General features: G+C 36.1%; 43 protein-coding genes (1 of these 43 running past the window's edge). 8 read left to right on the plus strand and 35 right to left on the minus strand.

The features are described 5' to 3' along the window. The first annotated feature begins 10 nt into the window (after positions 1-10). The gene (locus IPZ78_RS17365) at positions 11-112 is read left to right on the plus strand and encodes an IS3 family transposase (RefSeq protein ID WP_394371242.1); all 102 of its coding nucleotides are present in this window, start codon (positions 11-13) and stop codon (positions 110-112) included. A 55-nt stretch (positions 113-167) separates the two neighbouring features. Here IPZ78_RS17365 and IPZ78_RS10430 read toward each other — a convergent pair whose 3' ends face one another. The 7 genes from IPZ78_RS10430 to hutH all read right to left on the minus strand — a co-directional run bounded on the left by IPZ78_RS10430 (position 168) and on the right by hutH (position 10,631). After that, positions 168-956 carry a GLPGLI family protein gene (locus tag IPZ78_RS10430; protein WP_225553414.1) on the minus strand — a complete coding sequence of 263 codons (789 nt, stop codon included), beginning with the start codon at positions 954-956 and terminating at the stop codon, positions 168-170. A gap of 1 nt (position 957) precedes the next feature. Next, the gene (locus IPZ78_RS10435; RefSeq protein ID WP_225553416.1) at positions 958-3,747 is read right to left on the minus strand and encodes a TonB-dependent receptor; all 2,790 of its coding nucleotides are present in this window, start codon (positions 3,745-3,747) and stop codon (positions 958-960) included. A gap of 188 nt (positions 3,748-3,935) precedes the next feature. Continuing rightward, positions 3,936-4,805: a pirin family protein gene (locus IPZ78_RS10440; protein ID WP_225553419.1), complete on the minus strand. Its 870-nt coding sequence runs from the start codon at positions 4,803-4,805 to the stop codon at positions 3,936-3,938. Between the two features lie 27 nt (positions 4,806-4,832). Continuing rightward, positions 4,833-5,801, minus strand: a complete 969-nt coding sequence (gene hutG / locus IPZ78_RS10445) for a formimidoylglutamase (protein ID WP_225553421.1) — start codon at positions 5,799-5,801, stop codon at positions 4,833-4,835. Beyond that, entirely contained in the window at positions 5,801-7,807 is a 2,007-nt protein-coding gene (locus IPZ78_RS10450; RefSeq protein WP_225553423.1) for a urocanate hydratase, read from the minus strand. Before IPZ78_RS10450 ends, hutG begins: the two co-directional genes overlap by 1 nt. A 9-nt stretch (positions 7,808-7,816) precedes the next feature. Then, positions 7,817-9,061, minus strand: coding sequence for an imidazolonepropionase (gene hutI / locus IPZ78_RS10455; RefSeq protein WP_225553424.1), 1,245 nt, complete (start codon positions 9,059-9,061; stop codon positions 7,817-7,819). A gap of 1 nt (position 9,062) precedes the next feature. Next, complete coding sequence (gene hutH, locus IPZ78_RS10460) at positions 9,063-10,631, minus strand: histidine ammonia-lyase (protein ID WP_225553426.1); 1,569 nt, start codon at positions 10,629-10,631, stop codon at positions 9,063-9,065. Positions 10,632-10,710: 79 nt separating this feature from the next. On the opposite strand from hutH, the gene IPZ78_RS10465 reads away from it, so the two are divergent. Then, a complete protein-coding gene (locus IPZ78_RS10465) occupies positions 10,711-11,604 on the plus strand; it encodes a LysR family transcriptional regulator (RefSeq protein ID WP_225553428.1) in 894 nt (297 codons plus the stop codon). A gap of 84 nt (positions 11,605-11,688) precedes the next feature. Next, positions 11,689-17,472 (plus strand): alpha-2-macroglobulin family protein, encoded by a 5,784-nt coding sequence (locus IPZ78_RS10470; protein WP_225553430.1) that lies wholly within the window; start codon positions 11,689-11,691, stop codon positions 17,470-17,472. 633 nt (positions 17,473-18,105) lie between these two features. Here IPZ78_RS10470 and IPZ78_RS10475 read toward each other — a convergent pair. From IPZ78_RS10475 to gyrB, 10 genes are all read right to left on the minus strand, one after another. Then, complete coding sequence (locus tag IPZ78_RS10475) at positions 18,106-20,334, minus strand: sodium-translocating pyrophosphatase (protein ID WP_225553432.1); 2,229 nt, start codon at positions 20,332-20,334, stop codon at positions 18,106-18,108. Between the two features lie 89 nt (positions 20,335-20,423). Further along, positions 20,424-22,118, minus strand: coding sequence for a GMC oxidoreductase (locus IPZ78_RS10480; RefSeq protein ID WP_225553433.1), 1,695 nt, complete (start codon positions 22,116-22,118; stop codon positions 20,424-20,426). A gap of 49 nt (positions 22,119-22,167) precedes the next feature. Continuing rightward, positions 22,168-23,511, minus strand: a complete 1,344-nt coding sequence (locus tag IPZ78_RS10485) for a putative oxidoreductase C-terminal domain-containing protein (RefSeq protein WP_225553436.1) — start codon at positions 23,509-23,511, stop codon at positions 22,168-22,170. 27 nt (positions 23,512-23,538) lie between these two features. Beyond that, positions 23,539-24,531, minus strand: a complete 993-nt coding sequence (locus tag IPZ78_RS10490) for a Gfo/Idh/MocA family protein (RefSeq protein WP_225553438.1) — start codon at positions 24,529-24,531, stop codon at positions 23,539-23,541. A 71-nt stretch (positions 24,532-24,602) separates the two neighbouring features. Further along, positions 24,603-26,501, minus strand: coding sequence for a RecQ family ATP-dependent DNA helicase (locus IPZ78_RS10495; protein ID WP_225553440.1), 1,899 nt, complete (start codon positions 26,499-26,501; stop codon positions 24,603-24,605). Next, positions 26,501-27,004, minus strand: coding sequence for a hypothetical protein (locus IPZ78_RS10500; protein WP_225553442.1), 504 nt, complete (start codon positions 27,002-27,004; stop codon positions 26,501-26,503). The genes IPZ78_RS10495 and IPZ78_RS10500 overlap by 1 nt, the downstream gene beginning before the upstream one ends. A 30-nt stretch (positions 27,005-27,034) precedes the next feature. Beyond that, the gene (locus tag IPZ78_RS10505; protein ID WP_225553445.1) at positions 27,035-28,594 is read right to left on the minus strand and encodes a ComEC/Rec2 family competence protein; all 1,560 of its coding nucleotides are present in this window, start codon (positions 28,592-28,594) and stop codon (positions 27,035-27,037) included. Continuing rightward, complete coding sequence (locus IPZ78_RS10510; RefSeq protein ID WP_225553447.1) at positions 28,582-30,612, minus strand: ComEA family DNA-binding protein; 2,031 nt, start codon at positions 30,610-30,612, stop codon at positions 28,582-28,584. Before IPZ78_RS10510 ends, IPZ78_RS10505 begins: the two co-directional genes overlap by 13 nt. 99 nt (positions 30,613-30,711) lie before the next feature. After that, positions 30,712-31,425 (minus strand): hypothetical protein, encoded by a 714-nt coding sequence (locus tag IPZ78_RS10515; protein ID WP_225553449.1) that lies wholly within the window; start codon positions 31,423-31,425, stop codon positions 30,712-30,714. A 136-nt stretch (positions 31,426-31,561) separates the two neighbouring features. Next, positions 31,562-33,520: a DNA topoisomerase (ATP-hydrolyzing) subunit B gene (gyrB, locus tag IPZ78_RS10520; protein WP_225553450.1), complete on the minus strand. Its 1,959-nt coding sequence runs from the start codon at positions 33,518-33,520 to the stop codon at positions 31,562-31,564. A 179-nt stretch (positions 33,521-33,699) separates the two neighbouring features. Here gyrB and IPZ78_RS10525 point away from each other — a divergent pair, with 179 nt between their 5' ends. After that, positions 33,700-34,326, plus strand: coding sequence for an OmpH family outer membrane protein (locus tag IPZ78_RS10525; protein ID WP_225553452.1), 627 nt, complete (start codon positions 33,700-33,702; stop codon positions 34,324-34,326). Positions 34,327-34,410: 84 nt separating this feature from the next. Beyond that, entirely contained in the window at positions 34,411-35,316 is a 906-nt protein-coding gene (locus IPZ78_RS10530) for a magnesium transporter CorA family protein (protein ID WP_225553455.1), read from the plus strand. Here IPZ78_RS10530 and tsaB read toward each other — a convergent pair. From tsaB to mscL, 5 genes are all read right to left on the minus strand, one after another. Next, complete coding sequence (gene tsaB / locus IPZ78_RS10535; RefSeq protein WP_225553457.1) at positions 35,311-36,003, minus strand: tRNA (adenosine(37)-N6)-threonylcarbamoyltransferase complex dimerization subunit type 1 TsaB; 693 nt, start codon at positions 36,001-36,003, stop codon at positions 35,311-35,313. The genes IPZ78_RS10530 and tsaB overlap by 6 nt on opposite strands. Before the next feature lie 12 nt (positions 36,004-36,015). After that, positions 36,016-36,267, minus strand: a complete 252-nt coding sequence (gene yidD / locus IPZ78_RS10540) for a membrane protein insertion efficiency factor YidD (protein WP_225553459.1) — start codon at positions 36,265-36,267, stop codon at positions 36,016-36,018. After that, the gene (gene rnpA, locus IPZ78_RS10545) at positions 36,251-36,640 is read right to left on the minus strand and encodes a ribonuclease P protein component (RefSeq protein WP_225553461.1); all 390 of its coding nucleotides are present in this window, start codon (positions 36,638-36,640) and stop codon (positions 36,251-36,253) included. Before rnpA ends, yidD begins: the two co-directional genes overlap by 17 nt. Before the next feature lie 57 nt (positions 36,641-36,697). Beyond that, positions 36,698-36,856, minus strand: a complete 159-nt coding sequence (gene rpmH / locus IPZ78_RS10550; protein WP_003002285.1) for a 50S ribosomal protein L34 — start codon at positions 36,854-36,856, stop codon at positions 36,698-36,700. Positions 36,857-37,013: 157 nt separating this feature from the next. Next, complete coding sequence (gene mscL / locus IPZ78_RS10555; protein ID WP_225553463.1) at positions 37,014-37,433, minus strand: large-conductance mechanosensitive channel protein MscL; 420 nt, start codon at positions 37,431-37,433, stop codon at positions 37,014-37,016. A gap of 175 nt (positions 37,434-37,608) precedes the next feature. On the opposite strand from mscL, the gene IPZ78_RS10560 reads away from it, so the two are divergent. After that, positions 37,609-38,253, plus strand: a complete 645-nt coding sequence (locus IPZ78_RS10560; RefSeq protein ID WP_225553465.1) for a response regulator transcription factor — start codon at positions 37,609-37,611, stop codon at positions 38,251-38,253. A gap of 77 nt (positions 38,254-38,330) precedes the next feature. On the opposite strand, the gene ftsZ is transcribed toward IPZ78_RS10560, so the two are convergent. From ftsZ to mraZ, 13 genes are all read right to left on the minus strand, one after another. After that, positions 38,331-40,034, minus strand: coding sequence for a cell division protein FtsZ (gene ftsZ / locus IPZ78_RS10565; RefSeq protein ID WP_225553466.1), 1,704 nt, complete (start codon positions 40,032-40,034; stop codon positions 38,331-38,333). Positions 40,035-40,176: 142 nt separating this feature from the next. Further along, positions 40,177-41,544, minus strand: a complete 1,368-nt coding sequence (gene ftsA, locus IPZ78_RS10570) for a cell division protein FtsA (protein WP_225553471.1) — start codon at positions 41,542-41,544, stop codon at positions 40,177-40,179. An 11-nt stretch (positions 41,545-41,555) separates the two neighbouring features. After that, positions 41,556-42,374, minus strand: a complete 819-nt coding sequence (locus IPZ78_RS10575; protein ID WP_225553472.1) for an FtsQ-type POTRA domain-containing protein — start codon at positions 42,372-42,374, stop codon at positions 41,556-41,558. A 2-nt stretch (positions 42,375-42,376) separates the two neighbouring features. Then, positions 42,377-43,729 (minus strand): UDP-N-acetylmuramate--L-alanine ligase, encoded by a 1,353-nt coding sequence (gene murC / locus IPZ78_RS10580; protein ID WP_225553542.1) that lies wholly within the window; start codon positions 43,727-43,729, stop codon positions 42,377-42,379. 8 nt (positions 43,730-43,737) lie between these two features. Then, positions 43,738-44,832 carry an undecaprenyldiphospho-muramoylpentapeptide beta-N-acetylglucosaminyltransferase gene (gene murG / locus IPZ78_RS10585; protein WP_225553473.1) on the minus strand — a complete coding sequence of 365 codons (1,095 nt, stop codon included), beginning with the start codon at positions 44,830-44,832 and terminating at the stop codon, positions 43,738-43,740. Positions 44,833-44,844: 12 nt separating this feature from the next. Beyond that, on the minus strand, positions 44,845-46,056 hold the full coding sequence (locus IPZ78_RS10590) for an FtsW/RodA/SpoVE family cell cycle protein (RefSeq protein WP_225553474.1): 1,212 nt from the start codon (positions 46,054-46,056) through the stop codon (positions 44,845-44,847). Positions 46,057-46,065: 9 nt separating this feature from the next. Beyond that, a complete protein-coding gene (murD, locus tag IPZ78_RS10595; RefSeq protein ID WP_225553475.1) occupies positions 46,066-47,439 on the minus strand; it encodes a UDP-N-acetylmuramoyl-L-alanine--D-glutamate ligase in 1,374 nt (457 codons plus the stop codon). A 1-nt stretch (position 47,440) separates the two neighbouring features. Then, the gene (gene mraY, locus IPZ78_RS10600) at positions 47,441-48,685 is read right to left on the minus strand and encodes a phospho-N-acetylmuramoyl-pentapeptide-transferase (RefSeq protein ID WP_225553477.1); all 1,245 of its coding nucleotides are present in this window, start codon (positions 48,683-48,685) and stop codon (positions 47,441-47,443) included. An 8-nt stretch (positions 48,686-48,693) separates the two neighbouring features. Continuing rightward, positions 48,694-50,148, minus strand: coding sequence for a UDP-N-acetylmuramoyl-L-alanyl-D-glutamate--2,6-diaminopimelate ligase (locus tag IPZ78_RS10605; RefSeq protein WP_225553479.1), 1,455 nt, complete (start codon positions 50,146-50,148; stop codon positions 48,694-48,696). Between the two features lies 1 nt (position 50,149). Continuing rightward, the gene (locus IPZ78_RS10610) at positions 50,150-52,264 is read right to left on the minus strand and encodes a penicillin-binding protein (RefSeq protein ID WP_225553481.1); all 2,115 of its coding nucleotides are present in this window, start codon (positions 52,262-52,264) and stop codon (positions 50,150-50,152) included. Between the two features lie 16 nt (positions 52,265-52,280). After that, positions 52,281-52,691 carry an FtsL-like putative cell division protein gene (locus IPZ78_RS10615; protein ID WP_225553482.1) on the minus strand — a complete coding sequence of 137 codons (411 nt, stop codon included), beginning with the start codon at positions 52,689-52,691 and terminating at the stop codon, positions 52,281-52,283. Between the two features lie 11 nt (positions 52,692-52,702). Further along, positions 52,703-53,620 (minus strand): 16S rRNA (cytosine(1402)-N(4))-methyltransferase RsmH, encoded by a 918-nt coding sequence (rsmH, locus tag IPZ78_RS10620; protein WP_225553484.1) that lies wholly within the window; start codon positions 53,618-53,620, stop codon positions 52,703-52,705. Beyond that, positions 53,613-54,086, minus strand: coding sequence for a division/cell wall cluster transcriptional repressor MraZ (mraZ, locus tag IPZ78_RS10625; protein WP_225553486.1), 474 nt, complete (start codon positions 54,084-54,086; stop codon positions 53,613-53,615). The genes rsmH and mraZ overlap by 8 nt, the downstream gene beginning before the upstream one ends. A gap of 402 nt (positions 54,087-54,488) precedes the next feature. Between mraZ and aspS the strand changes: the two genes are divergently transcribed. Both aspS and IPZ78_RS10635 read left to right on the plus strand, forming a co-directional pair. Then, positions 54,489-56,243, plus strand: coding sequence for an aspartate--tRNA ligase (gene aspS / locus IPZ78_RS10630; RefSeq protein WP_225553489.1), 1,755 nt, complete (start codon positions 54,489-54,491; stop codon positions 56,241-56,243). An 83-nt stretch (positions 56,244-56,326) separates the two neighbouring features. Then, positions 56,327-57,671 carry the 5' portion of an FAD-dependent oxidoreductase gene (locus tag IPZ78_RS10635; RefSeq protein ID WP_225553491.1) on the plus strand. It continues 119 nt past the right edge of the window, so only the first 1,345 of its 1,464 coding nucleotides appear in the window; it begins with the start codon at positions 56,327-56,329; its stop codon lies beyond the right edge, outside the window.

Genomic DNA, 57,671 nt, shown 5'->3' on the forward strand with positions numbered 1-57,671 from the left:
AAAGGAAATAATAAGTTATATCAATTACTATAATAAGGTTAGAATTAAATCAAATTTAAAAGGAATGAGCCCGATAGAATACCGAGCTCATTATTTCAAAAAGATTGCATAAATTCGTCTAACTTTTGGGGGGCAGTCCAAATGAACGCCTTTTTTATTACAATGATTTAAAAGAGTATTTTACTCATTTCCTTTTGAAAAGCTTTCTCATCCATCCAATCATAAACAGAGCTTTTAAGTATCTTAATTACTGATTCTTTTGATTCGGGTACTACCCTTTTCTTTTTGGTCAATGTAGCAGATACGACATCATTATTCAGCTCAACTTTCGTCGCAAACATATTAATGTTCAATGATGGAATTGACACACCAAGAATAGTACCCGGTAATCCCTGAATAAGTTCAGGCCCTCCAGGAACATCCAGTTGACTAGTGAAAAATGCCACGACATAAATAGAATCCTGAATCAAACCATTCGCGCGACGGCAGTCATAACCTGCAATATTGCGGTATTCATCCGTATATTTCCATTTGACTTGAGGAACGGAATCAGTCAATATTAGCTCATCATCTCCAAATGGAAGAAGCTTATTGAATATTCCTTTATCATAATTAACATACGTTTTAGTTTCACTTTTCAAGGGTATATACCATAATGCATTCTGGTAATTAGCCGGATAATCTTCTTTTACTGTTTCGAATAATGTCTCCATTCCATTGAATTTCAATGTATGATGTGTTGTAAGTTCTGTAGGCCCATTTTTTTGCAGAAATTCCAACGAACTTTTATCCCATATATCCAAATCGACCTTGCTTCCCATTGTACGTTTCAAAAAATTATGCAGATGGAATTTACGTTCATATGTTACAGTTCCGCTAATAGGAAAAAACGTATACTGCGCAAAACTTATATTGCTATAACAAACGAATATTAGTATATAAAATAACTGTTTCATATTAATTGTCTCCTCTCATAGTGGTGAAATTGTAAATCAACTTGAACATCCCATACCTTCTCAATACATCATTTGTAGATTGTGAAAATGTATATCCTGATTGATATCTTCTAACGCCTGTATTTTTATTTAATAAATCATTCACAAAAAACTGTGCCTCTAATGATTTGTCTTTTAAGAATTTTTTAGATACATATCCCGAAACATTTGCCACATTGAATTCTGGTAAAGTCTTAGTAGCTGCTTCGTGTGATTGTTCCATATTCATTACTATCTTATAATCTTTAAGGAATGTGTAACTCACATCCAAATAAGAATTGAATATGAAATTATTAATATCCAAATCCGGTTGTAAGGTAGATTTAGAAATACGGTAACCAGGGCTTAACCTCGCTTGAAAAGACCACTTATTAGCTTTGTACGTACTAAAACCTATATTTGGACTTAACGAATAGTTTTCTGTATTATTCAATTGAGAATTTGTATTTGCTAGAGCCAAATAATTGTAATTATTCTGATATCCCAAATTAGCTCCAATATTCATACTCAAGGCAATTTTTTTCCAAATAGGTCGACGATATCCTCCATAAATACTGGATGAAATATTTGATTTATTTACATTGACATATTGAATATCTCTTCGTCCTGACTCAGGGTAGAAAGTCACTAAGCTATTGACAGCATTAGTATTTTGGTTTAGATCAGCTCCAAAATATACACTTATATCTTTCAACTGCTTGTACGAATTGAAATATGCATACATGCTATGATTGAATCCTGATTCTAAATCAGGATTATCCAAATAATTGATTAATGGATTATCATTTTGCTTTAATGGTTCGAATTGATTTAAATCTGGTTGAGTAGTACGACCATAATAGTTCAAATACAACCCTTTACTTTTGGATATTTGATAATTCATTGAAACAGATGGATTAAATGAAACCTGATCTCTTTTTAAAGAATGACTTAAATTATTATAATTTCGTTTTATCGATTCGAAAGAAAGCGTATTACTCACATTCAACGTTATAGTATTCTTTTTATAATTTAATCCGGTATTAAAAGAATTTCTGAGATTGTTGTTATCCAAATCGTTTAATAGACTTTGATCGAGTATGTCGTATTCCCCTGATCTATCATTTTTGTTAAATGACTGGTTTAATGTATAAGACTTACTATTTGCTAGAGTATAACCAAAAGTACCTGTAATATTTTTAGAAAGTGGTTCTGTATAATTCAATGAAGCATCAAGGTTACTATTTTCCCAAATGTTATTTTTCAATTGATCGATTAATAAAGAATCACTTGTTTGATAAAGTTTTGATTTTGAAAAATAATTAGATACGCCATCCGTATTATTAGAAGAAATAGAAGTATTTAATGTTAATGATCTTCTCAATTTTTTGAAGCGCTTGGTAAACATTACACTAGCATTCAATACCTCATTAATACTCGTATTATTATTTGTTGAATAGGTATCGTTTAGAAGTATTTCATCAAGATTACTTTCGGAAGAATTGTTTCTGCTAAAATTATCTCTATTAATTTTATTGTAACCAAACTTTAAGGTCATATCAGATGTAGAATCAACCTTCAAATCGTAGCGCATATTTGCATTGTGGGATTTGCTTTCATTCAAAGTCAAACCTGTTGACTGCTGTATACTTGCAAGGTCAGGCAAGTTATTTTGGGAAAAATTTTGACTATTGTTTTCCACATCCATCTGCCCTCTGCGGTAGTTCACATTTAGCTTGTGTTTGTCTCCCTTAAATTTGTCAGAAAAACTAGCTCCCATATTTAAGGCACTGGGTATACCATCCCCTCTAAATGTGCTAGACCAAGAATCCATACCGTCACTTGATCCAGAGGAAGTAATCATTATACCGCCGCCTTCCATCATTTCCACATTTCCATCTAATGCACCATATTTCTCTCCATCTTCAAAACCTAGACTCACCATACCATCATTGGCCGAAATGGCATAAGCTGCGATTTTTTGAGCTCCATTAAATCTATTAGCCATACCTTTTAGTCCATAATAATTCCCTGAACCGTAACCGCTTTGAGCTTGACCGAATGCTCCTTTCTTTTTATCCCCTTTGAGTGTAATATTTACTGTTTGCGTTCGTTCTCCATCATCGACTCCGGTTCTATCGTTCAAATCTGATTTTTTTTCATAGACTTGTACCTTATCCACCATATCTGCACGTATATTTTTAGTAATCAAAGTCGGATCATTACCAAAAAATTCTTCACCATCTAATAATACTTTCTTCACTTCTTTACCTTGAGCGGTGATTTTTCCGTCGGCATCAACGGTTATTCCAGGAAGAACTTTGAGCAAATCATCCACTTTAGCATCTTTATCCACATTGAAACTGCCTGCATTGTATTCTATTGTATCTCCCTTAATGACCACTGGAATTTTGCCTGTAACTGAAATTTCATCCAACAAAAGAAAAGCTTTTGATAATTTTACTGTGCCAACATTATGATCTGCCAAAATTTTCAAATCTTGCACATAGTCTGCATATTGTGGATAGGATACAATCAGCTTATATGATCCTGTATCTAATTTTGATATCGAAAAATTTCCATTTTCACCACTTCTAGTAAAATTAACAAGGATCGAATCCTTAGGATTTAATAACGCTATCGTTGCTTTATGGAGTTTTAGATTATCGGTTCCATCTGTGATTGTTCCAGACAGTTTTACCTGCGAAAATGAATTTGAAATATTAAAAAACAGAATAAATGTCAATAAAACATAACATTGATTAGACCTCATTCAAATTGGTTATTAAGTTTATAATTATTAAAACTAAATATTCAGTTGTTAGTTTTTATTAAAAAACAGTTAAATTTTCAGTTTTAACTTCTTTTAACATAAGCATTTAACCTAAATGATGATTAATCAATGAATTTTCCATAAAAAAAGTGTTGCTTAGTAACAACACCTCTCTTAATAGGAATAAATTACCCAGGCAGGGGGACATAACCATCATCACCTGGTACTTTTGGAAATTCGTGGTTTTTCCAACGCTCTTTAGCTTCTTCAATGATTTGTTTGTCTGTGGCAACAAAATTCCAATATATAAATCTTTCCTCAGGGAAAGGTTCTCCTCCAAAAATATAAACCGTTGTATTTGGTTTCATTGTAAATGAACAAAGATGTGCATCTCTAGTAATTAATATTTGCTTTGCACCGTAAGCGTGTCCATTACTTTCAATTTCACCTTCCAAAATATACAATCCACTCTCTCCATACAATTCACCCCTAATATCAATCAATGCGTCTTTCGAGCTTTTGATTTCTATCATATATAGTTTACTGTACACAGGAACTGGAGATTTCTTCCCAAAAGCTTCCCCAGCTATGAGTTTATATTTCACACCATCTTCTTCCCAAGAGGGAATATCTTTAGCCTCAGTATGATGGAATTCAGGATCCATAAATTCCAAATCCTTTGGCAAAGCCACCCAAATTTGTAATCCGTGCAAGAATTTATCACGCTGACGCAAATGTTCTGGCGTACGCTCCGAATGGGTTACTCCTTTACCTCCTGTCATCCAATTCACGGCACCTGGTGTTATTTCCATGGCAGTACCCAAGCTATCACGATGAAATATTGACCCTTCAAAAAGGTAAGTCAACGTCGAAAGTCCTATATGCGGATGCGGACCAACATCCAAATTTTCATGATCTTCCAAACAAGCAGGTCCCATGTGGTCGATGAATACAAAAGGACCAATCGAACGCTTTTGACGAAAAGGCAATAACCTACCCACCAAAAAATTCCCAATATTAGCTGCTGTTTCTTCTCTGATAAAATCAATGTTTGACATAGTACACGTATATTTTACCTAAAATTACTAAAATTTCTGAAGGCATTGAAAGATTAAATGTGCAGCCAAACGAGCCGTTCTTTCATCTATATCAAATCTTGGATTTAATTCTGCAATATCCATACTTATCAATTTAGGTTGCTGATAGATATACGAAAGTAAACTATAGAAAGTATGTTCTGGTATAATCCCATTCATCGCAACCGCACTCACTCCTGGTGCAAACGCTGCTGCAAATGCATCCATATCGACAGTGAGATAAATATCATCTACTCCATTTACAAAATCTTGAATCTTAGACTTTATATGTTCTATATTATTTGGAAAAAGCTCACTTCCGTAAATGATATTAACACCAGAGGACTCAGCAGATTGCAACAAGCCTTTTGTATTTGCAATTTCTTGTATGCCAAAAGCTAGATAATTAAAATCCCCTCCTGCTTCCATCAAATCTTCATTTATTTGATAGAAGCCTGTTCCAGAGTTACCTTTTCCATCCGTCAAAGGTCGCATATCTAAATGTGCATCGATATTGATGATTCCAAGTTTTCGGTTTGGCTGATGAAGACCTTTGAAATGCCCATAGGTAATTTCATGACCTCCCCCAATCAAAAGAGGAAACCCGTTAAAACTTTTTATTTTTTGAACAGCAATAGTTAAAGCTTGCTGAGCAGATTCTAAATCATATCCATGGCTGTGTATATTTCCCGCATCCACAACAACTATTTTATCAGAAAAGTGTACAGGCAAATTAGCTAACACTTTGCGCAAATAATCAGGAGTTGCTTTGGCTCCTTCACGACCTTGATTACGTCGTACACCTTCATCACAGCAAAAGCCTAAAAGCACAATTGTATTTTCTAAGGATTGGCGTTCGTTTAAATCTACGTAAGTCACTACTTGATGCCAACGTTGAAGTTCTCGCTCCTCTCCATCAATTCGACCTTCCCATAGTGAGGCATCAGCTTTTGTATATAATTTTTTAAATGTATCCATTACCCAAAAATTTTATCCAATACGCATATATCAACCAATTGGGCTTTCGTAATTTTCAACGAATTACTACGATTCAATTCGGTTTCAATTGCTTCCAACGCTTCCTTATTTCTTGCCCATGCACGACGTGCTATACCATTATTAACATCAAAGAACAGCATTTGTTTCAATTTATCATGGGCTTCGTCCGTTCCATCCAATACTAATCCAAATCCTCCATTGATTACTTCGCCCCAGCCGACACCTCCGCCATTGTGTATAGAAACCCATGTTGCTCCCCTGAAGCTATCACCAATTACATTATGAATAGCCATATCTGCAGTAAAACGACTTCCGTCATAAATATTACTTGTTTCACGATAAGGAGAGTCTGTACCACTCACATCATGATGATCGCGTCCCAATACTATAGGATCTTTTAATCTTCCATCTTTTACCGCAGCATTAAAAGCTTCCGCAATACGCAAACGACCTAAAGCATCGGCATACAGTATCCTTGCCTGTGAACCCACTACTAACTTATTTTGTTCTGCATCACGAATCCATTTGATATTATCGTCCATCTGCTGCGCGATATTATCCGAAGCATTTTCTCTTAGTTTCAACAAAACTTCTAAAGCAATTCTGTCTGTTAATCGTAAGTCTTCCGCATCGCCAGATGTACATACCCAGCGAAAAGGACCAAATCCATAATCAAAACACATAGGCCCCAAAATATCTTGTACATAAGATGGATATTTGAAATTAATATCATCATCTGCCATAATATCAGCTCCAGCACGACTAGCTTCTAATAAGAACGCATTCCCATAATCAAAAAAGTATGTTCCACGCGAAGCATGTTTATTTATAATACTTGCATGCTTTATAAGCGTTTTCTGTACTTCTGTTTTAAATTCTTCAGGATGATTTGCGATTAAATCATTCGATTCTTCAAAAGACAATCCTAAAGGATAATAGCCTCCTGACCAAGGATTATGCAAAGAAGTTTGATCTGAACCAACAGTAATTTCAATGTTTTGAGTATAAAATTCCTCCCAAACTTCTACAATATTACCCACGTAAGCCAAGGAAATAACTTCCTTATTATTTACAGCGAGTCTTACTCGTTTGATTAAATCACCTAACGAATAGAACAATTCATCTACCCAACCTTGTTCGTATCTTTTGACGGCAGCGGCTGGATTTACTTCCGCACAAACCGTAATACAACCTGCTATATTTCCAGCTTTTGGTTGCGCACCACTCATTCCTCCCAAACCCGAGGTTACAAAAACTTTTCCTTTGATATCTTCTCCAGCTTTAAGTACTTTACGAAAGGCATTCATCACAGTAATTGTTGTACCATGTACAATCCCTTGTGGACCAATATACATATACGAACCAGCTGTCATCTGACCATATTGTGTCACACCTAAGGCATTAAAACGCTCCCAATCATCAGGTTTAGAATAATTTGGAATCATCATCCCATTGGTAACAACCACACGAGGCGCATTTTTAGAAGACGGAAACAACCCCATCGGATGACCAGAATACATATGTAATGTTTGTTCTTCCGTCATTTCGGCAAGATATTTCATCGTCAAAAGATATTGTGCCCAATTTTGAAATACAGCCCCATTACCTCCATAAGTAATCAATTCATGAGGATGCTGTGCTACTGCCGGATCCAAATTATTCTGAATCATCAACATAATAGCAGCAGCTTGGTGGCATTTGGCAGGATATTCTGAAATAGGGCGTGCATAAATCGCGTAATCGGGACGAAAACGATACATATAAATACGTCCGTAAGCTCTCAACTCTTCTAAAAACTCAGCCCCCAATTCTGCATGCCATTCTGTTTTGAAGTAGCGCAACGCATTTTGAATGGCCAATTTTTCTTCCTCAAGCGAAAGAATAGCTTTACGCTTTGGAGCATGACTGACATTTTGGTCTCTTTCCCTTTTCGGAGGTAAAGTATCTGGAACACCTTGTAATATCTGCAATTGAAATGTTGTCATAAGATTGAATTAAGCTTTATTGTGATAAATCTGTTGTCCATTCTTCCAAACCGAAGTAGGTTGCAAAGTTCCTTGGAGATAAGTTATATTTTGATAATTATCCGTCGAATAAATAATAAAATCTGCCAACTGCCCCGCTACCAAACGACCTCTGTCTTTCAAATTCAAAGCATGTGTTGCACGAAAGGTCAACGCCGCTAAAACTTCGGCATTGGTTAATTTTTGCATCGTAGCCAAAATGCTCGCAGAAGCTAGCAATTGCCCCATCGGTGCTGAACCAGGATTCCAATCCGTAGCTATGGCCAATGAAGCTCCTGCATCCAACAATGCTCTTGCTGGAGTAAAATCACAGCCCAAGCCCAAAGAGGCCGCCGGCAATGCCACAGCGACAACATCCGAATCAGCTAACAGTTGGATTTCTTCAATAGTTGAAGCTTCTAAATGATCCGCTGAAACAGCTCCAACTTCTACAGCTAAAGCAGAACCCGAAGTTGTGAATTGATCCGCATGCAGGGTAATATCAAAGCCCATTTCTTTTGCTTTTACTAAATAACTACGAATTTCATCCGCTGAAAAAGCAGATTGTTCGATAAAAGCATCTATGCGATTTGTTAATTTTTCAGCTTTTAGAATTGGGAATAACTCTTCCTGAATATAATTTAAATATTCGACTGAAGTACCTACGAAATTCCGCGGTTTCATGTGCGCAGCCAAACAGGTCGATATTAGTTCAGTTACTGTTTTTGTATTAGCTGATTTTATAGCTCGCAAGGTTTTTAGCTCTTGCTCAACATTCAGACCATATCCACTTTTAACTTCAATTGTCGTTATACCCTGCTTTACTAATTCATTAGCCCTTTCAACAATTAGATCGATTAGCTCTTCTTCCGAACAGGCTCTTGTATGTTGTACTGTACTCCAAATTCCGCCACCAGCTGCCGTAATCTCTAAATACGAACTGCCAGCATTACGCAAAGCAAAATCATTTGCTCTATTTCCAGCAAAAGCAATATGTGTATGACAATCTATATATGAAGGAAGACAAACATTATTGCCTGATAGAACAACCTGTTCCGCATCTTGATACTTTTCTTCCAATTGTTCATAATCTCCAACTTCGACAATATATTCATTCTCCACATAAAGTCCTGCGTGGTTAATTATTTCTAATTGTTTGTCTGCCAAAGCACCTTTTAGAGGCAAATCTCGCATGGTCAAAAGTTGTGTAAAAGGACCAATAAATTGCTTTTTCATATTAAAAGTTTTCAAAATAATCAGCATACGTATCTTTGTAATTTACTTCTTGTTGCGAAGCAACTTCATCTGCTATTTTCAACAATTCACCAGATTTTACCATCTCCAAAGCCTTTTCCAAAATATCTTGCATCGGTTGGTCTTCTTCCAAATGCGGTATAGACTTACGAATATGTTCGTGTAAACTTTCGATTATTGGAGTAGAAACTAACGGCGAATGAAAATCTTTCGCTTGTGCTGCACACAATAATTCGATGCTTAAAATCTTATCTACATTGTCTATAACTTGTAATAACTTTCTTCCAGAAATCGAACCCATACTCACATGATCTTCTTGACCCAATGAGGTAGGAATACTATCCGCGCTAGACGGAAAGCACAAACCTTTATTCTCACTGGCAATTGCCGCCGTCGTATATTGTAATATCATAAAACCCGAATTCAGGCCTGTTACTTTCATCAACAATTTTGGAACTCCATTGGTTTCACCTTCTAACGAAAGATACACTCTTCTGTCCGAAACATTTCCAATCTCCGAAACAGCCAAAGTCGCATAATCCATTGGCAATGCAATTGGCTGACCATGAAAAGAACCTCCACTAATCGTCAGTTCATCATTAATAATAATAGGATTGTCTGTTACCGAATTGATTTCTGTTTCTATGATTTCCTTTAAGTGTAACCAAGCGTTTCTTGATGCGCCATGCACTTGCGGTATGCAACGCAAAGAATACGGATCTTGGACACGTGAACAATTTTTGTGCGATTCCAAAATAGCCGATCCCGATAATAAATTAAAGATTTTGCTGGCTACGTAGGAATTTCCTTTGTAATCACGTAATTGATGTAATTCCTTAAAAAATGGCTTGATAGATCCATTCAATCCTTCAATCATCAATGTTGCCACCAAATCTGCCGTATCCAATACACGATTCATTTCTACCAATGCTTTGACAGCATGTGCAGCCATAAATTGCGTGCCATTGATTAATGCCAAACCCTCTTTGGCACCCAAATCAACTCCTTGCAAGTCAAACTCTGCTAGAACTTCGGCAGTATTTCGAATTTCATTTTGATAATCCACTTTTCCTAAACCTATTAATGGCAGAAATAAATGCGATAATGGTGCTAAGTCTCCCGAAGCCCCAACCGAACCTTGCTTAGGAACAACTGGTATGATATCGTGATCAATATGCCACATGATGCGCTCGATAGTACTTAATTGAACACCCGAATATCCCTTTGCCAAAGCATCTACTTTTAGGATTAGCATCAATTTTGCTAATTCCGTATCAATAGGCTCGCCCATCCCCACAGCATGGCTCATCAAAATATTTTCTTGTAGCTTTTTAGTATCTTCTGCATCAATTAATGTCGTACATAACGGACCAAATCCGGTATTGATACCATATACAACATTACCTCTATCTACTATCTTTCGAACATATTCCGCACTGCGATTTATATTGTCTATAGTTTCTTGTGTCAAAACACCTTGAATTTCTCCCCTTGCAATACCAACTGCAGCAGAACTTTTCAAGAAATCTTCACCGTATTTAAAAGTTTTCATAGTCTATCAGCTTACTATTTCAAAATTACTTGCTACTTTTGATAACTAATAATACCAATTAAATCAATAATTGATAACTATGAATTATCAAATAGAATTACGTCATCTACATTATTTTCGGATATTGGCAGAAGAATTACATTTTAGAAAAGCTGCTGAAAGACTATATATTTCTCAACCAGGATTGACTCGACAAATCAAACAAATGGAAGAAATTTACAAAACTGCACTTTTCGAAAGAGGCAAACGTTATGTAAAGCTCACCCAAGCAGGGGAATTTTTGAAACAAGAAGTCGAACTAATCTTCAACCAACTCACAAATATCCAACAACAAATAGAAAAGATTGGGGAAGGAAAAATCACAAACCTTAAACTTGGATTTATTGGCTCTGCCGTACAAACAATTCTCCCCGAATTATTAGCCAAATTAAAGGCAAAACAACCTTTGATTGATGTGACACTAAATGAGCTTAGCAACGAAATACAAATAGAAATGCTGTTGAAGAATGAATTGGATTTTGGTTTTGTACGGATGGATAATTTTCCTTCTAAAATCCAAAGCTATCCAATTCTAACAGAAAATTTTGCATTAGTAGTTCCGAAAGGTCATCCTTTCAAGGATAAGAAGAAAATAAACCTTATGGATTTTAAAGAAGAATCTTTTATTCTTTTTTCTAAGCAGTATAGTACTTCCTATTATGATTTGGTGATGAGTATTTTCAGAGATCATGAATTTGAACCAAAAGTTGCGCTTCGAACCGTGAATGCCTTGTCTATTTTCAATTTGGTATCACAAGGTTTGGGCATTGCCATCGTTCCTTCTTCACTAAAAAATGGCTATAATACCGATGTGGATTTCATGGAATTGACAAACATTCCGCAACGAACGACACTTCATTTGGCTTGGAATCAAAACAATAGAAACCCAGGCATTCAACTTTTTATTAATATATTGAAAGAAATTATAAAATAATTTAAACCAGGTTGTGGAATTTGCAATTCGGCTGCATCCTTACAGCAATAATGCAAAATATTTGTGCTTACTAAAACACTGATTATGAAAAAATACTTGTGGTTACTTATACTTCTATTGCCAATACGTTTATTGGGTCAATCCGTAAACGAAAAATACATTGCCGAAAAATGGAAGGAAGTGGAAGCTCTCTTAGCAATAAAAAACTACGAGCAAACGCTACCTTACATCGCTGTTATCAAAGCACATGCTAAAAAAGAAAACAACTCTGCTGAATGGATTAGAGCAATTCTCGCCGAAAATCAAATCAAAACGATTAATCAAACTGGTGAACAAGCATTCATAAGTATCAGGAAACATTTTGAGAGAACGATTTCGGAGGCAAATATTATTGAAAAAGCCATATTGAATAATTATTATGCGATGTTTCTCTGGTCTAAGGCAAATAGTTATATGACTAAAAGTCTCGATTCATATCTTGTAGCGGATGGAACGAAAAAACGACAACTGATAGACTCTATTTTTAGAGAATCTTTAAAAAACGAACAAATTCTAACGAAACAGTCTTCTGAAAAATTTATTGGTTTATTTAGTGAGGTTAAAAATTTAACACTCACACCTACAATTTATCATTTCCTTTCTTACCAATATTTAGATTTTCTGAAACAAATCAACAAAACGGAAGAATACAATGCGCTGTATCAATCCATTCTGGCACTAAATAAAAAGAATAAATTTGCTGATGCGACTTCCTACTTGCTTACAAAAGATATAGAGACCTATCATTATCGAAATCAAGAATGGATTCCAAAAATCGAACAAATTATTAACACATATCCATCCGATTACAATGCCTATCTCCTTTATTTGGTGGCTAACAGTTATTATGATTCGAAAAAAAGCAAAGTGTTTCAATATATACAAATCGCTAAATCCAACTACGCAAAATCACCGTGGATTGAAAATATCATTCGATTAGAGAAAAGGTTGAAGCAAGCGGAGCTGAATATTGAACAACAATTATTTGAACCTTCTAACGCTTACGTTCCAATTAAATTAACCACTCGAAATGTCAATAAACTCTTTCTCCGTGTTTACAAAACAACCAATACACCAAAAGAGTATAAGGTCTGGAATGTCAAATATGACTCACTTACATATTTGACCTCCCTAGAAGCTGAATTACTCTATGAAGAATCTAAAGATTTAAAATCATTTGATGATTTCGAAAACCACAGTACCATATACAAGCTTAATCCATTACCCTATGGAAACTATACTATTCTAGCATCCAACAATGCCGCGTTTAAAAATGATGGCGAAGAAAAAACGACCGTAGTTTCCAAACTTGTGGTATCTGATGTCTTTATAACGGCTACATTAGATGAAGAAACAGATAATAATGAAGCATATAAAGTTTTATTAATAAATCGAAAAACAGGCGCACCCTATGCAAACAAGCAAGTTCATCTATACAAAACCCAAAAAAATACACCGGAATTAATCGCCAAACTAAAAACAGACAGTAAGGGTGAATTTATTTACAAATCGAATACAAGGCAAAAGTATACTGATTTGGATGATTTAGAATTGTATTTACCCCAAGAAAATCAACTCATTGATTTAACGGAATTGGATGATGTACCTGAACATCTAGAAAAAGAGGAGGAATCAAATGGTTATACGCAATTTCAGACTATGTCAGATCGAGCCATATACAGACCAGGACAAGAAATTTATTTTAAATCCATTCTGTACAACAATCATAAAATAAAAGGGCATGTGTTGACGAATAAAGATATTAAGGTCTATCTCCTAGATGCGAATTATCAAAAAATAGATTCTTTAACTCTAACAACCAATGAATTTGGATCAATTAATGGAAAATTTAAAATTCCAGCGCAAACACTAGCTGGAACATTTCGTTTAGAATTAAAAACACCACAAAATGAAATAGGTTCACATTATTTTCGTGTAGAAGAATACAAAAGGCCAACTTTCAAAGTTGAGTTCGAGCCCAATAAAGAAACTTACACACATGCAGATACTGCTGTTTTTGTTGGAAAAGTGGAATCCTTAGCTGGCGCAAAACTTTCTGATGCATCGGTAAGATATAAAGTCAATTTTTATAATTCTAAAAATTATAAAACGGTAAATTACATTGATTCGTTGATTCAAACGAATGATGAAGGTAAATTCTACATTAAAATACCGCTTGCTGATACTACTTTTACACAACTGAAAGATTTCAGATTGAACTATTCCGCAGAGGTAACCAATCAATCGGGAGAAATGCAACAAGCTTCGGATGGATATAATTTCACCACAAAACCGTGGAGAATAGCTATTCATACAAATCCAAATGTAGAAGAAGGAAAGTTCTCTAAAATCATTATAAATACAACAAATCAACATGGACATCCACTAAAATTCGCTGGTAAGATCAACATTTATAAAAGTAAACTACACAAAAAGCCGATTTCTAATTACTATGGTCAATATTTTAAAGATGTTAGCTATCATCTTCTTCAAGATCAAGAGTATGAAAAATACTTTCCTAACTATTTTGACGAACTAACAATCAAAAAGCAAAAAAAATCACTTGTAGCATCATATGAATTCAATACTAACGATACAGCGCTAATCAAAATTGATTCTACTTTATTTAAAAAAGGTTTATATGAAATAGAAGCTTTAAGTATTCAGGGACAAGACACCATAAAGAATTTTTCAGATGTTAGAGTTTATGATGCACAAACAAAAAAAATAAACAATGCGGATTTCTTTTCCTACAGCCTAGACAAAAACAGTTATTCCATTGGTGATAAAGTCAACATCACATTCAGCACGGACGTGGCAAATCCGACAAGTTTATTTCTTTTTGAATCATTGGGTAATAAAAAACTTCCTACTAAAGTATTAAGTTGGAAAAAGGGAAAAATCACCTATAGCTTCACACTAACAGAAAAAACGATTTCACCTACCATCCTTTTGAATGCGCTTTTCGTAAATAACAACCAAGCACAAAACTTTACTATTCATATTCCTATAGTAGAGAAATCTAAGCGTATTGTCATCACAACACATACATTTAGAGATAAAATCACACCTGGACAAAAAGAAAAATGGAAATTCACCTTAAAAGCTAAAGACAGTAAACTAACTGCTGAATTGTTAGCAACGATGTACGATAGTTCATTGGATGATTTTAGAAGTAATTCATTTCCCGCACAATTTTCACTTTATCAAGACTATTCGTCTATTAACTTTTATTACTTATTACAAGAATTTAATCAACTAAATAGCAGTTATGCCAATTTCCGTATATATTTAAACGAACCCGAATTAGATAACAGTCTGTCTATTCCATACACATACAATCTATGGATTCCACAAGACAATCATTATTTAAGAAGAAACTTTGGAAATGATAGCGGTATGCTGGAAGAGGTCGTTGTTGTAGGATATGAACCTCGTACAAAACAGTCTTTAACAGGTTCAGCAAGAGGTTATACTCGTGGTGTTGAAGGTGGGACTGGAGTTGGTGAAGAGATTTTTCAAAGTGTAGCATTGTACGACGAACTAAAAGCTCCAGATCTTAGACCAGAAATTAAAGCTTTAAAAAATAAAGCAAAGCAAGACATGCTAAATTACGTGCAAGTACGAACAAATTTACAAGAAACGGTCTTCTTCTATCCTACGCTATACACTGATGTATTGGGAAATGTATCCTTTGAATTTGATTCACCAGAAGCATTGACAAAATGGAAATTACTTTTATTCGCACACAGTAAAACCTTAGAATCGGGTTCGGCGACATTCTTTACACAGACCCAAAAGCAGCTGATGGTCAGACCAAATCTTCCACGCTACTTGCGTGAAGGTGATAAAATTACGTTGAAAGCACAAATTCAAAATCTGAGTAAGGAAATTCAAAAAGGTAATGCACGTATTGAAATTATTAATCCTGAGTCCAATGAGAATATAACAGCCAGGTTTATTGCACAAAATAGCACAAAGTCATTTGAAGCCGAAGCTTCAAAAAATACCATCGTAGAATGGGAAGTTGTCGTACCAAAAGATTACCCTTCTGTACATATTAAGATCGTAGCCGCAACAGATGAATTTTCGGATGGAGAGATGCAAGAATTACCTATTCTGCCAAATCGGATTTTAATTTCGGATACCGAAAAAATAATCCTAAAGCCTAATCAAACACAAGATTATAAAATTGAATCAGCTCATAAAGACAATTTGCAAGCTCGTATTCAAGTGCAAAGCAATCCAATACTAGAGATCATTTCGGCTTTGGATTATTTGAAGAACTATCCGTATGAATGTAATGAGCAAACAGTAAGTAAGTGGTTTGGGCTGAAAATGGTAGAATATATTGGCAAAAATTATCCAGCTATCTCCAGCTATTTCAAATCCATCAATACAGAAGAAGCGAGTAGCAAATTAGCCGAAAATGCTTCCTTAAGCCAATTCAAAATGGAGGAGATGCCGTGGCTTCGTGATATCCAACAGGATGAAGCCAAACTAAAGGCAATTGCAAAATTATTTAATTCAGGTATTCAGCAAGAATTAAAGAGTTTAGAACAAAAAATAAGCAAAAACCAAATGCCTTCTGGTGGCTACGCATGGTTTGATGGAGGGAAAGAAAAAACTTATATTTCCACACGAATCTTAGAAGTTATGGGTAAAGCTTTATTACTTGACCACACTTTAGTAAATGCTAACATGAAGACTGTTGCGCAAAAGTTAGTTAAGTATTTAGATAATGACACCACGATTTTTAATCCAAAATACACATATCATAATGCTTTAGATTATTTATACGCACGTCAATATTGGAACGGTTTTCATCCATTGGACAAAAATAAAGTAGAGAAATTACAAGCTACAATTCGAAAGTCTTCATTGACTACGGCGAATCAACCTGCTGGTTTAGCAGCAAAATCATGGGTTTCTAGCCAAATCTTTGGCACCGCTAAAACTTCCAATGAAATTAAAAACCGCATCACGCAAGAAGCTATTTCGGATACGGAAAAAGGTATGTACTGGGAATCCAATAGTTCGTATTACAACAACACAAGTTTGCAATCTTATATGGTAGAAGCGTACAAATTGCATGATCCAAGCAAATTGCACAACATTACACAATGGTTATTTTATAGCAAACAAGCAAACCATTGGGGGACAACTTGGATGACTGTGGATGCTGTCTACGCCTTATTATTAGCCAACAATCCAAAAGATTTTGTGGTAGAAAATACCGTAAAGGTGTGGATAGATGAGGAAGAAGCAGAACAAAACAAATTGGTACTTGGGCAATTCACCAAAAATCTTTCTCCGCAGGAATTGAAATCAAATAAGTTCGTTAAAGTTCAAAACAACAACAGTCGAACTATCTTTGGTAATATTGTGCACCAATACTTTAGTCCATTGGAGTCCATTCAAAAAACTATAAAAGATATTTCGATCAAAAAACAATATTTGGTGGAGCGAGATGGCAAATGGATAGAAACTTCCGAAGCAAAATTAGGTGAACGTATCAAAGTCAAAATCACAATTGTAAATGATAATCCGTTGCAATATGTGCATATCAAAGATGCACGACCTTCGGGAGTTGAACCTATTTATCAACCTTCAGGTTACAAATGGTGGCAAGGCTATTATTTCACAATCAAGGATGCTTCTACAAATTATTTTTATGACAATCTGAAAAAAGGACTGACAGAATTGGAATACGAGGTCAAAGCAAATAATGTTGGGATCTTTAATTCAGGAATCACGACAGTAGAATGTATGTATGACCCATCGGTAACTGCACGTTCGGAGAATAAAATATTGATGATTATTCCTTAAAGGAAATAAAACATTAATCTACAGCGTGTAAATATATATGAAATTATAAATAACATATAGAGGTTGCAGAATACTATTTTAAAGTTATCCACAACCCAATAAAGCTAAAATATTTAGTTTTCACGCATTTTGCCTGATAAAACACATGTTCCATCAATTATTGAACAGGAATATTTGTTGAAAATGTGAATAAGTATAACTACCTCTCGGAAAAAATCTTTGCGATATTTGTATAAACAGCGAAAGTCAATGATAACTCCAACATAATCATTGACTTTCATTAAAAACTGTTTGTTTATTAATATGAAGATAAATACTAAAATTTATCAACGAACCTTCTTCTGGAAGAGGAGGTTTCTTTCTGAGTGTAAACTTAGTAAATGTTTAACCAATGTTAAACAGAAAGTTATCAACTTTTTATTGATGACAAAAGTGATATTGGAGTTTATACAACTCTTAAAACACATTATAAAACTATTAATAAACCTCAAATTGATACCAATACCACACTTTTTGTAGATTTATTTTGTCAAAGGTAGCTATAATAGCTACCTTTTTTTATTAATACTAGACATGTTGAAAAGTCATACTTTATAAGTTATAGCAATTATGTATAATTTTTATGTAACATAACTATCTCTTCTGTTCTACCCGAACAATCTTTTCCTTTGTTTCTACGACTTTATCCTTTTTAGCGTTGCTTAAGGTGTGACCACCTAAAATCGGTGCAATCACCAATCCGACCAGACAAGTTAATTTAATCAAAATATTCATCGAGGGACCGGAAGTATCTTTGAATGGATCACCTACCGTATCGCCTGTGACCGCAGCTTTGTGCGCTTCCGAACCTTTGAATGTCAATTCACCATTAATTTCCACACCCGCCTCGAAAGATTTTTTTGCATTGTCCCAAGAGCCACCAGCATTATTTTGAAAAATTGCCCACATGACACCAGACACCGCAACACCTGCCATATAAGCACCTAAAGCCTCTGCTCCCATCACAAACCCTACAATAATAGGTGTAATAATTGTCATTGCACCTGGCAACATCATCTCACGTAATGCCGCTTTGGTCGAAATATCCACGCACCTACCGTAATCGGGTTGCCCTGTCCCTTCCAAAATCCCTGGAATCTCGCGGAACTGACGACGCACTTCGTTAACCATATCCATTGCTGCTTTACCAACAGATTGCATCGCTAAAGCTGAAAACACGACTGGAATCATCCCGCCAATAAACAACGCAGCCAGAACATCTGCTTTGAAGATATTAATACCATCAATACCCGTGAAAGTAACGTATGCTGCAAATAACGCTAAGGCTGTTAATGCTGCTGAAGCGATAGCAAAGCCCTTACCCACCGCAGCCGTTGTATTACCTACAGAATCCAATACATCTGTGCGTTGACGTACTTCTTTTGGCAACTCGCTCATCTCCGCAATTCCACCAGCATTATCAGCTATTGGACCAAAAGCATCGATAGCCAACTGCATCGCTGTAGTCGCCATCATCGCTGAAGCAGCAATCGCTACGCCATAAAATCCAGCCAACGAATACGAACCCCAAATTGCAGCAGCAAACAATAATACAGACGAAAAAGTAGAAATCATACCATTTGCCAAACCTGCAATAATATTTGTAGCAGCACCTGTCGATGAATTTTTAACAATATTCAAAACTGGTTTTTTACCCAAACCCGTATAATATTCCGTGAAAGCTGAAATTAGTCCTCCAACCGCTAAACCAACAATAGTCGCATAAAACACATTCATTCGCGATATATCTTTATAGCCCTCACCAAAGAATTTCATTTTAATAACCTCTGGTAGCATATACTGAATCAAAAAGAAACACGCAATGACAGTCAGAATAATGGAAATCCAATTTCCTAAATTTAAAGCACCTTGTACTTGTGCTTCTTTCGCGTCATTACTGGATATTTTCACAAAAAAAGTACCGATAATGGAAGCTAGAATACCTACTCCAGCTATCACAATTGGTAAAAGAATTGGTCCCATACCATTGAAAGCATCGGTAAACACACCTCCATTAGCCTCAGCCATATCTTTGATAATGTAATTACCCAAAACCATGGAAGCCAAAACCGTAGCCACATAAGAACCGAACAAATCTGCTCCCATACCTGCCACATCGCCTACATTGTCCCCAACATTATCCGCTATCGTTGCAGGATTACGTGGATCATCTTCGGGAATACCAGCTTCCACTTTACCTACCAAATCCGCACCTACATCTGCTGCTTTCGTGTAAATACCGCCACCAACACGCGCAAATAAAGCGATCGATTCAGCGCCTAACGAAAACCCTGCTAAAGCCTCGAGTACAACAGTCATTTCATTATAGAAATTCCCTCCTTCTGTAATGAACATGTTGAGAAATAATAGAAAGAAAATGCTCAATCCTAACACAGCTAATCCCGCAACACCTAATCCCATCACCGTACCGCCTGAGAATGAAACTTTCAATGCTTGAGGCAAGCTTGTACGCGCAGCTTGCGTCGTGCGCACATTGGCACTTGTTGCTATACGCATACCAATATTTCCTGCTAATGCAGAGAAAAATGCGCCAAACACAAAAGCCACAACAATAATCCAATGTGTTGTTTCGACCAAAGTCGAAACGAAAAATAATGCAATCGCTGCAATAACCACAAAAATGAATAAAATACGGTATTCGGCTTTCAAAAATGCCATTGCCCCTTCCTTAATGCTCTTCGAAATAAATTGCATTTTACTTTCTCCTGAGTCTTGCTTATTGACCCAATTCGCTTTTGAAACCATGAATAGTAATCCCACAACAGCGAGCGCTGCTGGTAAATAAATCATATAGTTCTCCATAAAAAAAGTTTATTTTGGTTATACTAAAGCTATCATTTTTTTTGGAGAACTAGAAACTTTTAAAACATTAAATTTTATAAATGAGACAGTTACAAAACATCATTCTTCATCTGCTGATCTGCATAATCTGCCGCACGCGCTGTCAATGCCATAAAGGTGAGTGATGGATTTTGATTACCACCTGAAGTCATACATGCACCATCAGTAACAAATACATTTGGGCAGGCGTGAAGTTGATTAAATTTATTTAACATCGAAGTTTTTGGATCATTCCCCATACGAACACCGCCCATGTCATGAACTTCCAAACCTGGTTGACGTCCAAATTCGACATGATGATCTTTAACTACAATATTTGTACAGCCACTTTCAGCCAACATTCTCTTTCCTTCTTCAAAGAAATCATTCATCATCGCTACATCATTATCCGTATACGCGACACTCGTGATGAGCTGCGGAAGTCCAAATTTATCTTTCTGATCACTCAGTCGCACATGATTATCATAAGTAGGTATCACCTCTCCCTGCATCATCATAGATACCTTCCATCCACCGACCTCACTCAAACTATCTTTATATTTTCCACCGACTTTCGGACCATCAACACTTACACCTCTCCCTCGATGTGCTGAAAAAGCCATCAGGTAAGACCCTTTAAAATCTTTTGTTTTGGATTTAATATTTCTAAAAGCCGAAATAAAAACTTGTGTAGGACGTTGTCCGTAATAATAAGAATCTTCATGCCCTGGAAAATCTGCTTGGATACGCCCCCTATAATTATGAAAAACGATATAACGCCCTAAAGTTTTGCTATCATTCCCCAATCCATCCGGAAATCTTTCCGACTTAGAGTTTAATAGTATTAAATTAGAATTCAGTGTTGCCGCATTTAAAAATATTACACGAGCAGTATATTTACGTACTGTTTTATCTGTAGCATCGATTACGGTCACTCCAGAAGCCTTTCCTGTTACCGTATCATAATCTATTGAGGAAACAATAGCATTTGGAATAATGGTAAGATTCCCTGTTTTCTCAGCATAAGGCAATGTACTTGAATTGGAACTAAAATAACCACCAAATGGACAGCCTCGCTCACACTTTCCCCGAGCTACACAAGCCGTTCTCCCTTGTTTCTTTTGTTCTTCTTTTAATTCAGCCAAATTTGCGTGGCGGCCAATTATAGCTTTACGATCGTTGTACTTAGCGTTGATAGAATCTGCAATAATTCGCTCCACCTTATTCATTTCAAAAGCACCAACTACTTCTGAATCAGGTAAATTTTCAATATTATCTTTTGTTCCCGATACTCCAATAAAGCGTTCTACATGCGAATACCAAGGGGCCAACTCAGCGTATCGAATAGGCCAATCTATACCAAATTCATACTTTTTAGGCCCTTCGAATTCGAAATCAGACCAACGTTGAGTCTGTCTCGCCCACAACAATGATTTGCCACCGACTTGGTAACCTCTTATCCAATGAAATGGCTTTTCCTGTATGTAGGGTTGATCCTCCTCATTCGCATAAAAATGTTTGGTTGCCTCAGTATAAGCATAATGTTTGCTAAGATTAGGATTTTGGGTTTTATCTGCTATAGTTTTTCCATTGGCATATTTAAATTCCCAAGGATCCATATTGGCAGTTGGATAATCGGCGATATGTTTTACCATTCGTCCTCTTTCAAGGACCAATGTTTTATATCCTCGTTCTGTAAATTCCTTGGCTGCCCATCCCCCAGAAATCCCTGAGCCTATTATTATCACATCGTAATCAGTTGCCATTTGTAGATATTTATATTTTATAAGTTGGTTATTCTAAAGGTTTCCATTACTAAAAGGAATAAGTTTCAGCATTAGCAAGTGCCTCTGTAGTAAGATAGTACTTAGCTAACAGAAAAGATGTTTCCCAATCTGGGATTTTTCGGTTTTTTCTGTAATTTAAGAATTGTTTTAATACTTTAGCAAAATGATCTTCATGGCTTAAGTATAACTCTGAAGGAATAATTAGCTGAAAAGAATTAGCATTCTCTATAAAATCAACAGCAGCAAATCGATGTGACCTGGATAATGCCTCTTTCATTTTTTTGCCAAAAGACTTATCTGCATGAATAGGTGAAACATATATAGTTGACTTACCCATATCATTTGGCTTTACTTCAATGTTCAAATTTCGTGTTTGAAATTTAGCATAAAACTGATCCCCTTTTCCATCCAACGATTCAACATTCCATTGCACATTAATAGAGACTGGGACATCTTTGAATAGGTAATCAATTTTACCGTTACAAAATAATTCTAGGTTATCGTCCTTAACAAATGGTAACAATTCATTTGGAAATTCGGTCAAATTGGTAGCTTTTGAAAATTGATCTTTAGAAACAGATGTTTTCCAACGCTTAGAATTTTTGAATTTTACATCTCTTTTGATTTCAATAACTTTTTCTGATGATAACATCCATTGCACCAAATCTATGTAATGGGTCGTCACGTCAACTAATCCTTCCCCTTGTTGGTTTGTATTAAAAAATAAGATAGGACGAATTAAAGGTTTACCCGAAACATTCTTAATAATATGGTGCGTACTCGAAAATGAAATTAATGGAACTGTAGCGTTATTCTCGAATCCTCCACTAAAACTTTCATCCAAAATAAGTGCTTTTATTAGTTCATTTTTTACATCATATCTTTCAGTCATGATATCATAAATCAAGCCCTTTCGCTGGTGAAGTAGTGTTTCCAAATTAGCATAACCATCTTTGTCTATCACTAATGGTTTATCTGCAAAAACATCCAAACCTTGTGCGTTCGCAGACTCAATGTATGAGATTTTCTTCTTATTATCTCCTGCAAGAATTATTAGATTACCATCAGTATTGGTAAATGCCTTGGATACAAAATCACTATCGTAATAAAATTTCGTCTCCCAGTTAGTTGGCTGATTATCACGCGTTTTAAACTGTGAAATCAAGGTATTGTATCCTACCACATCTTCTTCTCTCTGTGCAAACAGCTGAACAGTAGAATCAATCGTTGGGTGTGTATACTTTTGGACAAGAGCAGCATGAAAATGTTGTGGGTCAATGACAATTAATTTTGTAATGTTACTATCTGTAAACTTCTGCATACATCCAACCATCATAATTAGTGTAAAAACATATAAAAAGCGAAACTTCATCCAATTCTAAATTTCTCTACCTAAATACTAAAAATTAGTTACCGCAGCTAAGTTTATCTTTTGTCCACTATTGGCTTTACTTAAATCTGCAGCTTCGATAAATGCACATATTTCTAGTGTTTCTTGACCATCAAAAGGTATATTTTTGGTATCAAAAAACTTCACTATCTCATCAAGCAGAAGACTATAACCCTCAAACTTTCCCAATTTCACCGTAGCCTTTTCACAATGAATCACACCTCCGAATTCAGCTTGACCAGACCTTGTGCCTCGTACAGTACCTATACGCCCATCATTCCATACACCGACCAATATATCAGCATCTTGTGTATGTGTACGACTAACAGACTGACACCCTAATCCCATTGCAGCAAAAAGCATTTCTACGGCATGAATTCCATACCAAAAAAAATCAGGATGACTTGGGTCAATTGCAGCCGGCGAATACACATCTGCGCCTAAAACTTTTCCATATTTACCAGCAATTACATCTTGTAATCCTTCAATGTAACGCAAAGAAGATGTGGAGAAAAATGGCACATTATACTTCTTTGATAATGCAAATATTTCAGCTGCATCCCGATAAGACGCAGCTAAAGGTTTATCTATAAATAAAGGTTTCTTCGCTTTGAAAACTTCCCTAGCCTGTTCTAAATGTAATCGACCATCATTCGTTTCTAACAATATGAAATCGACTTTTTTAAGAAGAGATTTTATTGAGTCTACGATCTCAACATCATATTGTTTGATATCCGTAGTATATTGTGGTATCCTTGATGTCGCAGAAGGAATTGTTTTGGTACCAAATGGATAGGCCGCTACAACTTTAAATCCTCGAAACCTTTCCGATTCTTGAAATAATGTTTTTGTAAAAGCTAAAGAATGGGAAGTATCTAATCCTATGATACCAATACGTTTTTTGTTATTTGAGCTCAAAAAAGCAAATGCTTCATTAGAAATCAATCCGCCAAGTGCTAATGCACTAGCTCCAATAAAGTCACGTCTTGTATAATTTATCATAAGTATGGTTTATACTTACGAATATAAATAAATTGTTAACGTAACCGTAATTGATTTTAGTAAAAAATATTTTAATTAGCGACCCATGAGTAAGTATCGCCATTCAAAGCGACTTTACTATCATCAACCAATTCTCTTAATAGATTAAGCTTTTTTTGATCATCACCTACCGAAATATTATCTATTAATTCGTGTAGGGTTAAAGGTTTTTCAAGCAAAAGAATTCTAATTTCTTGCTCTATCCTACTTTCTACGCCATCAGTATGCTTGCGTTTGAGACACAAATCACATTCACCACAAGTTTCCCCTATCTTTTCGCCAAAATATTCCAAGATAGCATTACTTCGACACGATTTAGTATCCAAAAAATGATAAATAGCCTTTATCTGCTCCTCCTTCACATCCTTTCGTTCTCGAATAAAATCTGCATCAATAAATAGATTTTTATAATCTACCCGAGGTTGCAAAAATGTCAATTGCGGTTTGTCTGTACTTTTTAAATATGTGCCGATTTGTTGCTTTTGCAAAGCTTCCAACAGTTGTACAATGGTTTCATATGGAACACCTAATTTTTTGGCAAATTCGAATTCATTGATTGGAACAAAAAAATCAAAAACACCTCCATATGTTCGAAGAATTGCCTTAATTAAAGGATCGTACTTCGCTGCTTGAATTTGAAATTTATATAAATCTTGAAAATCTATTTCAAATTTAAAACGCGATGGAATAAATACCGCTTCGGATAGACTCAACCAGCCATCACGCTCCAAAAACTTTAAAGCACTCATTGTTGGCAAAACCTCAAGTTTATATTTCTTCGCAAATTCTACCAAATCAAAATCAACAGTAATATTCTTCCCTGCCCCATATGCAATCTGATAATGGTTAGCTAAATAATGGTAAGCCTGCTGAATAAACTGTACCGAAGGAAAACTATCCTGAAAATTTTTCCACAGCTTATCTCGATCTTCTTGCTGATACAGCAAAACTGGAAAAGCTTTCTTGCCATCTCGACCTGCTCGACCCGCTTCTTGATAATAAGCCTCCAGCGAATCTGGAATATCAATATGAATTACAAAACGCACATCTGGCTTATCAATGCCCATCCCGAAAGCATTCGTTGCTACGATGACACGTATTTTATTAGAAGTCCAAGCATTCTGCTTGGCTTCTCTTTCTTTCATGCCCAAGCCTGCATGATAAAAATCCGAAGGAACACCGTGATTTAATAAAAACCGAGCGACCTCCTGCGTTTCTCTTCGGTTACGAACATAGACCACACCTGAACCACCTATCTTTTTTACTACACGCAGCATTCTATTCATCTTGTTTTCTTCCGCCAATGCCATATAGCCCAAATTTGGGCGAGCAAAGCTCTTAGAAAAAACATTTTTCGCTTTAAAATCTAATCGTTCTTGAATATCGTCCACTACACGCGGTGTTGCACTTGCTGTGAGCGCTAAAATAGGAATAGTAGGGTGCGCCTCTCGCAATTCGGACAATTGCAAATAAGACGGTCTAAAATCATAACCCCATTGGGAAATACAATGTGCTTCATCAATCGCAAAAAGATTAACTTTCATGTATTTGATACGTTCACGAACCAAGTCCGAATAAAAACGCTCGGGGGCGATATAAAGAAATTTTATCTTTCCGAAAATACAATTATCCAATGCAATGTCCACCTCACGGTAATTCATGCCCGAATAAATAGCTATTGCTTCGATACCTTTACTACGCAAATGCTCGATTTGATCTTTCATCAAAGCAATCAAAGGCGAGATAACTATACATATTCCTTCTTGTACCATGGCTGGTACTTGAAAACAAATAGATTTTCCACCACCAGTTGGCATCAGTGCCAATGTATCCCGACCTTGCAATACAGACTGAATAATATCTTCTTGCAAGGGTCTGAAGTCATCAAATCCCCAATATTGTTTTAGTATAACATGAATCGAATTGTTCATTAGTATTCCTCATCCCAAACATAAGCAAAATTATTTTTTAGAATATAAAGTCTTTCTGGATTACTTTGAAAAGCTCTTTGCACTCGGTCAATTGTTTTATCGCTATTACTACCATCGATAATAAAAATTGCATTTGGACTAAGTTCTTGCAACAAACCAATATCAGAATAGTTATTCTTGCGCCACAAAATAAAATCAACAGCAGTTGGCAATTCCTTAACTTTACTCTCCAAAATCATTATTTTAGTTCCATTTAGCTCGATTATTCTATTTCGCTTTTCTTCATTTGCTATGACTTGAAATTGAACCTTCGTATCAGAAGCATATTGCCTCAAATCGGGTAAAACACTATATTGTAAAGTATTATGCTGTAAAGAATCTAAAGTAGAAAATAACACCACATTATTATTTTTTACAGCCGAAATAGCGACTTCCGAACGGATATTATAAAATTTTAAAGCCGAATACGAAGATTTCTGAATGTATTGAAAACTATTAAACATTGTCAGCACTAACAACGAGGTCAAAAACAGTTAGAAAGACTTTGCTGATTTGACATTCAGCGCTATGATTAAAGCCAAAATAGCTATTAAGAGAATCACAACCTGACTCCAATGCCAATCAATCCCATTAACAACAGCTAAAGGTAAATGTTCCATCCATTTCAACCCCTGCATCATAAAATTCAACAACCATTCTGTGACATTGCCAAAAAGATTATTTGTAAAATTTATTGGTGATAGCGCCAAACCAATCCCCACATACATAACCAAAGTACTTGGAATAACGATAAATAAATTAGCTAACAGAAAGTAATTGGGAAACTGTCCAAAATAATATAATGTCAATGGCAATGTGAATAATTGTGCAGAAATAGACACATATGTATATTTCAACACATAGTTCATCCATTTATTTGAACTTAGATAATATTTTTCAAGAATTGGATACAGCAGAATAATACCCAAAATAGCTAAATAGGATAATTGAAAACCAACATCAAAGAGATAACTAGGAGCGAATAATAATATAAAAAACGCAGAAGCAGCCAGCGTATTTAATGGGATTTGCTTTCTATTAATGATTATAGAACTCACAAAGAAAGAAATCATAATTCCTGCGCGTAATATCGGTGGACTCATACCCGTCAGAATTACATACCCCCAAATCGCGATGAGGATGATAATCGACTTGATTAAAGAGCCAAATCGAAACCTATTCATCCAAAACAACAGCATATTGAGTAAAGCAAAAACTAGACTCACATGCAAGCCCGAAACACTTAAAACATGTATTGTCCCAGTGTTGGTAAAAGCCGAAATAGTCTCTTGATCAATTTGGGAACGATAACCAAATATTAAAGCTACCGCAACATTAAAAGCTTCATCATCGCTAATATATCTTCTAAACTTTTCTATTAGTTTTGACCGAATATTGAGAGAATAAGTAATTATTGGATTCCCAAAATCATGACCTAAAATGGTTAATTCTTCGGACTGCAAAAAACATTGCTGACCAATTCCTTTATTTAACAAATAGTTCCTATAATCAAATTCTTTCGGATTATATGGTGGATTTACTAATTTAATCTTGTTTAAAAATACAATCTTATCTCCATAATTGTACTCATCCTCACGTATAGAACCACGCAAAATAGTCATCATGATTTCACCTGTCACTTCCGTAGTTTTTGTTGAATCTATAGCTTGAAAAATCCGAACTGGAAATCGAATTGTTTTTTCTTTAACAACTGGCTCATCTTCAATTATACCGATGTATTGTACCGCAAGAGACTCCTCATAATAATTATTTATATGTATTGCTTGAGTACTCGAATATTTGAAATAGCCATAACAAACAACAATTAGACTAAAGCAAAATGTAAATAATTTTTTTTGGTTATTTTTTGTAAAACAAGAAATTGAAATGTAAATCAGCATGAATACACTGATAAATACAATTGAAACTATTGGAGAAAAACTTGAATTACAAACTGAGGCGATAAGTATTCCGCATACATAAAGCACCAGCGACTTTAACATAGGAACTTTCCCACTAGTCAAATCCAATATATCGTCCTTTACCATTGCCATCGCACCTGCAATTTAATATCAGACCTCCTATTACCTTTTATCAAATCCAATCCAGAACCAATGTTTTCTCTATCAAGGTACGATGTAATCGAGTACCGTAACCAAAAGTCAATATGCCTTGACAATCTCCACCTTACATTCACATACGAACGAATCCCTTGGTCATAATACATCGGAAAACTAGCTCCATAAAGCACATCACTTTCATAAGCATAAATGCGAGAATCATAATCCTTTATATTAAAATAAGAGACACGAGAATTAAGTTGCAATTTATTTTTCAGCCCCTTCCAATATACATCTTGAAAAATCATATAGCCTTCACTCCTACTTTCTTTCTTTTTATCAAATAGGGAAAGTTCAGCCCGAGACTTAATATTCCAAGTGTCATTCAGCTTATATTCATAATCTACACGAAATTGATTACGAACTACATCAGCTAAGATGTTTTCATTTGCCTGTGGCAAAGCCAGGTTTTCTTGCTTTATTCGATAACGATATCGCAACACAAATTTTCCCCGCTTATACCAAGAATAGGTCGCTTGAGAAAGAAAATCGACACCATCACTCGGTCCATCTTCACGAAAACGTAACCATGGAAATTTGAAAACATCCACATAATTAACCCATTCAAATTTGCGAGTCACATGATAAACAAGACCTGCATATAAACCTTTTTCATTAGCTACCCCTGTACCTTCACTAAGAGTTTGTGCATAGAAGCCATGATAGTTACGTTGAAAGTTCCGATAATTCGCAAATACCGAAACTTTTGTATGTAAACTTGCTATTAAACCATTAACCGTTGCAAAACCAGAACCAATATTATGAGCAGTTTCACCGAAAAAATAAAAGTTTCGGAAATTATAGTTATAGTCTACTCCCAATTGCATGAGGTTGCTCCCCTCAAAATCATACTGATTTCGGATATCATCTGATTTGATTTTTTTGCCCCTAAATCCTGTATACAATGCTGTGAAACCCAATTTCAATCGATTATAATTATATTTTATAGCTGAACCAGCGACCAGCTGTCCGATTGTATTGCGATAAGATTGTTCTGTAGGCGTACGATGTAATCCAGATATATTTATTGTTCTTATCAGTTTCAAAGAGTCAGTTTCTTCTACATTGCCGCTCAATTGGTTATACGCGACAAAAGGAGTCCATTCTATATTTTTAAACTTCAGTCGAGCAGAGATTCCACGTTGAAAATTATTTTCGTTCATAGACGAATATGATCTTAAACCTATCCCTTGCCGAGCCACAGCCCCTATCCATGCGCCCTTACCAAAACTTAAACCATTCCACAGTATTACCCCCTGTCCAATCTGCAATGAATAATCGCCTATTACAATCTTTTGAATCACCTTGCTAATATCATTCACTTCTAAATAACCAGAATAAAAATCAAAACCAGCATTTTGTTTTAATTTAAAAAATGGCTCACCAGCATCCTTCTCTGCATTAATACCAATTTTAAGTTTTTGTTGATAATTCCATCTATATCGAAGTGAATAAGCATTTTTATCACCCAAATATTGAGAACGTTCAGTATCATTGATATCATAGCCTTGTTGATTCTCCAACGTACGACCATATCGTAATAACAAAGAATGTTCATCATCTTGACGAATAGACTTCCAAGACAGATCCTTAAAGGATGATACCTCACCAACCTTAACAAAAGAACGTAATAGATTAATAGTTTTCATATCCATCCCAACAATTCCTTGCAGTTCTAGTATATTGATAAAATCACCCGACTCCTCACGGTGTGCGATTAGGTTAGAGATTTGCTGTGGAGAAAGAAAGACAAGACCAGCTAATTCCTCTTCTGTTACCTTATTTAAATCATATGGATGCCTTAATACATATTGTAGACGTTCCAAAACATCACTTACATCTACATTTTCACCCAACTCTTCACTGATTTGTTCGAGTAATGATTCTTCAATAGTTGTTTCTTGCAGTTGAGCAAAACAATTGCTAGCACATATTGTGATTATTAAAGACAATATGAAAAGCCTAAAATGCATAGGACAAAGCCACTTGAGGTGAAGAACCTAATCGTTGATGAAAAGCAGAGGAAACATCGAATTGAAATGACTCCCATCTCAACCCAATCCCTCCAAAATACTGAATTGGCTTAGCGGCCAATCCTCCACGTAAAATAACAATATCTGCAATTGAATAGCTAACCCCTCCACGTGCATTGATTCCCTCCTCAAATTCGTAATAAACATCCCCCGCCACAGCCAATTCCTTTGACATTTTATATAAAAATCCTGCTGCCAATTCAGTAGGTAGATATTGTCCTGTATCATCTTTAAATTTAGATAATGTAGCATTTCGAAATAAAAACCCACATTCACTTGCTCACCAAATTTCACCAATGCTCCTAAATCAAGCGAGAAAGCATTATCTGCAATATAATTTTTAACATTATAATGGTGATAATTGGCAGTTAAGGAAGTTGAAAATATATTTCCAAAATTCCGACTATAAGTAAAATTGCCTGTAAGAAAAGATGAAACTTGTGCTATGCCATAATTGCGAACCCCCAATCCAAAAGAGCCAATATTTTTAAGGGGAATTCCACAATATGCGGCTAGGGTACGTAAATCTTTTGTCATGAAATGCGGCTGATAAGCTAAAGCAGCTGTAGGACGCTGAAGAGTAGCTATACCAGCTCCATTTGTTGAAATACTATATACAGATTCTGAAGCTAATCCTGTATTTCCCATACCTTGAAATATTGAAGGAAAATATGTTTGAGCCTGTACAGGTATGTAAAAAAGAAGAACAGATAATAATATTCGTACATTCATAACCTAGGACTTGGTTATAATAAATGTAGCAAATAAAATCATTTTAAAGTAATAAAATTAATTTAACAGAAATTAAAACCAAATAAAAAAGACCGATCAATGATCGGTCTTTTCTGATATATAGCACTATTGATGATTAAACATCAATTTTAGCGTATTTCGCATTTTTCTCAATAAATTCACGACGAGGGGCTACTTCATCACCCATCAACATAGAGAATACTCTATCACATTCTGCAGCGTTATCAATAGTAACCTGTCTTAATGTACGGTGTTCAGGATTCATTGTTGTTTCCCACAATTGTTCTGCGTTCATCTCTCCAAGACCTTTATAGCGCTGAACATTCACTGAATCATCCTTACCAGAACCTTTCAGACGTTGAATAGCAGCCAATCGTTGATCTTCAGTCCAAGCATACTCATGATCTTTACCTTTCTTTACCAAGTAAAGCGGAGGTGTAGCAATATATATATAGCCTTTCTCAATCAACTCACGCATATATCTAAAGTAGAATGTCAATATCAACGTCGCAATGTGACTACCATCGACATCCGCATCCGTCATGATAACAATCTTGTGATAACGAAGTTTTGCAATATTCAATGCCTTTGGATCTTCTGCTGTACCTACAGTTACACCCAATGCAGTAAACATATTCTTGATCTCTTCATTCTCGTAGATCTTATGCTCCATAGCTTTCTCTACGTTCAATATTTTACCACGCAGTGGCATGATTGCTTGATAATTACGATCACGTCCTTGTTTGGCCGTACCACCTGCTGAATCTCCCTCGACAAAGAAAATCTCACATAATGCTGGATCATTACTTGAACAGTCAGCCAGCTTACCCGGCAAACCAGAGCCACTCATTACTGTTTTACGTTGCACTAACTCGCGTGCCTTACGTGCAGCAGCACGTGCTTGTGCCGCAATGATTACTTTTTGAACAATTGTCTTTGCTTCTCTAGGATTCTCTTCTAAATACTTACCTAAAATCTCACCTACCGCTACGTCAACAGCTCCCATTACCTCAGTATTACCCAATTTGGTTTTAGTCTGCCCCTCAAATTGAGGTTCTGCAACTTTCACCGAAATTACAGCTGTAAGCCCTTCACGAAAATCATCCCCTGTTACTTCTACTTTTGAATTTTTTAACAATCCAGAGTCATCCGCATATTTTTTCAAAATACGTGTCAAACCCCTACGGAAACCTGCTACGTGTGTACCACCTTCAATAGTATTAATATTGTTTACGTACGAGTGTACGTTTTCAGAATAAGTATCATTGTACTGAAAGGAAAGCTCCACTGGTATACCCTGTTTGATACCTTCCAAATAGATTGGTTCAGGAATCAAGGCAGAACGATTACCATCCAAGAATTTAACAAACTCCTGCAAGCCACCTTCCGAAAGAAATACATCTTTACGATCAGTACCATCATCATTTTGCTCACGTTTATCAATTAAAGTAAGTGTAATACCCTTATTTAAAAAAGAAAGCTCACGAAGACGATTAGCTAATGTATCGTAGTTATAAATAGTAGTCTGTGTAAAAATCTCTGGATCCGGAGAAAACGTAACTGTTGTACCATTTTTATCGGATACACCAACTTCTTTCACCTCATACATTGGTTTTCCACGCTCGTACTCCTGATTGAAGATTTTACCTTCACGATGTACTTCCGCCTTCAGATGTGTTGATAATGCATTCACACAAGAAACACCCACTCCGTGTAAACCACCCGAAACTTTATATGTATCCTTATCGAATTTACCACCAGCGTGAAGAATCGTCATAACCAACTCCAAAGCTGATTTATTCTCTTTTTTGTTGATTCCTGTTGGAATACCACGACCATTATCTTCAACACTAATTGAGTTGTCCTCAAGAATAGTTACAAGTATATTATCACAGTAGCCCGCAACAGCCTCGTCAATAGAGTTATCAACGACTTCATACACCAAGTGATGTAAACCTTTTGGCCCTGTATCACCAATATACATGGAAGGTCTTTTACGTACAGCTTCTAAACCTTCTAAAACCTGAATATTATCCGCCGAATACGATGTAGGATTGTTTTTTTCTTCGCTCATGAATTAAAAAAAATCTGATTAATTTAACATTCAAAGTTAATAAAAATTAAGGACTTAAACAACTTTATTGACTCCTAAAAACCGTAATTCGAAGGCATTTATATGGAAAAAAACAACAAAAAATGGAATTTTGATTTTTTTATAGTAGGTTTGTTCCTTAAACTGAAAAGAGACAACAAATGAATAGATTTTTATCAAACTTATCGAAAATTACATTAGGTATTGTTATTGTAGCAGGGGCTGCTTCTTGTGGTCAAAATGCATCTAACACGGCTTCAAACAAGAGTGACAGTACATCTAATTCAAATAGCTCAAATACTAAAACTGCCGACAAGATTGTATATGTAAATGCGGATACATTATCTGCTCAATATGAGTTTTTCAAAGATGCACAAGCAAAATTAGAAGGTACAGCAAAAAAAGCACAAGAAAACTTACAATCTAAGGGTCAAGCTTTTCAAAGAGAATTGGCGGAGGCTGAACAAAAAGCAGCTACTATGAGTGCTTCAGAACGTCAAGCTACTGAAGAAAGATTAGCTAGAAAACAACAAGAATTAGCTCAATTAAACCAAAATGCTTCTGCTTCATTAGCACAAGATGAGCAAAACGAAATGACATCTGTATACAACTCAATTACAGATTACTTAACGAAACACGCTCAGGAAAAAGGTTACCAATATGTTTTAACATACTCTAAAACTAATCCAGCTGTAATTTATGCTGATGCAAAATTAGACATCACGAAAGAAGTTGTAGAGGCATTAAACAAAGAATACAAAGCCAAAAAAGGCACTGAAAAGAAATAAATATTTCTACAAAATAAAAGAAAAGGGATTTAATCTTACGATTAAATCCCTTTTCTTTTTAAATTTAGTTTACAAACGAAAATTATGATAGTCCATATTTTATCATCATCCACACATCCTTTCGAATGGATTGACATCATTAATCCAAGCAAGGAGGACTTCAAGGAATTAAAAGAAAAATACAATTTACGTGATGAATCGATTAGGGATTGTCTAGAAATAGGTCACTTGCCTAAAATAGAAGAATTTGACAATTATCACTTTTTGATTATTCGATCTACACCTTCAAAATTAGAAGAGGATTCTGATACATTAACCGATATTACAGATAGAATTTCGATATTTTATGGACAAAACTTTGTCATCACAACACATCGCAACCAAATAGATTTTTTAGAAAACATTAAAAAACTTGATTCGAAACACAGAATATTATCATCAAGCAAATCATTGGTAAATGCGCTTGTATCCGATGCTTTAAAATCATTTGAAAATTTAGTATTGGGACAAATGGCAGAAAAACTAGATGAATACGAGGAAATAGTTTTTCTTCATCAGAAAAGGAAACCATTTCTCAAAAAGTTATATTACATTAAACGTCAAATAGACGTGATACGTTCCATACTGGTGCTATACAAAGATATAGTTGATTATTTTCATTTACCAGAATATAGAAACATCTACACACAAGATCTAAGAGATATCTTTTCAAGGACTACAACATTGTATCGCAATATATCGGAGAACACGACTCAATTACTCAGTATATACTTCAACATCGAATCAAATCATACGAATGAAATCATGCGAATACTAACGATAATATCTGTATTCTTCATGCCCCTTACATTTATTGTTGGTGTATATGGAATGAATTTCGATATGATGCCAGAGCTACATTGGAAATATGGTTACCCTATCGTAATATGCGCCATGTTAGCCATAAGCTTAATTATCTACTTATGGTTCAAGCGTAAGAAATGGTTATAACTTAATTGCTTTAGGTAACATTGCTATAAATTCTTTTAGATAATAAGGTTCAAAATAAATTAAATCTTCAAAATCTTGCTGCGTGAATTTTTCGTATGCTTTCTTTGAAAGATAAGTTGAAGAATGCTTATAATTTTCGTCAATTGTTATATTATCAACCCCACTAAACACCTCTTTTAGCTTTGTGGCACCAGTCCCGAAAAGACATAGCTTCTTATCTGCATATTGAACAAAAGTATCAGCATCAATGATTGCAGCCTCAGTCTCTTGTAAAACAGCACCATCACAATCAAAAATTATTTGATATACCTCCATACGTCTAGCATCAAGCATAGGTACATAAAGGATCTCATTCTTGTCATGTTGCACTTTGTAACCTGCATACATGCTTTCCAATGTGTTTACAGCCAACAATGGGATATCTAATGCATAACACAACCCTTTTGCCGTAGAAACTCCGATTCGAAGTCCTGTGTAAGAACCCGGCCCCTTACTCACAACTACCGCCGACAAATCTTGATACGATAGTTTAGATTCTTGCAATAAATCATCAATGAAAACAGTCAATTTAGACGCATGTAAATTGGGCTCAGATGCATCAATTTTATTAACTAGCTCACCATTCAAACTTAAAGAAACAGAGCACACCTCCGTTGCTGTATCAATTTGTAATATATATGTACTCATCTTCTACCTAAATTAAGGAACAGGGTCGTGACCATGTCCTCCCCAAGGATTACAGCTAGCGATTCGTTTTATTGTCAACCAGCCACCTCTAAAAGGCCCATACTTTGTTATTGCTTCTTTCCCATATTGTGAACAAGTAGGTGTGTATCGACAGTTCGCGCCTAATAAAGGGGATATAAAAAGCTGATATACCTTTATAACTAGCAAAAAGAGCTGTTGCAACAACCACAAGATAAATTTCCAAATGTTATGAAGAAATTGCATTTGCCAATTGCTTTAATGTTTTACTCATTTTCCCATACAACAATTCGAAATCTAACTCTTCCTTTCCAACATATTGAATTGCTACACTCAAATTTAAAGAGAGTTTAGCAACTTCTTCATATAACAATTCATTTTTTTGCAAACGATACACTTCACGCATCAATCTCTTAATACGATTACGATCATGTGCTCTACGAAATCTACGTTTAGATACAGATATAATAACCTGTACTGGAGAAGGACCTTCTGGAGTTTTATCTAATAAATAGACCACTCGAAAAGGATAAACGATAAAGGAAGAACCACTATAAAAAAGAGAATCAATTTTTCTCTTACTACACAGTCGTTCTTCCTTTGTAAATGTTTTTTTCATGGGATGACTAAATTGACCGGAATAGCCACAGTAAGTCACCGGCGCTAAAAAAAAGAATTAGCCTTTGTGACGGTATTCGTCAGAAACTGTTAGACGTTTTCTACCTTTTGCTCTACGAGATGCTAATACTCTTCTACCATTAGCTGTACTCATACGCTCTCTAAAACCGTGCTTATTTCTTCTTTTTCTTTGCGAAGGCTGAAATGTTCTTTTCATGACGCTCTATTATCTTTATTATTTTTCTGTCTATTAACCAATATTACCCCTTAAGAGGAATGCAAAAGTACTGTATAATTTCAACATATACAAGAATATCAAATAAAAAAGTTCGCATATATATTGCGAACTTTTTTAACGCCAATCTTTTGGTTAGTTATTTGTTTTTTAACAAATCTCTAATCTCAGCAAGCAACACCTCTTCATTTGAAGGACCAGCTGGCGCTTCTTCTACAGCCTCCTCCTTTTTCTTTAAAGAATTCAAAGCCTTAATTGCCAAAAAAATACAGAAAGCAATAATTAAGAATTGAATGATTACATTGATGAAATTCCCATAATTCAATGTGACAGCAGGTGTTAACACAGAGCCATCAGCATTCAAAATTGCATCCTTCAAAACGACAACTTTCTTTGAGAAATCTATCCCTCCGGTAGCGACACCTATTATAGGCATAATTAAATCATCAACCAATGATGTTACAATTTTACCAAATGCACCACCAATAACTACACCGACAGCTAAATCAATAACATTGCCGCGCATTGCAAAATCCTTAAATTCTTTAATAAATCCCATAATATTTTCTCTTTAGTGAAACAAAAATAAATATAAAGTTCTAATATTCGTAACTCAATTATAATCACGATAATATTGAAATTATTTAACTATCTTTATTGTACGATAATTATTTTAAAATAATAAAAAAATTATATATATTAATTATCTGAAAGAAAAAAAACACATGATCACCATGAATAATATATTAATCGCGGACGACCACAGTATTGTACGATTTGGTACCGCTGTAGCCATAAATGAGTCTTTTAAAGAAGCGCAAATAACACATGCGTCTACAATAAAAGAAGTATATTCACACTTAAATTTCAAGCGTTTTGATTTATTACTGTTAGACATCAATATGCCTGGCGGAAATAATATAAACGTAATTAAAGAAATACTTGATTTACAATCTGATCTAAAAATTTTAGTTTTCTCATCTTACGATGAAAATATTTATGCCTTACGCTATATTGAAGCGGGCGCAGCTGGGTACTTGAATAAGAATACGGCAATGGAAGAACTAAACAACGCCATCAGCAGTATTCAAGAGCGTGGTAAGTATATGTCACCAGCGGTAAGAGATTTGTACATACAGAAGCTCACAAGTACCAAATCAAGCATTGACAAAGTGAATCCTCTCAATAAACTATCAAATCGTGAAATGGATGTTGCAAAACATTTAATTGAGGGACACGGTATATTAGAAGTATCTAATTTATTAGATCTAAGCTCATCTACTGTCAGCACGTACAAGAGTAGAATATTCGAAAAATTAGGTGTAACAAATATCCCTGAGTTAATCGAACTATTTAAATTGCACGCTCAAAACACATAATTTGATTAATTCACGATATACATAGAAAAGGCTCAACAATGTTGAGCCTTTTCTATGTATATCGAATGTGGAATATACTAATCCACATTATCATGTAAAAATGAATTATTAGAACGAATTTCGGTCACACCATCATCAAATGACAACGTAAAACGTGAAACTTGAGAATCTGAAGAATGTGGAACGTCATCCAATGACTTTTGTTTTCTTTTATACGCTGGCTCGTTTTCTAACTCTTGTAAACCATTAGAAGACTTTAATTTCATACTCAATTCCTTAAGACGTAAAATACGTTCTTTCGTCTTCAATAATTGATCTTCAAAATTAACCTCTTCTTCTACTTTTACAGTAGAATTCGAAACATTAGCAGCGTAATTAGTTTCAACGATATTATTTACTTCTTGCTCTACCTCTTCGTCAATTTTCTCCTCATACATATCAAATACAGTAGGCAATTTGAATTCAAAAACTGATGGAGATGTTTTTAACTCAAACCCTCCGTTATCTTCAATATGCTCTTCTGCTGCAAAATCCTCTTGTACATCCAAAGTATGTCTAACAACATTTGAATCCTGTTGCACAGATACACTCGCAACATTACTAGTAGGTTTCACTGGATTAAAAAGATCGGCTTGTGGCGTTGACACAGGTTGAGCTACATTTACAACTGTTTCAACAGGTGTAACATAAGCTGTCGTTGTAGTCGTTGGATTTGCTACAAATTGATTTTGCGATACGGGCTTAATAAACTCATGCACTGTATCTGGAGTTAATGGCAAAGCCACCTTCTCGTTTTCTCTCTCCTTTTGACGCTCTTCGGCTGTTTGAAAACCCGTAGCGATGATAGTTACAGACAAATCATCTTCTAAGTTTTCGTCGATACAGTTACCCCAAATTAAATCAGCAGTAAGACCAGCTTTTTCTTGGATATAATCTGTCACAATAGCCACCTCGTCCATAGTCACCTCTTTGCGACCAGATGTAATATTTAATAAGATATAGCGAGCACCTTCAATTTCGTTATCTTTTAACAATGGAGAAGCTAATGCTCCTGTTACAGCTTCAATGGCTCTGTTTTCTCCAGAAGCGACATGATTACCCATAATCGCTACACCACTATCATTCATTACAGTACGAACATCTTTGAAATCGACGTTTACATAACCTGGAATGGTGATAATTTCAGCTATACCTTTTGCTGCAGTAGTCAATATATCATCTGCCTTCGAAAAAGCAGCTGTCATTGTTAAATTACCAAAGATCTCACGCAATCTATCGTTAGAAATCACAAGATATGAATCTACATATTTACGGAGCTCATTCAGACCGTCTTCTGCTTGAGAACGACGTTTTTTACCTTCGAATGTGAATGGTGTAGTAATTATAGCCACAGTCAAGATACCCATCTCCTTAGCTGCCTTAGCTAACACAGGACTTGCACCAGTACCCGTACCACCGCCCATACCAGCTGTGATAAAAAGCATCTTGGTATTATTACCTAACATTCTTTTGATATCATCAATACTTTCGATAGCAGAGTTTTCACCTACATCAGGATCAGCACCAGCACCCATACCTTCAGTAAGACTAGTGCCCAATTGTACTTTGTTAGGAATAGGGCTTAATTCCAATGCTTGAGCATCAGTATTACACACTATAAAATCTACTCCACTAATCCCTTGCTTGTACATGTGGTTAACAGCATTACCGCCGCCGCCACCAACACCTATAACCTTGATTATAGATGATTGCTCCTTTAACATTTCAAATTGTATCGACATAATAATATCCTATTTAAAAAAGAACTGCAAAGCTTAACCGATTTAACCCAAACTCAACAATTCGAATGTAATAATACCAAAATCTTAACAAGAGTTTTCCACATTTGTGAAATTGTGGAAAACTACCTTTGTTGTGGAAAAATTATTTTTTTCCTATAAAAGTTTCGTCATCAATTTCTTGATTATCCTTGATAAATTCTGAGATAATTTTAGTAAACCAACTCTCCTTTTTACTTTGCTCTTTCGTGATTTGTTCAACCTGACCTTTACGAGGTTTTTTCAGCTCTCGCTCCTCAAAAGCCATATCTTGCTCGTCTTCGACAGTCTGAATACCTTTTATCAATAAACCAATACTTGTCGCATACATCGGACTTTTCATCTCCTCCAATGTTTGTTTATTTAACATATCCGTCTTAGCCAAATATTCATTTGGATAACCAATACGACAATCAATACCCGTGATATACTCGACCAATTGAACTAAATGTTTCAATTGCGCCCCACCACCTGTAATTACAATACCAGCAATCAATTTATCTTCATAACCAGAAGACTTAATCTCGTAATATACGTGCTCGATAATCTCTTCCATTCTTGCTTGAATAATGTATGCAAGATTTTTAACAGAAATCTCTTTAGAGTCACGACCACGAATACCAGGAACACAGATTACTTCGTTATCTTTATTTTCATCAGCTAAAGCCGATCCATATCTTACTTTTAATTGCTCAGCTTGATTTCGAAGGACAGCACAACCTTGACGAATATCTTCTGTTACAATATTACCTCCCAATGGAATTACAGCAGTATGACGGATAATACCTTCATGGAAAATAGCCACGTCAGTAGTACCACCACCAATATCAACAAGAACTACACCAGCCATTTTTTCTTCTTCATCCAATACAGCTTCGGATGACGCTAATGGCTCAAGTACTAATGAAGATACTTCCAAATCAGAATTATCTACACATTTCTTGATGTTTTTAATATCAGTTACACGACCTGAAATGATATGGAAATTTGCTTCCATACGACGACCAGCCATACCAATTGGTTCTTTGATACCAGGCTCATTGTCAATCGTAAACTCTTGTGGCAACACATGAATAATTTCTTCCCCTGGAGGCAAAACCAATTTATACATATCAGAGATTAATCTTTCGACGTCATGACGATTGATTTCATCATCATCACTCTTAGTCAAGATGCCACGATGTTGAATACTCTTAATATGTTGACCAGCAATACCTACATTGACTACTTTAATATCTACATTTGACTGTCCTTCTGCTAAAGAAACGGCCTCACGGATACTAAATACAGTCTTTTGAATATTAGCTACCACACCACGATTCACACCGGCAGATTCTGCCTTACCCACACCTAATAATTCAATTTTGTTTGTACCACTGCGTCGTCCTACAGTAACACAAATCTTTGTCGTACCGATATCTAAACCAACGATAATCGGATTTTCTTTTTCATTGTCTGTAATTCTTGGTTTCATATGCTGTATTTTTAATTTTTCATGTTTATTTTCATTTGCAAACTATCCATATACCACCCCTCTCTTCGTTCACAAATAATTTGTCCGCCGTATTTCACATTTACCTTAGCGTACGCTTCTGTTCCTACTTTTGGCAATATATTTTTATAATACATTTCCAATCTTTTGAGTTTGTAATCCAACGAATCCGCAGAACCTATCACCAATAACTCTTTCCCTACACGCGGAATTAACTCTATATCATTTTGATCGTTAACATAGATTTGAACAATCTGATTCTCCCACAGATCATTGCCTGTCACATGATTAACAATTTTTACTAAATCTTTTACCGTTTCTGTTTCAATCGGCTCCAATGCCTTCGTATAGCTTTCTCTAATTTTGCCATTAGCTACCAAAACATGTGGAACATACTTTAATGTCACCGGTATCTTGTGTCCCTTTGTATCCACATAAAACTCACGACCGTCACTATTAATCACACGAAGAATAACTTCACGCTGTTTCACACTTACAGTAACAGTACCATCCATATCTGTGTGAATCACCGCACTTGACACGTATGGAAGCTTTTTAATAGCCTCTTCAATCTCTTGATATTTTATTTGCTGTAATTGCTTTCCTACAATTGTTCCAAATTGATTATTCACCATTTTTGAAATATCCTGTTGGTCTATAAAAGTTTCTTTACCTTCCACATTAACCTTCAAAGATTTACAAACCTGAGAACCGTCTTTACGATTTATCAACCCCATGAGTACCGTCAACCCTACCAAAGCAGCGATGCCAAGGAAGGAATAAAATACAAGTCCCCATCTGATATTTTTCATCGTTATTGTTGTAAAATTCCTTTTAAAGGTTTCACCAATCTATCAATATCTCCTGCCCCTACAGTTACCACCAATTCTGGTTTCTCATTTTTCACATATTCCAACACATCCTGTGGAGACACTACTCTTTTATTTTCTAAATCAATTTTTTCCAATAACCAAGAAGATGTCACACCTTCAATCGGTAACTCTCGTGCTGGATAGATTTCCATCAATAATAACTCGTCTGCCATTCCCAAAACTTCCGCAAAACCATCCACAAAATCACGTGTGCGTGAAAACAGGTGTGGTTGAAAAACAACAGTCAGTTTTTTAGTTGGATATAATTTACGCATTGACGATAAAAATGCTCTCAATTCCTCTGGATGATGCGCATAATCATCAATATAAACTGCATTTTCGCTGCGTACTATAAATTCAAAACGTCTTTTTGCACCACTAAAATTCGCTAATGCAACAACAATCTTATCTTGGTCAATACCTAACAAAAGCGCAACAGTGATAGCTGCAACTGCATTTTCAATATTATGCAGCCCCGCAATTCCTAATTTGATATTTGCGATACGCAAATCCTCATTTACATAATCAAAATGGAACTCTCCATCAATTACTTGAACATTCTCTGCATGTGCATCTGCCTGCTCACTACCTGAATAGGAAATATCACCGGAAAATGGCAACCCTTTTTTCACAATTCGGTGACCGCCATCTACCACTCTATCCAAGTACATTTTAAAAGAATCAATCAAATGTGATTCATCACCATAAATATCCAAGTGATCCGCATCAGCTGAAGTAATAACAGCGATATTCGGATGTAGGGTCAAAAATGAGCGATCATATTCATCAGCTTCTACCACGACAACATCATTATCCCCATACAATACATTAGTATTATAATTCGAACTAATTCCACCTAAAAATGCAGAGCAATCATAGCCTGAATCTTTAAGAATATGTGCAATCATTGTTGAAGTCGTCGTCTTACCATGTGTACCTGCTACACCAATTGTAAAGCGACTAGCACTAATCATTCCTAATACTTGAGAACGTTTATAAATATCAAATCCTTTGTCAATAAAATAATTTTTAATTTTCAAGTCTTTCGGAACGGCTGGCGTGAATATCACCAAACTCTCCTCCGAAGGTTGATTAAATTCTGATGGAATCAAATTCACATCATCATGATAAACAATAGCAATACCCTCTTCCACCAACGTACTTGTCAAATCTGTCTCTGTACGATCATACCCAGACACTTTACAACCCAAATGCTGAAAGTAACGCGCCAAACCACTCATCCCAATACCACCGATACCGATAAGATAAACTTGCTTTATTTGATCAATACTTATCATGTTTGTTATTTTATTAATTTTAGAACTTCTTTAGCAATTACATCATCAGCATCCAATAAGGCTAACTTTTTAATATTACTGCCTAAATCATTCATTTTATCTCCATTATTCAAAAATACTAAAGCCTCATCTACCAATTTGCCTCTAGCTTCTATATCTTTAACCATCAATGCAGCATCCTTATTTACTAATGCCATTGCATTTTTAGTTTGATGATCTTCTGCTACATTAGGTGACGGAACAAGAATTACAGGCTTTCCTACGACACACAATTCCGAAATAGTACCCGCACCAGCTCTTGCAATAATTAAATCTGCAGCTGCATAAGCATAATCCATACGTTGAAGAAAAGGCATCATTTTTACATTAAAAGGCAAATCTTGAATTTCCTTGTTCAACTTTTCGTGATAATAACTTCCGCACTGCCAGATGACCTGTACATCTGCACCTTTGAATTTTTCAAATGATTGCTTGACACAGTCATTCAATGTACCAGCACCAAGACTTCCTCCTGTCACCAAAATCGTTTTCTTACCAGCCTCTAGCCCGAAAGAAACCAATGCGTCCCCCTTTTTACCTTCGATATCTATCGATGTTCTACGAATAGGGTTTCCTGTTAACAATACTTTGTCTGCTGGAAAAAACTGTTCCATTCCTTCGTAAGCAACACAGATTTTCTTTGCCTTAGCACCCAAACTTTTATTGGTTTTTCCTGCAAAAGAATTTTGTTCTTGTATCAATGTTGGTAAACCAATTATGTTAGCCATCATTAACAATGGTCCAGAGGCATACCCACCAACTCCTACAGCCACATCTGCGCCAAAATCTTTTATAATTCGTCTTGCTTTCAACAAACTTTTTATCATTTTAAAAGGCAAGGATATATTCTTTAATAATGACGAACGATTAAATCCTTGAATATCCAACCCAACTATCGTATATCCGGCTGCAGGAACCTTTTCCATCTCCATCTTCCCATTCGCTCCTACAAACAAAATCTCAATATTCGGTTCAATACGACGCAAAGCATTCGCTATCGCAATAGCTGGGAAAATATGCCCCCCAGTTCCTCCTCCGCTTATGATTACTTTATGCGCCATCTACTTTTATAATTAAACAGTACCTACCACCACTTTTCTAGATGATTTCGGCTCTGCTATTGTTCCTTCTTGTAATTCCTCTTTATTTTTCAATTCTTCGATACTTCTGCTTACCGAAAGAATAATTCCTAATGCAATACTTGTAAATAAGATAGATGTCCCTCCCATACTTACCAATGGTAATGGCACACCTGTTACTGGACCTAACCCCACCGCAACTGCCATATTAGCCAAAGCCTGAATGGTCAAGCTAAACCCAAGCCCAGCCGCCAAAAAAGCACCAAATGCTCGTGGACTTAATGTAACAATACGTATAACCCTGTACATTAATGATAGATACAACATCAACAAAATCACTCCTCCAATCGTACCATACTCCTCAATAATAATCGCGAATATGAAATCGGAATATGGGTGTGGTAACACATTACGTTGAATACTATTACCAGGTCCTTTTCCAAATAATCCTCCTGTAGCTATCGCAATTTTTGCATTATTAGCTTGAAAATTTTTATCCTCTTGAAAAGGAACACTTACGCCATTGTTTGTTTGCTCTGTTTTAAAGAATCCCTCAATACGACTTAAATATGTAGCACGACGCGGACCTAATAAGATAACCATTGTCAACAAAACACCGCCACCTAGACAGACAAGACCTATTTGTTTTGCACTCACTCTACCAATCAACAACAACAAAACACTGGTACCAAATAACATCAATGCCGTTGATAAATTTGCCCAAGCAATTAATACAAAGACAGCACAAACGGTGCCCATGATTGGGATAAAAGACTTCTTCAAATCTTTTATCTCGTACGCTTTACGAGATAGCATTCTAGCAAGGAATGTAATCAATGCCAACTTAGCTAAATCAGAAGTTTGAAAAGTCTGATTGATAACAGGAATAGTCACCCAACGAGATGCCTCATTGACCGAACTACCAAATATTAACGTATACAACAACAACGGAATCGTAATCGCCATTAATATTTTAGAAATACCAGCGTACCATCTATAATCTAACTTGTGAGACAAATACATCAAAACTAAACCGATAGCAATAATGGCAAAATGCTTAATCAAATACATCTCTGTACCTTTACCTTCTTTATAAGCCAAAGTACCTACAGAGCTATAAACAGCAAGCAAAGACCATCCTGATAAAATTATCACGATAATCCAAATCCATTTATCACCTTTTAGTTTTGAAAAAATTTGTTCCATAAACTAGAATTACAACGCCATTACAGCCTCTTTGAATTTGTCACCTCTTTCTTCGTAATTTTTGAACCAGTCAAAACTTGCACATGCAGGAGACAATAACACGGTGTCACCTTTTTCGGCAATGTGAGAAGCGATGTTCACGGCATCCTCAATTGATGAACTGTTTACAATTACGTCTACTTCATCTTCAAAAGCATCGTGAATACGTGACGTATCTTTACCAATACAAACTATAGCTTTCACTTTTTGCTTTACTAAATCACGAAGCATATCATAGTCATTGCCTTTATCAACACCACCCAATAATAGAACAATGTTCGTCGAAAAGCTCTCTAAGGCATACCACACTGAATTCACATTCGTAGCTTTTGAATCGTTAATATAATTCACCCCTCCTATCAATGCTACATGTTCCAAACGATGGGAAATATTCACATATGAACCCATACTTTCCTTCATGCTTTGATTGCGTAACTCCTGCACTTTAGCAATTAAGCCAGATGCCATATTATTATAGACATTGTGCTTTCCTTGTAATGATAACTCTTCAATATTCATCTCGAACTCGTCTCTATTAGGTAAGTTAATTTTCAAATTTTTATTCTCGTCCAAATGCGCCCCTACACTCACGATCTGCTCTTGCGTCATCGGCAATTGCAATGCCTTAATATCAAACCTTGACAAAGCTTTGACCGTTTCTTCATCATCCAAACAGTAGATAAAATAGTCTTCTGGACGTTGATTTTGAATCATTCGGAATTTAGAATTCACATAATTCTCCATCTTATATTCATATCGATCTAAATGATCGGGTGTAATATTCAATATCACTGCTATATCAGCGCGGAAATGATACATGTCATCCAACATAAAGCTGGAAATTTCTAACACATAGGAATCAAATGTTTCACGAGCAACTTGCAAAGCAAAGCTTTTACCAATATTCCCTGCCAAACCAATATTCAAACCCGCCTTTTGTAACATATAATATGTTAACATGGTCGTGGTTGATTTACCATTTGACCCCGTGATACAAATTAATTTTGCATCTGTATATTGCGCTGCAAACTCAATTTCAGAGATTACAGGGATATTCAAAGAACGAAGCCTTTTAATCAAAGGAGCCTTTTCGGGGATACCAGGACTTTTTACAACGATATCCGCATTCAATATCAAATCTTCTGTATGTTGACCAGATTCAAATGCGATTCCCTCACCCACCAAATTTGCTTTATACGAATCTGAAATCACTCCCATATCCGACACAAAGACATCAAACCCTTTATCCTTACCCAAGATAGCCGATCCAACTCCACTTTCGCCTGCACCTAGGATCACCAAACGCCCTGACTGTGGATAATATGTATTTGCTATACTTCCCATATTATCTAACTTTCAATGTTACGATTGTCAAAATCGCCAAAATAACCCCCACGATTACAAAACGTGTTACTATTTTCGCTTCGTGATAACCCTTCTTTTGATAGTGGTGATGCAATGGCGACATCAAAAAGATACGTCTACCCTCACCAAATCTTTTCTTGGTATATTTGAAATAAGAAACCTGTAAAATCACGGACAAATTTTCAATCAAGAATACTCCACATAATATTGGAATCAACAATTCTTTGCGAATCAAGATAGCAAACGCAGCAATAATACCACCAATTGCCAATGAACCCGTATCCCCCATGAATACTTGTGCTGGGTATGCATTATACCACAAGAAACCTGTACATGCACCCAAAAATGCACCAGCAAAAATCACCAGTTCACCCGAATTCGGGATATACATAATATTTAAATAATCCGAAAAAATGATATTACCTGAGACATAAGCCAAAATCGCTAATGTGATCCCAATAATCGCGGAAGTCCCCGTGGCTAAACCGTCTATTCCGTCGGTAATATTTGCCCCATTCGAAACAGCTGTCACAATAAAAACCACAAAAACAAGAAATACAGCAAAAGTCACCCAAACTCCTTCTAATCCAAATACATCTAACACTTTAGAATAATCGAATTCACTACTCTTATAAAAAGGGAAATTTGTTTTAGTTGATTTTACATTCTCAGCATAGCTCGTTTCTCCCGTTTGGGGATTAATTACAATCTCCACAGCCTTTTCAGAAGTAGGATTCATCACTTGCTCACGCACCACAATATCTGGATGAAAATACATCGTGAAAGCGATCAAAACACCTAAACCAACTTGACCAATTATCTTAAAACGACCAGCTAAGCCCTCCTTATTCTTTCTAAATACCTTAATATAATCGTCAAGAAATCCAATCGCCCCCATCCACAAAGTCGTAATAATCATAATGATAATATAAATGTTATCAAGCTTTGCAAACAATAAGGTTGGAATCAAAATACCTGCAATTATAATCAAACCACCCATTGTAGGTGTTCCTTGCTTTTTCTTTTCTCCCTCCAAGCCCAAATCACGAATGGTTTCTCCAACTTGCTTTTTATGAAGCAATTGAATCAATCGACTACCAAAAACCGTTGTAATGATTAATGATACAATAACCGCAATCGCTGTACGAAAAGAAATATATTGAAACAATCCTGATCCAGGGATTTTCCAATTTTCATGTAACCAATCAAATAAATAATATAACATCGATACTCTTATTGTTCGTTAAACGTATTTTCCAATTCTTCTCTATCATCAAAATGAAGACGAGCCCCATTTATCTCTTGATATTTTTCATGTCCCTTACCTGCCACCAACACAATATCACCTGGATTTGCTAAGTGCACTGCTGCACGAATAGCTTCTCTACGATCCGCTATACTGAATGTGTTTTTCTTTTTCTCCGGAGAAACACCACTTTCCATCTCCTTGATGATTATCAAAGGGTCTTCCGTACGTGGATTGTCTGATGTAATAATCAATTTATCACTATACTTCAATGCCACCTTTGCCATTTCTGGTCTTTTCGTTTTATCTCTATCACCTCCACAACCCAACACAGTAATTATCTGTTGTCCTACAACACGTAAATCTTTGATAGTTTCCAACACATTCTCCACAGCGTCTGGAGTATGTGCATAATCCACTATTCCCACGACACCGTTCTTTGATCGTACTGTTTCGAACCTTCCTTCTGCTCCTGATATTTCACTTAATGCAACGAGCACTTTAGACGTTTCTTGTTCTAATAATATCGCAGTAGCATAAGCAGCTAATAAGTTGTATGCATTAAACCCGCCTACTAACTTCACCCACAAATCATGCGCATCAATTTGCAACAACATCCCATCAAAATGAGACTCCAAAACCTTAGCTTTGAAATCAGCCATATTTTGAAGGCCATAAGTCTTACGATGTGCAAAAGTATTTTGAAGCATGATCACTCCATTTTTATCATCAACGTTCGTTAACGCAAAAGCATATCCATCTAAATCATCAAACAATTTCTTTTTTGCTTTTATATAATGATCAAATGTTCCGTGAAAGTCTAAATGATCATGTGTTATGTTTGTGAAAATTCCACCTGCAAATCTCAACCCAACGATACGTTGTTGCACAACAGCATGTGAGCTAACCTCCATAAAACAATAATCACAACCATCATCAACCATTTGACGCAACAGTTTATTTAATGCAACTGGATCTGGTGTTGTATGTGTAGCAGGAACTATAGTTGAACCAATTCTATTTTCTACAGTAGAAAGCAACCCAACATGATACCCCAATTGTTTGAAAAGATTAAACAATAAAGTAGCCACTGTTGTCTTTCCATTTGTACCAGTTACACCTACTAGTTTCAAATCTTTAGAAGGATTATCGTAGAAATTTCCAGCAATAATTCCTAATGCATATGAACTATCACTTACTTGAATATATGTCACATTTGTCTCTATATCTTCTGGCAATTCCTCAACCACCAATACAGAAACATTATTTTCAATAGCTTTTGTTAAATACAAATGTCCATCTGTTTGAACTCCCTTTACCGCGACAAAAAGAGTTCCTGATTTCACCTGTCTAGAGTCAAAAGAAATCGCATCCACATCCATATCTAATGAACCGATTACTTGTAATACAGGAATAGCATGCAATAACTCTTTTAATTTCATATTATTTCAACTCTATTGATACATTTGATCCCATTTTCATACGCTGCCCTGGAGACAAAGACTGAGCAATCACTTTCCCTTTGCCTAAAATTTTTGTTTTGAATCCCGCATTTTCCATTGTAAAAATCGCATCCACTAATCCCATTCCTTTAACATTAGGCACTACACCTTCTTTTATATTTACCTCGACAAACGGAAATCCACGTTGCGAAACAACAGAATCGCCTTGCCCCAATGTATTCCAATTTTGAGGATTAAAGCCTAATGACTCATACACCTTAACTGACGCTTCTTTTGAGCCATTCAATGTCAATGGTGTACGCATCCCTGCTGTATTTACAGCCTTATTTGCGAATGTCCCTTGCAATTTTAAATCATTGGCATAAACCATGTCAGCTAATTCTTTAAACACAGGCCCCGCAACAGAACCTCCATAATACCCATTACGTGGGTTACGAATTACTACAATCATCGAGTATCTCGGATTTTCAGCCGGAAAATAACCTGCGAAAGAAGATTGATACCTCCTTGCGCCATACCCTCTTGCATTATCAGCCATTTGTGCTGTACCGGTTTTACCTGCCGCAGAATACAATGGGCTACTTAATTTCTTACCAGTACCCTCAATCATTACTCCCTCAAGCATTCCTTGCATTTTTTTAATAGCTTCTTCCGATGCCATTTGCTGATTGATAACCCTAGCTTCAAAATGCTGAACTGTATTCCCTAAATGACGAATCTCTTTAACAAACAACGGCGCTATCATTTTACCATCATTAGCCACTCCATTATAAAGTGTCAACGTTTGTAATGGAGTCAACAATAACTCATATCCATACGCCATCTGAATCAATGACAATTTACTCCAAGACTTATTTTTAGGCGTCTTAACTACAGGAACCCCTTCACCCGGAATCTGTAAGTGCAATGGCTCATGTAAACCCCAACTATGTAATTTTGAAGTGAATTTGGACGGATTACTTCCATAATGCGTATTGATCAACTTCGTTATCGCTACGTTAGAAGACTCCTCAAAACCCTCTTTTACGCTTATATTAGATTTCTTAGGAGCATGTGAATCTCGAATAGTATGCGATGGGACTTTGTAAGTACCATTGCCAATATCCACGCGCGTGGCTGTATCAATATAACCATCATCCAATGCAGCTAAATAAGAAGCCAACTTGAATGTAGATCCAGGATCCGCTATCTGCGCTATCGCTATATTTAACTTCTCACGATACTCGCCATCTTTATCCTTAGTGAAATTAGCTATTGCACGAATCTCCCCCGTTTGCACCTCCATCAATATCACACAACCTTCATCAGCATCGCTAATTTTCATTTGCTTACCCAACGCACGTTGTGCCATATCCTGCATATTTACATCAATGGTTGAAATGATATCCGAACCATCAACAGGAGCTACTTCCAAATCTCTATTCAACGGCACCCAAACACCGCCAGCAATACGTTGCATCATCTGCGCACCGCTCTTACCCTCTATAAACTCGCCATAAGCACCCTCTAACCCAACTTTGAAATCCTCATTCTTATACCCAATTGTACGCGCTGCTAAATTCGTAAAAGGCAATATTCTTTTGTTTTTACGAACAGATACCAAACTACTTGAATACCTTCTTTTTCCCTCTCTAAATGTTTTGAACAAAGGAAAAGTCTTTAAAATTTTCAAATCCTGGTGTGAAACATCACGCTTCAACAATACATAGCGCTGCTTCTTACTACGCGCTTGTTTAAGAATCGTCAAATACTGACGTGAAGATTTATCTTTAAAAAAGCCTGATAACTTATAAGCTAAAGAATCAACTTTACCATTAAAAACTTCATTGTACTCTTCAGGAATCGACATCGCGTCAAACCTTATTTCGTATTCCGGAACAGAAGTAGCCAATAAGCTACCATCAACAGAATAAATATTACCACGCGCCGCCTCTACTACACGCTCTTGGATAGTCAAGCTATCTGCTATCGAACGCCACTTCCCACCATCCACATATTGCAAATGCAGAAGCTTAGCAAATACAGCCAAAGCTCCAAACACCATAAGCCCAAAGGCTAGGTATACACGCATTAATATGGACTTCCTTATGTTCATACCAAGTATTACCTACTTAATCCTGCTCTTTTAATACTTCAAGTTTAATTGGCGGCTCTGTACGTTCTTTTAACCCTAACGTATCCGCTCTTTTTGCTATTTCCGACTGCGTAGTCAACTTCATCAACTCCGCAGACAAAGACTTATAATCCCAACTCAACTCTTTCACATCTCTACCCAACCTGTCAATCTGTCTAACAGTACGCTCTGCCAAATGACGATTCGAAATATACAACAACGCCAAAAAAGCCAAGAAAGCACCAAAAGGCAAATTTTTTGTCACCAAATAAGTTGACAACTTTGCCGGAGAAAATAAATTATGAAGAATACTCCGAGTCTCCTCAACCTTTTCCTCTACAGATTCAGATATCTCCTCCTGAACATCTTCACTAAGCTCCTGGTTACGAAGTGTATTTCTTCTCGACATAACCCTTACGACTAATTATTTATCTTTTCCGCCACCCGCAATTTCGCACTCCGCGAACGGTTATTACTCTGCAACTCTTCTTCAGAAGCTGTGATTGCTTTACGTGAAATCACACGAAATGGCTTTATTTCATTACCAAAAAAATCCTTCTCAACCTCTCCCTTAAATTTCCCTTTCAACATGAAGTTTTTCACCAAACGATCCTCCAAAGAGTGATAAGACATAATCACTAAACGCCCATCCCCCTTCAAAACCGAAATAGTTTGCAACAAAAACTCTTGCAACGCTTCCAACTCCCTATTCACTTCAATACGTAGCGCTTGAAAAACCTGCGCATGATATTTATGTTCCTTTCCTTTTGGAACCATCTTCTTTACAACCTCTTTTAACTCAGCAACAGTATTAATCTCATTCGACAATCTAGCTGTAACTATAGTTTTTGCTAATGATTTAGCATTTTGCACTTCACCATACATTCCGAAAATACGATGCAAATCTTCCTCACTGTAAGTATTCACAACCTTGCGCGCATCCAAATCCGAAACCTGATCCATACGCATATCCAATTCCGCATCGAAACGAATTGAAAAACCACGTTCAGCATCATCAAACTGATGAGACGAAACTCCCAAATCACCCAAAATCCCATCCACTTCTTTCACCCCCTCCAAACGCAAGTAATTCTTAATAAAACGAAAATTTTGATGAACCAACACAAAGCGCGAATCATCAATTGCATTATTAATAGCATCTGGATCTTGATCAAAAGCAATCAACTTCCCATTTGGACCCAAACGATTTAAAATTTCGCGAGAATGCCCACCACCACCAAACGTCACATCAACATAAACCCCATCAGGCTTAATATCCAACGCCTCCATACATTCATGAAGCATTACTGGTACGTGATACACTTGTTCATCAGACATTAAAACCTCCTTCTAAATCAAAATCTCCCATTACAGATTCTGCCAAATCAGAGAAATCCTCTTCAGAAATAGCATTCATCTTTTCATCATACTTAGCTTTAGACCACAACTCCACCTTACTCAAATTACACACCAACACCAACTCAGCCCCCACCGCTGCATAATCTAACAAAGCTTTAGGCAACAACACACGACCCGCAGAATCCAACATCAACTCTGTAGCTCCACTCGTAAATTTTCTCACGAAATCACGATTCTTAGCTTGAAATTGATTTAATCTTGCCAATTGCGACAATATCCTATTCCACTCCGCTCGCGTATACATCACCAAATTCCCATCGAAGCCACGATTCACTACAAGCCCTTCACGCTCCGCATCAGGCAACTGACGCTTTAGCGCTGCAGGAACCACCATTCTACCTTTGGCGTCCAACTTGCATTCGTATTCTCCAATTAAAAAATTCATCCGTAGTCTATATCGCTAATCAAATTTAATGTAAAAGTATACACTTTCTCCCACATACTCCCACATTCCCCCACAAAAAAGTTTTCCACACTACTTTAGCCCCGCTATCAATGCGTAAATTTTCCTTTTCAAATCATATTCTAAACGTATTTTTACTGATAATCAGCAAGTTGATTTTTATTAAAAACAATGTCATTTTTAAGCTACAAAATCATTATTCAACATAGATTTGCAGCCAAAATATCATCAAAAAACCAAAAGGTGGGACAAAGTGGTAGAAGTTTAATATTAAAAATTAACCCTCGTAAACACCTAAAATCACCATCATTTATTTATCAGATTGCATTAGTTATTGTCCTACAAAACCAATAATTTTGCAACGTATATTTTCTATTTTATAATATGTATAGAAGTCATAATTGCGGCGAGCTAAGAATAGCCGATATAAATAACGAAGTAAAACTTTCTGGTTGGGTTCAAAAATCACGTGACAAAGGATTCATGATTTGGGTAGATTTACGTGATAGATACGGTATTACCCAATTAATTTTTGACGAAGCACGTACAGAAGCTATTGTAATGCAATTGGCAAAATCTTTAGGCCGTGAATTCGTCATCCAAGTAAAAGGCACAGTAATCGAGCGTGAGTCTAAAAACAATAATATTCCAACAGGAGAGATTGAAGTTCTAGTAAATGAATTAACTATACTTAACGAAGCTCAACTCCCTCCTTTCACTATTGAAGATGAGACAGATGGTGGTGAGGATATTCGCATGAAATATCGTTATTTAGATATTCGTCGTAATCCGGTTAAAAACAGTTTATTGTTCCGCCATAAAGTAACGCAAGAAGTTCGTAACTATTTATCGAATCTTGATTTCTGTGAGGTAGAAACACCTTATTTGATCAAATCTACACCAGAGGGTGCGCGTGATTTCGTGGTACCATCTCGTATGAATCCTGGACAGTTTTATGCTTTACCACAATCTCCACAAACTTTCAAACAACTGTTGATGGTAGGTGGTATGGATAAATATTTCCAAATTGTGAAATGCTTCCGTGATGAAGATTTACGCGCGGACCGTCAGCCTGAGTTTACTCAGATCGACTGTGAAATGTCATTCATTGAGCAAGAAGATATTTTAAATGTTTTTGAAGGATTAACACGTCATTTATTACAAAAAATCCACAACATAGAAATAGAGAAATTCCCTCGTATGACTTTCGATGAAGCAATGCGTACGTACGGTAACGACAAACCAGACATTCGTTTTGGAATGAAGTTCGGTGAATTAAACGCGGTTGCGCAACATAAAGAATTTTCGGTTTTCAATTCGGCTGAATTAGTAGTTGGGATTGCTGTACCAGGAGCTGCAACATACACTCGTAAAGAAATCGACGCGTTAATTGATTGGGTAAAACGTCCACAAGTAGGAGCTTCGGGTATGGTTTACGTGAAATGTGAAGCAAATGGACAATACAAATCGTCTGTAGATAAATTCTACGACCAAGAAGATTTAGCAAAATGGGCTGAAGTTACTGGAGCTAACGAAGGTGATTTAATCTTGGTTTTATCGGGTCCTGCTAATAAAACACGTGCACAATTATCAGCATTACGTATGGAATTAGGTAATCGTATGGGCTTACGTAAACCAAATGAGTTTGCTCCTTTATGGGTTGTAGACTTCCCGTTATTAGAATGGGACGAAGAATCGGAACGTTTCCATGCTATGCACCACCCATTCACATCTCCAAAACCTGAAGATATGCATCTATTAGATACAGATCCAGGTAAAGTTCGTGCAAATGCTTATGATTTAGTATTGAATGGTAACGAAATTGGCGGAGGATCTATCCGTATTCACGATAAAGAAATGCAAGCGTTAATGTTTAAACATTTAGGATTTACTCCAGAGCAAGCGCAAGAACAATTCGGTTTCTTAATGAATGCTTTCCAATACGGAGCGCCACCACACGGAGGTTTAGCTTTTGGTTTGGATCGTTTAACAGCTATTTTAGGCGGACAAGAAACCATTCGTGATTTCATTGCATTCCCTAAAAACAATTCAGGTCGCGATGTAATGATCGATGCTCCTGCTATGATTGATAATGCTCAATTAGAAGAATTAAGCTTAGCATTGGCATTAAAAGGTTAAAGTTAACACTCCAAAACAGTATAAAGCCCATCATTTTGATGGGCTTACTTTTTCACAACAAATTAAGTTTCGAATCTTGCCCTATGTTAACACCAAAAACTTTCTTTACACCATGTCCAGAATGTGATGGCGTAGGCAAAATCAAGCGGCGCATAAAGAAAAGTGTACGTTTACGCTACCAAGCGGCATTAGAAAAACATAAAAAAAGCAATTCGAAAGAATACCCTCCCACAGAGCCCAGGCCTCATTTCTCAACCTGTCTAAACTGTCAGGGTCGCGGACTTATCCAATCGCAGGAAAATCTTAAATCCGATTACACAAAAACACCTCATATTGCAATAATCGGTGCCGGAATAGGTGGGGTAGCACTTGCTGTTGCTTGCTTACACCGTGGGATTCCCTTTACTATTTACGAACGGGATGCGAACTTCAATGAACGAGCACAGGGATACGGGCTAACTTTACAACAGGCTAGCAGCGCGATAAATAGTTTTGGAATCTCTAATCTTGAAAAAGGAGTAATTTCCACAAGACATCTCGTTCATAACACCAAAGGGGAAATCATAGCCGAATGGGGAATGAGAAAGTGGCTAGAAAATAGAGTTATCACCAAACCAAAAAAGACAAATATTCATATCGCACGCCAATCCTTAAGACTATCTCTTATAAAACAGCTAGGCGGCAACGATATGATTAAGTGGGGTCATAAACTTATAGATTTTGAGGAGAATGCAGATGGAATAATTAATCTTTATTTTGAAACTAATAAAGAAATCGTCAATACACAAGCTGACCTAATCGTTGGTGCAGATGGCATCCACAGCACCATTAGAAATAAACTAGTAGACAAAGAGACTAATCCTTTACGATTTTTAGACTGTATTGTTATTTTAGGCATTTGCCAATTAAAAGACTTGAAAGACGTAATTAGTCCATTATTAGATTCAGCAACTGTTTTTCAAACTGCCAATGGCAACGAACGTATCTACGTCATGCCATTTGACGCAGAGTCAGTGATGTGGCAACTTAGTTTTCCTATGGCTGAAAATGAAGCAAAAGAATTAAGTAGTAAGGGTTCTGAAGCTTTAAAAGTGGAAGCGATTAAGCGCACGCAATGGCACACACCAATACCAGAAATATTGAAAGCTACGCAACTCAGCAAAATCTCAGGATATCCAGTCTACGATAGAGAAATACTAAATCAAGAAGTCTTACAAAAATTAGGAAACGCCACACTAATTGGAGATGCTGCACATCCTATGAGTCCATTCAAAGGACAAGGAGCTAATCAAGCCTTACTAGATGCGTTAAGCTTAGCACGTGATATTTACAAAAAATGCACTATATTTTCAGATTGGAAAACCAAAGGAATCAGAGCAACTGTTTTAAATAATTTTGAAGCAGAAATGATTGCACGAAGTAGCGTAA

Source organism: Sphingobacterium bovistauri, from assembly GCF_020295405.1.
Classification (GTDB): domain Bacteria; phylum Bacteroidota; class Bacteroidia; order Sphingobacteriales; family Sphingobacteriaceae; genus Sphingobacterium; species Sphingobacterium bovistauri.

Bases quoted from the DNA above. Each gene is read 5' to 3' on its own strand.
- hutH (WP_225553426.1), bottom strand. From the start codon at position 10,631: ATGAAAACTTTTAAATACGGTGAAGATTTCTTGAAAAGTTCTGCTGCA.
- IPZ78_RS10500 (WP_225553442.1), bottom strand. From the start codon at position 27,004: ATGTTTAATAGTTTTCAATACATTCAGAAATCTTCGTATTCGGCTTTA.
- ftsZ (WP_225553466.1), bottom strand. From the start codon at position 40,034: ATGTCGATACAATTTGAAATGTTAAAGGAGCAATCATCTATAATCAAG.
- IPZ78_RS10530 (WP_225553455.1), top strand. From the start codon at position 34,411: ATGATAGTCCATATTTTATCATCATCCACACATCCTTTCGAATGGATT.
- IPZ78_RS10575 (WP_225553472.1), bottom strand. From the start codon at position 42,374: ATGAAAAATATCAGATGGGGACTTGTATTTTATTCCTTCCTTGGCATC.
- IPZ78_RS10450 (WP_225553423.1), bottom strand. From the start codon at position 7,807: ATGACAACATTTCAATTGCAGATATTACAAGGTGTTCCAGATACTTTA.
- rpmH (WP_003002285.1), bottom strand. From the start codon at position 36,856: ATGAAAAGAACATTTCAGCCTTCGCAAAGAAAAAGAAGAAATAAGCAC.
- IPZ78_RS10470 (WP_225553430.1), top strand. From the start codon at position 11,689: ATGAAAAAATACTTGTGGTTACTTATACTTCTATTGCCAATACGTTTA.
- IPZ78_RS10490 (WP_225553438.1), bottom strand. From the start codon at position 24,531: ATGATAAATTATACAAGACGTGACTTTATTGGAGCTAGTGCATTAGCA.
- rnpA (WP_225553461.1), bottom strand. From the start codon at position 36,640: ATGAAAAAAACATTTACAAAGGAAGAACGACTGTGTAGTAAGAGAAAA.
- mraY (WP_225553477.1), bottom strand. From the start codon at position 48,685: ATGTTATATTATTTATTTGATTGGTTACATGAAAATTGGAAAATCCCT.
- aspS (WP_225553489.1), top strand. From the start codon at position 54,489: ATGTATAGAAGTCATAATTGCGGCGAGCTAAGAATAGCCGATATAAAT.
- IPZ78_RS10590 (WP_225553474.1), bottom strand. From the start codon at position 46,056: ATGGAACAAATTTTTTCAAAACTAAAAGGTGATAAATGGATTTGGATT.
- murD (WP_225553475.1), bottom strand. From the start codon at position 47,439: ATGGGAAGTATAGCAAATACATATTATCCACAGTCAGGGCGTTTGGTG.
- IPZ78_RS10485 (WP_225553436.1), bottom strand. From the start codon at position 23,511: ATGAAGTTTCGCTTTTTATATGTTTTTACACTAATTATGATGGTTGGA.
- IPZ78_RS10560 (WP_225553465.1), top strand. From the start codon at position 37,609: ATGAATAATATATTAATCGCGGACGACCACAGTATTGTACGATTTGGT.
- IPZ78_RS10615 (WP_225553482.1), bottom strand. From the start codon at position 52,691: ATGTCGAGAAGAAATACACTTCGTAACCAGGAGCTTAGTGAAGATGTT.
- hutG (WP_225553421.1), bottom strand. From the start codon at position 5,801: ATGGATACATTTAAAAAATTATATACAAAAGCTGATGCCTCACTATGG.
- mraZ (WP_225553486.1), bottom strand. From the start codon at position 54,086: ATGAATTTTTTAATTGGAGAATACGAATGCAAGTTGGACGCCAAAGGT.
- ftsA (WP_225553471.1), bottom strand. From the start codon at position 41,544: ATGAAACCAAGAATTACAGACAATGAAAAAGAAAATCCGATTATCGTT.
- gyrB (WP_225553450.1), bottom strand. From the start codon at position 33,520: ATGAGCGAAGAAAAAAACAATCCTACATCGTATTCGGCGGATAATATT.
- IPZ78_RS10480 (WP_225553433.1), bottom strand. From the start codon at position 22,118: ATGGCAACTGATTACGATGTGATAATAATAGGCTCAGGGATTTCTGGG.
- mscL (WP_225553463.1), bottom strand. From the start codon at position 37,433: ATGGGATTTATTAAAGAATTTAAGGATTTTGCAATGCGCGGCAATGTT.
- IPZ78_RS10475 (WP_225553432.1), bottom strand. From the start codon at position 20,334: ATGGAGAACTATATGATTTATTTACCAGCAGCGCTCGCTGTTGTGGGA.
- murG (WP_225553473.1), bottom strand. From the start codon at position 44,832: ATGGCGCATAAAGTAATCATAAGCGGAGGAGGAACTGGGGGGCATATT.
- tsaB (WP_225553457.1), bottom strand. From the start codon at position 36,003: ATGAGTACATATATATTACAAATTGATACAGCAACGGAGGTGTGCTCT.
- hutI (WP_225553424.1), bottom strand. From the start codon at position 9,061: ATGAAAAAGCAATTTATTGGTCCTTTTACACAACTTTTGACCATGCGA.
- IPZ78_RS10610 (WP_225553481.1), bottom strand. From the start codon at position 52,264: ATGAACATAAGGAAGTCCATATTAATGCGTGTATACCTAGCCTTTGGG.
- IPZ78_RS10525 (WP_225553452.1), top strand. From the start codon at position 33,700: ATGAATAGATTTTTATCAAACTTATCGAAAATTACATTAGGTATTGTT.
- IPZ78_RS10495 (WP_225553440.1), bottom strand. From the start codon at position 26,501: ATGAACAATTCGATTCATGTTATACTAAAACAATATTGGGGATTTGAT.
- rsmH (WP_225553484.1), bottom strand. From the start codon at position 53,620: ATGTCTGATGAACAAGTGTATCACGTACCAGTAATGCTTCATGAATGT.
- IPZ78_RS10465 (WP_225553428.1), top strand. From the start codon at position 10,711: ATGAATTATCAAATAGAATTACGTCATCTACATTATTTTCGGATATTG.
- IPZ78_RS10515 (WP_225553449.1), bottom strand. From the start codon at position 31,425: ATGAATGTACGAATATTATTATCTGTTCTTCTTTTTTACATACCTGTA.
- IPZ78_RS10435 (WP_225553416.1), bottom strand. From the start codon at position 3,747: ATGAGGTCTAATCAATGTTATGTTTTATTGACATTTATTCTGTTTTTT.
- IPZ78_RS10605 (WP_225553479.1), bottom strand. From the start codon at position 50,148: ATGAAATTAAAAGAGTTATTGCATGCTATTCCTGTATTACAAGTAATC.
- IPZ78_RS10505 (WP_225553445.1), bottom strand. From the start codon at position 28,594: ATGGCAATGGTAAAGGACGATATATTGGATTTGACTAGTGGGAAAGTT.
- IPZ78_RS10430 (WP_225553414.1), bottom strand. From the start codon at position 956: ATGAAACAGTTATTTTATATACTAATATTCGTTTGTTATAGCAATATA.
- yidD (WP_225553459.1), bottom strand. From the start codon at position 36,267: ATGCAATTTCTTCATAACATTTGGAAATTTATCTTGTGGTTGTTGCAA.
- IPZ78_RS10440 (WP_225553419.1), bottom strand. From the start codon at position 4,805: ATGTCAAACATTGATTTTATCAGAGAAGAAACAGCAGCTAATATTGGG.